The organism is Tepidanaerobacter sp. EBM-49, from assembly GCF_001896645.1.
In the GTDB taxonomy this organism is placed as follows: domain Bacteria; phylum Bacillota; class Thermosediminibacteria; order Thermosediminibacterales; family Tepidanaerobacteraceae; genus Tepidanaerobacter; species Tepidanaerobacter syntrophicus.
This window is the reverse complement of sequence record NZ_MPPE01000035.1, coordinates 1-57671: the sequence shown is the minus strand read 5'-3', so window position 1 is coordinate 57671 and position 57671 is coordinate 1. Positions and strand designations below refer to the sequence as shown.

The following is a 57671-nucleotide window of genomic DNA, read 5'->3' as shown; positions in this document are numbered from 1 at the left end:
TTTTCATGCAGCTGATTATAGAAGGAATTCCCGGAATGTATTGATATAACTACCCCGTTTGATGGTATGGGCGAGTTGTTGTCTACTACTCCGCCGTCATTTTTTATATCAGCGATATCACAAACAGCTCCGTCCACCACCGTTAATTCCATTCCCCACCCATTAGTCTTTGTAGACTTTCCATAGGACGAATCATATAATACGATGCAATTTGCATTTCTTTGTGAATTGACATCATCTATCGGTATAATCAAATCCCCTAGTTTAAAATACTTCTCAGGCAGAATAGGCACATCCAAATTTATAAGTGCTGCTTCATCACCTATATTAACATTTTCTACAGAATCGGCCTTCTCTGTTGCATATGAAATAACATAGCCGTCTGCCGGGATATAAGTGCCTTTGAGTCCGTTGGTATTTTTATATGCTACTATATTATTTACAATTACTAGTTCAACAATACCATTGGTAAAAGGTTTTGTGTATTCTCCAAAATTTCTGGTATAAATCGCAACTTGCTCTTGCTCTCGCTCTTTATCAACCAAATCTATGAAGCAGGCGGCGCCATTTTCAAAGACAATCTTTGGCATGCCGGATGCCGCTATATCCATAGTGCTGGCTCCTGCACTAAACTGCATCATGAAGAGAGCCGCGATAAAAGCGCCTAGTGCGATGGTCTTGGTAACTTTCAAATCGTTTAACTCCTTTCGAGTTTTGGACAAGATACATTGTATATATCAGTATGTATCAATTATAGCAGGTAACAGCGAAAAACCCAACCAATTCCCTTGTCAAAAATTGTTTTTTTTAGTAACGGTCTATCATTCTGAGCACAGCGAAGAATCTTATTTAGTTCTTACAAGGATCCTTCACTGCGTTTAAGATGACAGGCTGGTATGTTCAGTATAGAAAGTCGTTTTAGCCTCGGATATTAGCCTTATTTAATAATTTTTCAAATAAGTTCGTCATTATTTGTAAAATATATTTGACTTTAGTAATATATATGTTACAATATAGATAAAGGAGGTGCCGGGGTTTGATTAACCGCATTAAATTAGCTAGAATGGAGAAGGGCCTAACCCAGCAAGAGCTGGCAGATGCTGTGGATGTCACGCGACAAACAATTCATCTGATCGAAAAAGGTAAATATAATCCTTCACTGAAGTTATGTCTTTCCATATGTCATGTTTTAGATAAAACTCTGGACGATCTATTTTGGATTAAGGAGGAAGATAATAAATGAAAAAACCAGTTCGGGACGAAAGGATTATTCAAGAAGCCATGAAGCAAAACAGCCTGGGCTTTACAATTTTATTTTTTGGGCTTTTATTTGATATACTCTGCAGGCAATTTTTGTTCCACCAGCCGATCTCAAGTTATTGGGACTTAGCTTTGCTATTTTTTGGAACAAGTATTTATTTAGCTGTAAAACGGATAAGCTCAGGCATTTATACCGGTAAAGTCAGCGTAAAACGCATCATTCCATCATCTATAATAGCATCAATTGTATATTCTGCCGTAAATTATCGGTATTTTAAAAACACTGATCTTCTTGAACTTTTTATCGGTGCGATTACTTTCTTTGTGGGATTTTTAGCTGTAAACTTGTTAATGCAGTACGTTTCACAGAAAAAGAATAAGCAAATATTAAAAGACGAGTAGTCTATTTGTAAATACTTATAATTTTTTTCGTTGAATATAAGAATATTATCTGTTATAATAAGAATGATTTTAAATAAGATGTATTTGAAAGGAGTTGTTTGATTTGAAGGAAAAGGTGCAGGATATTTTAGATAAAATTCGTCCGTCGCTTCAAGCAGATGGCGGAGATGTTGAGCTGGTAGATGCAGACGAAGCTACTGGCATAGTAAAGGTACGTCTTTCCGGAGCCTGCGGCGGTTGCCCATTTGCAACTATGACGCTAAAAAACGGTATAGAAGAAGTTTTAAAAGATGAAATCCCTGAAGTCAAAGAAGTTCAGCAGGTTTAATCGTAATTTTAGTGGTCAGTTTTAGAACTGGCCACTTTTCTTTTGTATAGATATCCACTGGCGCTATGCCAGTGGATAAAAAGGCTTTAGCTATAAGCAGAATTAACTATAACAAAGAATAAACTCCTATGATAAAATAAAAGCAACTGACAATCGCAAACATAAAAATCATAGGAGGTGTCAATACACCATATAGTGTTTACACCTCTATATTATACCTAGGTGGCTGGTGTTATTTACCGTAACTATAAAAGCATCGCTTTCCCTAAGTTCCTTTTGGCCATCATATTCGATAATAGTAAGGGATGTATTGCTTATTTTAAACTTCCAGAAAAAACTTGGCTTTAAGTCGAGAAGGGTAAAAAGCATAGCCCTTATAGGACCAGCATGGCTTACTACCAGGATGCGCCCATCTGGATTATTTTTTGCAGTCTCCATTAAAAATTTCGATACCCTTTGGCATAATTCAGAAAGACTTTCTCCCTCTGGCGGTCTAGTATAATAAGGGTTATCTATCCAATTTTGGTATTCTTGTGCCCATTTTTCCATTATTTCTTCATAGGTCAGCCCCTCCCATATACCAAAAGAGAGTTCCCTTATCATTTTTGTCGGCACTACTTTTAGATTGTGGGGCTTTGCTATGATTTCAGCGGTTTCTATAGTCCTTTTCAGGTCGCTTGCAAATACACCGTCGAGTTTTTCGTCCTTTAATTTATCCGCAAGGCACTCGGCTTGAAACCTACCCTCTTCAGCAAGTGGTATATCTGATTGTCCTTGGTATTTCTTTTCTGTATTCCAGATGGTCTCACCATGTCTTACTAAAAAAAATCTTGTCAAAATATCACCCAATCTTAAAGGAAATTATCAAAAAAATCAGCAAAGCAACCGTTTCGCAAAATTCATTAGTTGCTCCGTATGTATCCCCCGTCATACCTCCGAATTGTCTAATTATATATTTTATAAAAGCAAAACCGCACAAAAATGTTATAAAGCTAGCAGCGATTCCTTTGGGGCCGGCGGTAAAGTATATTATTAATAAAGTGAAAACGCTTGCCATAGTAAAGGAAGAAATGCTTTGTCCTGTAAAAGCCTTGCCTAAACCTTTCTTGCGAATATAAGGATAAAACACCATAGAATATGTCATTATCCATCGGCTTATCACCGGGAAACAAATCAAAGAAGATATCATCCATTTTTCAGGAAGCGAAAAAATAAAAAGAAATTTAAGCAAGATTATCAATACAATCCCTATGACTCCATAAGCCCCTGAACAACTATCTTTCATAACGGCCAGTTTTTTTTCTCTATCTCCATAACAAAAAATTGCATCTGTTGTATCGGCAAAACCATCTAAATGCATGCCACCGGTCATAGCGACATGAAAGGCAGTGGCTATACCTGCCGCAGCGCTAAGCGGCATTATTTTTTGAGCCAAAACATATACAAGGGCTAAAAAACCGCCTATTATCGCACCTGCCACCGGAAAAAACGGCAAAGAAGAAGCAATCTTTTCATCGTCGAGTTCTATTTGAGGCAGTGGCAAGCGAGTTAAAAATAGCAGTGATACGTAAAATCCCATTTATCAGCAGTTCTCCCTTCTCTTTATAAAATTGCGCAGCGGATTACTTCACCAATAATAAGGCCTAAAATCGATGTTAATATGCTGAGCTTTACTGTAGTTTTTATATCTTCCAGCACAATTTCTCTAAAGTTTTCTCCCATATATTCTCTAAAACTCATTACGCCTCCGTATGAATTATATCCTCCGAGCCTGATGCCTAGCACTCCTGCTGTTATAGCCTCAGGTATACCACTGTTGGGACTTTCATGCTTTTTAGCATCAGAGATTAAAGTCTTTAAGCCGCCTATTGTATTAAGGCGCATAAAAGATGACGCAAGGAGCATTAAAATACCACCGATTCTTGCAGGAATAAAATTCGCTATATCGTCCATTTTTGCAGAAAACCATCCCAAATCTTTATATCTTTTATTTTTGTAGCCCACCATCGAATCCAGCGTATTTATCGCTTTATAAGCTAATGCCAAGGGAGCGCCGCCGATAAAAGCATAAAACAATGGAGATATTATACCATCCATAGTGTTTTCGGCAACTGTTTCAACCACGGCTCGGCATATTTCTCTTGAGTCAAGATTTACAGTGTCTCTGCCCACAATAAAAGAAAGTCTTTTTCTTGCACCTTCTATATTATTTTTCTTTAATTCTTCAAAGATTTTAAAGGCTTCCTCAGATAAATTTTTTAGGGCAAAGGCGGTATATAAAAGCCAGATATTTATTATTTGATCTAAAAACCAGTTAAAATTACTTGCTGTCTTAATTATAAAGAAAGTTACGAAATATACAGTAAAAACAACGATTACCCATAAGATAATCCCTGCTGCTTTCAGGCCTTTTGATGTCTTAAAAACAGTTCTAAGGCAATTTTCTAAAAAGCTTATAAACCTACCTATAAGCACTACAGGATGTGTGGGCCTTCTAGGGTCACCCAAAATTATATCAAGTAAAAATGCAAGCAAGATTGATATGCCTATATTCATAAGTTGTCCTCTTTTTTCGTATTTATGCAAAGTATCTCATTTAGTGCAGAAATTAATATATCATTTTCTTCTGATTTTTTTACTGCAATTCTGAAGAAATTCTCATTTAAAAAATCATAATTTGAGCAGTTGCGGATTAAAATCTTTTTTTGTTTTAGCTTCTCAGCAAGCGCTGTAACTTTAATTTTGCCTATTGTTTTTGCAAAAATAAAGTTCGCTTCCGGAAACACAGGCTCCAGATTAGGTATTTTGCTAATATTTTTCCAAAGTCGTTTTTTCTCTCTTGAGATATAGGATCGTGTATCTTGAATATATTTTTCGTCTTTAAATATCTCTGTTCCAACAAATCCTGCAAAGGTATTGATATTCCAGGGATCCTTTAAATTATAAAATGTTCTCATAAGTTCAGGATTCGTAAGAACAAACCCCAACCTTAGACCTGGTATTGCAAAAAATTTCGTTACAGATTTTAATATTATAAGATTATCATATTGTTCAATAAAATCTACCATGCTTTCATTTTCTTCTACAAAATCCATAAAAGCTTCATCAATCATCAGGTAGGAATTTCTGGTTTTAAGCTCTTCCAGCGTTACTGTTAAATCACTTTTCTTGGCGATGATACCAGTGGGATTATTTGGATTACATACTATAAAAAGTGAATTTGGGCTTATGGTATTTTTTATTCTATTAAATAACTCTGTATCCAGAATAAAGTTATTAGCGGTAAGATCTAAAAGACGTGTTTTAAGCCGGCGATTCTTGCAAATACGGGCATATTCTAAAAAAGTAGGTGAAGGTATTATAACTTCTTTCGGCTCTATCGCTTCAAACACTATATTTATAAGTTCCACAGAACCATTGCCCGGCATGATGCAGGATGGCTTGGTGCCATAATAAGATGCCGCTGCTTCTCTTAATTCGTTTTGCTCTGTATCAGGATAATAAGCAATATCTTTTATGTGTTCTAATATGATTTTTTCAACAGCATGCGGAAATCCTAAAGGGTTGATGTTGGCACTAAAGTCCAATATCTCATTAGGTGACACATTTAGTTCTTTTGCAGCTTTATATACATTTCCTCCATGAATGCGATCTTTTTGCATTTTTTCTCCTAACCTTCAGCTTTCTCTTTTGCTTGAAATAGATTTTTATTTGAGTAGATTTGAATAGTCTTTGGCCCGCCGCCGCAGGTGCAAGTTTTAGTAATACGATACGTTATACTATAGTTATGCATTATAGCATCGAGTTCTTTCCAAAGGTTTTGGTTTATATCATAATCTTTTTCAAAAAACATACCGATTGCAGAACCGCTGTGGGCAATATTTATTCCGATTGCACTGTATTTTTCTCCTAAATCGATAATATCCGGTAAATGAGGTTTGGGCAAAATAGATTGATGTGCCAGGGCACTTATTTTCATGGCTTGGCCTAGAAGTCTAAGATCTTTTTTTTGAAACGCAGAAAAGACAATGCTCAATGCTTCCTTGATAGCCGGCTCTTTTTGTCGGTTTTTTTCTCTTAACTCTTTCATATTGTTAAATTGTTCAGTATCGACTTTTTCTCCTGTATCTATAATATAAACATCCATCTTCGGCAGAAAACCTAATCTTTTTCGTATTTTTCCCTCTATATGGTCAAATAGCGTGATTCCGGGATACATTATGCCATCGCTGGGTTCAATGGAAAGCGCTATATCAGCTACTATATCAGGGGATATGCTCTCGCCAAGGGCTTGGGCTGTGGCAAAACAGGCTGCGGTGATATCTGCTGTGCTAGATGAAAGACCTATCCCACAAGGTATATTGCTCTTAACTTTTATATCTGCTCCCAGATCGACGGCATTAAAATATTTGAGAGTTTTTCTCACTGCTTGGATTGTTTTATTGCATTCCAGATTACTGTCGCATGTGTATTTGTTTTTTTCATTGTTCAGTTTAACCGATACTTCTGTATAAATTGCTATGGGACAAGTTACCAAAATATTAGTGTTATCTATAGTTCCTTCTATAATCTCGCCGCAACTTGCCGGACAAATAGCTTTACCCTGCAAAGCATTCACCCCCATACATCTTTATTTCAATTTTATTGGCAATCCGGAAACCATAAACACCACTTCGTCAGCTGCCGACGCTATCTTTTGATTTACTTCACCCAGCAGATCCCTGTATAAACGCCCAAGGGGATACTCCGGCACCAGTCCCATACCTACCTCGTTTGAAACAATAATTACTTTTTGTTCAATTCTTGTCAGTTCCTGTATTATAGCATCGATTTCGTTTAATAAGTCAATTCTAAGAGCATCATGCAAGTTAACATCTTCTGCCCTTTCCAGTGGCAGCCAGTTTGACACAAAAAGTGCAATACAATCTATTAAAATTGTATCATATTCTTTAAACTTTTCATTTAGCCGAATTTCGCTCAAAGCTCTGGATAAATATCTCGGTTCCTCGATGGTAAACCAGTTGTCAGGTCTTCTCTTTTTATGTACAGCTATCCTGTGAGTCATTTCTTCATCGAGGGCTTGGGCTGTAGCTACATAAATCGCTTTCCCGCCTTGTCTTTTGGCTTCTCCTTCTGCAAATTTGCTTTTGCCGCTCCTTGCTCCTCCTGTAACAAAAAGTGTTTTCATATCTCGTCTCCTTATGCTCTAAATCTTATAGTCCTTATTCTTCTTTTGAAAAAGAAGATAGATAAAAAACGGCCCGCCAAACAGCGCTGTCAATATTCCTACGGGCAGTTCTGTTGGAGCTATTATAACTCTAGAGATGGTGTCAGCAAGCATTAGATAAAGTCCGCCCACAAGAGCTGAAACAGAAAATAACTGCCTGTAGTCCGGTCCTATTATAGCTCGAGTTATGTGGGGAATTATGAGCCCTACAAAACCAATTACACCGCTAACCGCTACCGCAGATGCTGTAAGCAGGGAAGCCGCTGCCAAAGACATTCTTTTTACTCTTTCTGTATCAACACCTGTAAAAAACGCTGTCTCTTCTCCGAGTTGCAATATGTTTATTTCTCGTAAATTCCAATAAGCGAAAACGAACCCTATAACGCCATACGGTAAATTCAAATATACTTCATTCCATCCTTGAGAAGAAAAACTTCCCATAAGCCAAAAATATATCTGGTGAAGCCTTTCGTCGCTGAAATACATAAAAAAAGAAACAAGAGCAGAAATAAAGCTGCTGACCGCAACGCCTGAAAGAAGAAGTGTAAAAGAATATGTCCTGCCGCCAACACTTGCAAGACTGTAAACTAAAAATATGGTTCCTGCCGCACCAATAAAGGCAAAAAATGGAACCGATCCTATGCCGAAGATTTTCATGGCGGGAAAAAATAAAATTCCAAGAGAAGCGCCTAAAGATGCGCCGGCCGAAGAACCTATAATATAAGGATCTGCCATGGGGTTGCGAAACACTCCTTGATATATCGTGCCCGCCGCTGAAAGCTCGGCTCCTACTAGAAAGGATAAAATTATCCTCGGAAATCTAAGCTGCAGAATAATTGTTTCATCAGTAGCAGTCCAGTTTTTAATGATGAAATCTTTTAAAACTGGCAAGCGACTTAAGACAATTTTAAAAACTTTATCTGTTGACACATTTACGGTTCCTATACTCAAGGCGAAAATACCTGATATTATTATTGCAGCAATTATACAAGCATAGTGAGCATATGAACGCATATTTCTAAGTCGATAACTGTCCACTGTATTTCCTCCATCCGACGTTGCAAACATTATTTAAAGAGCTCTGGATGAATTATTTTTGCCATCTCTTCCAAACCGTCTACAAGCCTGGGTGTAGCTCTTTGAACTAAATTCTCATCAATATAAAACACTTTCTTATTTTTTATGGCATTTACATTTTCCCAGCCTTGCCTGGAAAGTATATCTTCTACAGACTGGTTACTTGAGCCGTGGTGAGAAAATATAATTATATCCGGATTTTTTGCTACAATCATTTCTACGCTATACTCAGGGTAGGATTTTTTTGCATCGCCTGCGATATTTATACCGCCTGCCTTTTGTATTATATCATTTACAAAAGTTCCCGGGCCTGCCGTAGTAATAGGAGAAGGCCATATCTCATAGTAAACTTTGGGTCTGCGATCCTCTGTAAGTTTTGCTGTTTTATTTTCTATATCTTCCATTCTGGCTTTTAAGTCATTTACTATCTTGGCAGCTTTTTCACTTTGGCCTGTTGCTCTTCCCATAATTTCGACGCTTGCCAACATATCATCAAAATCCTTCGGATCCAAAACCACGGCCGGAATACCTAATTTTTCCAGTTCTTCCACCGGTTTTTGATGCATGTTTGTAGCAAAAACTATATCAGGTTGCAGTGAAATTATTTTTTCAATATTAGGTTCTGAAAATCCGCCTATTTTTTCCTTCGTCTTAGCTTCTTCAGGATAGTCGCAAAAATCGGTAACCCCCACAATCTTATCACCGAGCTCTAAATTAAACAGTATCTCGGTATTGCTAGGTGCAAGCGATACTATTCTTTCAGGTTGCTTTTCAATAGTAACTTTTCTTCCCATTTGGTCTTCTATAGTAAGTGGGAATTCTTCGAAATTTTTTGCTTCTTTTGAGTCTGTGGAAGGTGCCGCTGTCTTATTGCTGCACGCTGTCAGTATAAATAAAGAAATAATAAAGATTGTTAATATAATTTTTGATTTGTTTTTCATTTTCATCTTTACCCCTTCTAAAAAAATAACCCGGCCTTCTTTTTCGAAAACCGGGGTGTTTTTGCCAATGCTTTCTAGTACATCCCTTTCTTCCGAAGGCTCGTACTTCACTCACAGGCAGGTTTCCTGGCTCTCGGATCATTTTAGCTGCGCCTTCCCGGTTTCCCAGTGGCATAACAGTTTATCCCCGATTACAGTGGCGGGACCGCTCAGGATTTTAACCTGATTCCCTTTTAACCTTGCGGCACCTGGTGAACTGCCGCCAATTATGAAAGTGGCTGGCTTCCTGCTTCTCAGAACATACCTAGCAAATAGGTCTCATGCGTTCTCCACAGGCTTAACTTCGGGCAGTTCCTGCCCTAGAATGCTAAATTTTAAATACATAACAATTATATACCCAAATAACCTATTTCACAAGGTAAACATGTATTTTCAAGTACTTTTTTGCTTGAATATCTTGTAAAACCAATGCCAAGATAAGTATACGGCAATAAATATCAGAATCAAAAAAAGAAGGCTGTACTGTGAGAAAAACGTAAAAAGCCAGTGTAAGTATGGGCTGGCTGTGTTAAATAATGCAACCCAAAAAATCGTCCATACTAAATCGCCGATAAATGAAAACAATGTATATGATAAAAAATTTATCTTAAAAACGCCGGCTACCCATATTGCGGGTGTCCTTGTAATTCCTACCCACCTGCTAACTAAATTTGTAATGCTCCCATATTTTTCAAACCACTTTTTGATCTTTGTTATATCTTCTTTACTTATTTTTAAAAATTTGTTCAACTTTTCAAAAATCCGCTCGCCGCCGCGGTAGCCTATATAATATGCAATAATATTACCAAATAAGTTGCCGAAAGTAGAAATAATAATTACACTGCAGGTCGACATTGCTCCGATGCGTATAAGATATGCAGTAGCCATAAATATTATTTGGACCGGTAAAGGAAGGCCCAGGCCCTCTAATACTAAAAAAGCAAAAAGCCCATAATAGCCATAAGAATATATAAATTGATTTGGAGTTTGTGGCAAAGACATAAACACATCACCTTTTATAATTATACTTGATTCTTGAAATAAAACAAATAGAAATAATGAATTTGTGATATATCCGGTTTTTTCTTCGTTGAAATCTGAACTTTATTTTATTTACTTCATAAAATTTGAAATCGAGTCCTAATATGGTATAATTTTTACTATATCTTAGTACTTTAAAATAAATTTTTAATGCTCTTTATTAGGTTATTAGGCGAGGTGTTCATTTTGATTGAGCTGTCTAATGTAACAAAAAAGTACGGAAATAAAATTGCCATAAGTAATATATCATTTTTTGTAAAAAACGGGGAAATTCTGGGCCTTCTCGGGCCGAATGGTGCCGGTAAATCAACTACAATGCGAATAATTACAGGATACCTGGCTCCCACATCAGGAATTGTAAAAGTAGCAGGATTTGATATGGCAAAACAACCTGTCTTAGCCAAAAGACATATAGGCTATTTGCCGGAAAATCCGCCTATTTACAAAGATATGACGGTTTACGAGTACCTAAATTTTGCAGGCGAGCTAAAGGGTTTAAAAGGTAAAGAAAAAGCCAGGAGAGTAAGTAAGGTAATCGAAGAAGTCGGAATCGGGGATGTAAAAAATCGCCTAATCGGCCGTCTTTCCAGGGGGTACAAGCAAAGAACAGGCCTTGCTCAGGCATTGGTGTCAGATCCGGATGTGCTGATACTCGATGAGCCTACGGTAGGCCTTGACCCTCAGCAAATAACCGAAATCAGGCAGCTTATAAAAAGCCTTTCCGGAAAAAGAACTGTGATATTAAGTTCCCATATACTGCCTGAGGTAAGCAGTTTGTGTCATAGAGTAGCCATAATTAATAAGGGAAATTTGATAGCGGAAAATACGCCGCAAAACTTGGGCAAATCCCTAATGGGGCATCATAAAGTAGTAATCCAGGCAAAGGGTTCAAATGATAAGATATTGGAGATACTTTCTAATCTTTCCGGCATAGAAAGCGTTGAAGTGAGCAAGGTATTGAATGATAACTTATGCGAATATACTATAGAATCTGAGATGGATAAGGATGTGCGCGAACAACTTTTTTACGCAATGGCAAATAACAATTTTCCAATATTAGAAATGAGATCCTATGTTATGTCTTTAGAGGATATTTTTTTACAGCTTGTAACCGAAGAACCTGTAATAAGCGCAAAACCGCAACGGGAGGCGAGTAAAACCAAATGAATGCAATAATATCTATATTTAAAAAGGAACTTAAAAGTATATTTTATTCACCGATTGCATACGTCATCGGCGCTGTGATATTAGGTCTTGCTGGTTACTTTTTTTCAGTAAACCTATTTGTTTCTCGAATAGCGGATCTTACAGGTGTCTTTATGAATCTGGGGGTAGTGCTTATTTTTGCCGTTCCTGCTTTGACCATGAAGCTTTTAGCCGGCGAGGAGCAGGCGGGAACTATGGAATTTTTGCTTACTTCGCCTATTTCTGTTTTTCAATTGATTATTGGTAAATACTTGGCTTCATTGGTGTTTTTTCTTTTTATAACTGCATTTACTCTGATTTACCCCGGGATTCTATTTGCTCTTTCGGCTCCTGACAGCGGTATTATAATCGTTTCATATATTGGGTTCCTTCTTCTTGTCGCATCATATATTTCTGTTGGCCTGCTATGTTCTTCTTTGACTACAAGTCAGGTAGTTGCAAGTATATTAAGTTTCGGGGTTTTGCTTCTTTTATGGGTGTCAAGCTGGCTTTCCTCGAACACTTCTGGTATATTAAGTTCATTTATTAAGACACTTTCAATGTCAGAACACTATATGGATTTTCTGCGAGGAATAATTGATACATCTCATCTTGTATATTTTGTAAGTATAATATTAGTTTCTCTGACCTTATCAGCGATCAACATCTCACGGCGCACCTGCTCATAGGAGGAAACGGCATGAATAAAATTTCAAAAAAAGTTTATTATACTTTTATTACAATCTTTTTGGTCATAGTACTTATCGCAGTCAATCTTATATGCGCTCAATATCATTACAGATGGGACCTTACGAAATCTCACCGCTTTACTCTTTCTTCAAAAACCAAAGAAGTTATAAGTCAGTTGGATGAAAGTATAAAAATTACTGCCTTTATTGCTGAAGGCAGCAGCATATCAACAGATATAAAAAATCTTTTGAAGGAGTACGATTTCGCCTCTGATAAAATTGAAGTAAAATTTATTGATCCAGAAAAGGAACCTGCTATTGCTAAAAAATACAATATTCAAGACTATAACACTATCATTGTTGAAGGTACGAAACATCAGCAAACAATAAGTCCTTACAATCTTTATTCTCCCTCTGCAAACCAGTATTCAATGAATTTTAATGGCGAACAAGCTATAACTCGGGCAATACTTAACTTAAAACAGCAAAACCAAGCAGTAATTTACTTTCTTTCAGGACATGGTGAATTAAGTTCCATATCTGATTTAGATAGTTTTAATTCGTTTTTACAAGGTGAAGGTTATACAACAAGGCAACTGGATTTACCTGTGGTAGGGAAAATTCCGGAAGATGCTGACCTTCTAATATCGGCAGGTCCTCAAAAAGACTTAATGCCCAATGAAAAAGCCCTTTTAGAAAAATATATTCAGTCAGGCGGCAAGATATTAATATTCCTTACACCTACTGATCCAAAGGTGTCACTGAGTGGCTGGAAGGAGCTTATTGCAGGTCTTGGTGTAGAAATACATGACGATATTGTTACAGATCCACAAAGATCCTTTTATTCAGACCCATTAAGTCCTGTACCTATGGTAGAAAGGCATGAGGTTACTCAGGCTCTTTTGGATAAAAAACTCTCGGTGGTTTTTCCTTACGCTCGAAGCCTTGCACCTTTAGAGAAAATTCCCGAAAACTTGCAGGTAAAATCACTTCTTGTTACAAGCGATCAAGCATTTGGAGAAACAGACTTGGAACAGTCTCAAGTATCTCTAGATGAAAAAGATGTGTTAGGTCCTCTGCATTTAGCCTATGCAGTATCTAAAAAACCTGCTTCAAAAAACGAATCGCCAGTAGAACCAAATACTATTACAGCTCCTGATTCTGAAATCGGTGAGCCTATTGCAGTTATCGTAGGAGATGTAGCTTTTTTGGGCGCAAAATCCATAGGTCTTGCCGGGAACCTGGATTTTGCAGCAGGAAGTATAAACTGGCTTTTGCAAGTTTCGGATGATGCGCTTAGTATTCCTTCCAAAAACGATGAACCGCCTTTTGTAAATCTTACAGGTGATGCAATGAATCGTATTTTTTATGCGGCAGTTATAATACCGCCAGGATGTATACTAGCAATAGGTTTTGTGATATGGCTTAAGCGAAAAAATCTGTAAAAAAAGGGGGTGATTTATTGGGCATTATTAAAGCCTTTGAAAGTGTTTTAAGTATTGTATTGATGGTGTCGGTGGGGGCATTTTTAAATTACAGGCATTGGTTTGATGATGATAAATCAAATCTTTTAGTAGACCTTGTAATTAAGGTATCTTTACCGGCGCTTATGATATATAACATGATGAGTAATTTTACTAAAGAAGAACTTTTAAACTCAGGTTACGGTCTTGTTGTGCCTGCCATTTCTATGGCTATTTGCTACTTAATTAGTTTTGCAGTAGCTTATATAGTTGGTATTGACCCTTCAAGACGAGGCGCATTCCGCTCTATGTTTTTTAATTCCAATACAATTTTTGTGGGACTTCCGGTAAATATGGCTTTATTCGGCGAAAAAAGTTTGCCATATGTCCTATTTTATTATGTGGCAAACACCTTTTTCTTTTGGACACTAGGCGTATCCGAGATAAGAAAGGATAGCACGATATATAATGAACCTGATTCATCAAAATCCGTCTTCTCTATTGAAACACTTAATAAGATTTTGTCACCACCCCTTATAGGACTGCTTATAGCTCTTTTTTTGATTCTAATAGGTGTTCGACTTCCAACTTTTCTTTTAGATACATTAAAGAACTTGGGCGGTCTTACTACTCCCTTATCGATGATTTTCATCGGTATCACTATAAGCGCTATAAAAATTCAAAATATCAGATTCGACAAAGAAGTGATGGCATTGCTTATAGGGCGCTTTATCGTGGGGCCAGCAACAATCATCCTGTTATCACAAATTTTTTATATGCCAAAACTAATGAGAGATGTCTTTGTGATTCAATCAGCAATGCCTGTAATGACAAATGCAGCAATTATCTCTAAAGCTTACGGCTCTGATAGTGAATACGTAGCTATCATGATAGCAATGACTACTGTACTGATTATGATTGTTATACCAATTTATATTTATATTTTAAGCTATATATAAGTTTAACCACCCAAAAGGGTGGTTAAACTTTATCCTATTTTTTCTACTATCTTTTTTACCATAGCCCTTATATCAGCCGGTTCGCTCATAGAAAGGGCTTTTCCAGCTATCTCTTTTGCCTCGTCATAAGTAAGTGAGCGGATTATCTTTTTTACTTTCGGTATAGAAGATGCGCTCATGGAAAACTCGTCAAGTCCCATACCAAGAAGTATTGGGGCAGCAAGGGGATCTCCTGCCATCTCACCGCACATACCTGTCCATTTACCTTCTTTATGGGAAGAATCAATTACATTTTTAATAAGCCTTAGTACCGCAGGATGGAAAGGTTCATAAAGGTAGGAAATGTGTTCATTCATTCTGTCAACTGCAAGGGTATACTGAATCAGGTCATTTGTACCTATGCTGAAAAAGTCCACTTCTTTTGCAAGTATATCTGCGGTCACAGCGGCAGAGGGTATCTCTACCATTATACCTACCTCTATATCTTCGTCAAAGTCTTTGCCTTCCGCGTAAAGTTCAGCCTTTGCCTCATCTAAAATCTTATTTGCCCTTCTTACCTCATCTACTCCGGATATCATGGGATACATTATCCTTGCCTTACCATAGGCACTAGCTCTTAATATGGCTTTAAGCTGAGTCTTTAGTATATCAGGTCTGTCAAGACATATTCTGATAGCACGCCATCCTAAAAAAGGATTAAGCTCATCAGGCATATTAAGATAGGGCAGCTTCTTGTCTCCTCCTATATCAAGAGTCCTTATGATAATAGGGCGAGGCGCCATTTTTTCAACAACCTGCCTGTAGGCATCAAACTGTTCTTCTTCTGTGGGAAGGGACTGTCTGTCCATATATAGGAATTCTGTCCTGTAAAGACCTACGCCCTCTGCTCCGTTTTCAAGAGCCCCTTTTACATCTTTAGGCGTTCCGATATTAGCGGATATCTCTACTCTTTTTGCATTGTCAGATGTCTCGGCCGGAAGGTCTTTTAGCTGTTTTAGCTCTTTTACTTTATTGAGGTAATCCTGCTTTAGTTTCTCATACTTTTTGGCTGTCTCCTCGTCCGGGTTTACATATACCGCCCCTTCATTGCCATCTATTATGACAGTATCTCCTGTTTTTATCTTTTGGGTTGCATCCTTTAAGCCGACTACCGCAGGTATCTCAAGGGACCTTGCCATTATGGCTGTGTGAGATGTTCTTCCTCCCATATCTGTTGCAAAGGCCTTTACTTTTTCTTTGTCCATTTGGGCTGTATCAGATGGCGTAAGATCCTTTGCGATGATTATGGCTTCTTGTTCAAGGCTGAAGGCATCTACCGAGATTCCCAAGATATTCTTTATTAGTCGCTCCCCTATATCCTTTATATCTGCAGCTCTTTCTTTTAGATATTCATCCTTTGCGCTGCCGAATTCAGCTATATAGCTATTTACAACTTGGGATACGGCATTATCCGCAGTTATCAGTTCGCTTTCTATCTTAGACTTTATCTCGTTTATGAAGACCGGATCTTCTAAGACCATAAGCTGTGCATCGAATATCTTGGCTTTTTCGCTGCCGAGTTCCTTTTGAGCCTTCTCTTTTATCTTTTCAAGCTGAAGCTTTGTTGTCGTAAGTGCATCTTCAAGTTTCTTTATCTCTTTGCCTATATCTTCTTTTTTGATAGGCGATGTATTAATTACTACTTGCTCATGTTTTACAACATGTGCTTTGCCTATTTCGATTCCGGGCGATGCCGCTATTCCCTTTAACATAGTAAGCCTCCTTGTCAATTATCTTGTTCATCTTTTATAATGTCTCCAACTTCTTTTGCGATGCGATATGGTTTTGTTATAATTCTGATGGGCAATGACAGGATAAACCCGGTAAGATCCTGTTCCAACTCCTGCGTCATTCGGTAAGGTTTTGTAAGGATTCTGTCTATAAAATCTGCTGCATAGTTTTCCAGTAGTTTATCGCGCCTTATTTCGATCTCATTACCGCAGTTTAGGCATTTTATGCTTTTTAATGTATTCCCAGCGTAGTTTACTTCATGTGGAGTATCTTTGTTGCAATGGAGGCAGAAAAGTTCTGCTTTCATTTTAGAGGTCACTTAAATCCACCTCGTTTCTTCTACTGCAATTTAGAAAAATTTGTCTTGAATTCGTCTTAATTGCAAAATAGTTGAATCATTCTCAAGCTCTACCATATTATATGATATAGCTTGGCCTTTCTTAACATCTTGCTTGAGAACTGTATTCTCGTTTATCAGACCAATAGGTAAAGCATTTTCTTTCTTTGCATTTTCAGCTGTATCAATCAAGCCGTACACTGTATATCCGCCAATTCCATCCAAATGTTCTCCGGCTTTTAAATCCTTTTTGGCAACAGTTATTGTTTCTGCTACAGGCGCGCCAATCGGAGAAATTGTCGGCTCTTTATATAAAACCGCCCTTGCTGCTGAAAGTGGAGTTTCGACACAAACAAGATGATAAGGCCTGTAAAAAACATAATTTGGGCCATCTCCCAAGGAAATATAAGACATAATCTGTTTTGTCACCGGACTGTCTGTTGTAACAACTATAAAGACGCCGGGAGCTATTCCGAAAACAAAGTCAACCACACCACACTTGTCTAAAATTCCGCCATCTTCTTTTAGGGAAAAAATTTTCGGAAGATCTTTTACGGCGCCTGTCGGACCGACAAGGCCTCTGCACGACGGAATAAGACCGGTGGCATTTGCTACAGCTGTTAATTCAACCATGGTATTAGTTGCATCTACAAAAGAAGTAAGCATCCGAGGGTTGATGCCTCTTGTTTCTGCTTCCGGTCTCATATTGTCCGGATTTGCTTCGCGGTTTAGGGGGTTGTTCTTGCCCTTTCCTGCAGCAACCACCTTAAAACCCATGGAATCTGCAAAATCAAAAAGCTCCTTGATCGCGCCGGGTTCGTCACCGGCAGAACCAGTATAGACTATACCGGCACTATCTGCCATTTTTTTGAGAATAGGCCCTACAGTTACATCTGCTTCTACATTAAGCATCACCACATGTTTTCCGTTATAGATGCTCTTTAAAGCTGTATTTGCTCCTACCTCGGGAACACCGGTAGCTTCTATTATTACATCAACAGGTAAAATCTCGGTTACAATTTCAAAATCCTCAGTTACTGCATATTTGCCCTGCTGTATAGCTTTTTCTGCTTGAGATACAGTGTTTACTTCATAAACATCTTGGGGCGATATTCCGGCAAGCTCAAAGGTTTCCCTTGCCTTTTCAATAGTTCTATTTGCAATGATTGGTATATTCATACCTCTCATTCGCAATACTCGGTCTACAATTCCGCGCCCCATTTGGCCTGTGCCTACAAGGCCTATATTTATTTTTCCGCCTTTCTCTTCAAGCTCCTTAAGTTTAGAATTAAGATTTAGCATTTTTGCTCTCCTTTATAATTAGGAAATAAACGGAATCTAGCTTTCTACACGAATTTTTTGGCCTATTTCAATACAGAAAGGCTCGCTATCCCTCTCTAAGTGTATGTAGCCGGGCATTTTTGCAGATTTTTCATTGTCAAATTTTAGGCAAACATGGCCCATTAATCTTAAATTACTGTTAGCTTTTTCTCCAACTGCTGTAACTGTATAAACTTTTTCGCCGATATAAAGTTTGTCACCGGCTTTTATATCTTCATAGAGTTTGCCTCCGTTATGCATAACAGAAATCTCTTTCATCTCCAAGGGCATCTCTTTTTTGCTAAACAAAACAACTGTTCCCTCATTAAAAAACTTCTTTGCCAGTTCTCCTATATCCACCACTGTTACTTCATACTTCATCATATATTTCCCCTCTATTTCTTAGGAACTTTTTTCCAATCATCTAAAAATTTCTCTATTCCTGTATCTGTAAGAGGATGCTTTATCATTTGTTGTAAAACTTTAAATGGGACGGTAGCAATATCTGCACCGGCTCTTGCCGCCTCAAACACGTCCATTGGAGTCCTTATACTTGCAGCAATTATTTGCGTTGGAATATCATACATAGTAAAAATCTCAGAGATGTTTGCAACAAGCTCGATGCCGTCTTGGGTAATATCGGTAAAGCGCCCTATAAAAGGACTTACATAAGTTGCACCTGCCCGGGCTGCTGCCAGTGCTTGATTTGGGTTGAAAACAAGTGTAACATTTGTCTTTATATTCTTTTTGGACAATCTGCTGGTTGCTTTTAGGCCTTCCCATGTCATCGGAATTTTTATAACGATATTAGGGTGCCAGGCAGCAATTTCTTCGGCTTCTTTTACCATGCCATCAGCATCTAGACTGATAACTTCTGCACTAATAGGCCCATCAACTATTGATGTAATTTCAAGAATGGTTTCCCTAAAATCCCTGCCTTCTTTAGCTACTAACGTTGGATTTGTAGTAACTCCGCAAATAATTCCTGTTGCGGCTGCCTCTCGGATCTCATCCACATTTGCAGTATCAATAAAAAACTTCATATTCATTCAACCTCCGTATCTAGTTCTTGTTTTACTCTATTTTATACTATTTTTAAGAAGGTTTCTAGTCAAAGTAACATTTCAAATCATTGTTAAAAAATTTTGTGTCATCTTGAGCATAAGCGAAGTATTTGCCGGCAATAACTTTAAACTTCATTATAAGAACCGGATTTTGCGCGGAAAATCTATTTCCGTTGCATGCAAGATCCGGTTCTTATAAGCAACCTAACTTAGAGAAGTTAGCGACTTTTATCACTGATTAGGTCAAATAGCTGAAGCCCAAAACTTTGCAGATCCTTGAAGAATTAGTCATTGAGCTTTATTCTTTCACCCGTTTTAAGATAAACTGCCATTTCTCCGATATTAGTGCTGTGATCACCTATTCGTTCAAGCTGCCGCGCTACCATAATTAATTGGACGCCTTGATGAACAGTAGAAGCATCTTTGGTCATTATAGCAATTAAATCTTCAAATACCCGCGCATATAAATGATCTATTTCTTCTTCCATGCTAACGATACTTTTTGCAATTTCTACGTCTCGTTTTACATAAGAATCCAGTGATGTTCTTAATATGTCTTGAGCAATTTTGGCCATCCGAGGAATATCAACAAGGGGCTTTATATACTCTTGTCCAATTATTCTTTTTGCTATCCTTGCAATATTTACTGCTATATCGGAAATTCTCTCCAAATCAGTTGCAAGCTTTACTGCAGAAAATATTGTTCGCAAATCTTTAGCTATAGGTTGCTGGCGTATTATCATTTCTATACTTTTGTCTTCGATTACTTCTTGAAGCCTGTCTACTTCATCATCGCGATCAATGACTGTTTCAGCTATCTTAATATCTTTGGCAGTCAGAGATTCTACCGCTTCCCGTATCTGCTGCTCAATAATTGCCCCCATCCGCAGGATATCACAGTTTAGATCTTCCATTTCTTTGTCAAGAGAAACTCTTGAAGTTGACAATTTTAAACACCTCTTAATCTTTTATATTAACCGAATCTGCCTGTTATATAATCTTCAGTGCGCTTATCTTTTGGGGTATGAAACATCTCTAATGTAGGACCAAATTCTATAAGCTCGCCGCTCAAAAAGAATGCTGTAGAATCAGAAATTCTTGCCGCCTGCTGCATATTATGGGTTACTATTATAATTGTATAATCTTTTTTTAAATCAAGAATTAAATCTTCCACGCGCATTGTCGATATCGGATCAAGTGCCGAGCATGGCTCGTCCATTAAGACTATTTCCGGTTCAACGGCAAGAACTCGACCTATGCATAATCTTTGTTGCTGACCGCCGGACAGCCTAAGGGCAGAATCCTTTAATCTGTCCTTGACTTCATCCCATAATCCCACAGATTTTAAGCTGTGTTCCACGATATTATCAAGTTTATGTTTGTCTTTTATGCCATGTATTCTCGGCCCATAAGCAATATTGTCGAATATACTCATAGGAAACGGGTTCGGCCTTTGAAAAACCATGCCTACCTTTTTCCTCAATTGCACGACGTCAACTGTGTCTAGTAATATATTTTCATTATCAAGAAAAATAGCTCCCTCGGCTCGCGCTTCTTCGATAAGGTCATTCATTCTGTTGATATTTCTTAAAAAAGTAGTTTTCCCGCAACCGGAAGGACCTATTAATGAAGTTACTTGATTACCTTCAATATTCATATTAATGTTCTTTAAAACCTGATGTTCTCCATAAAAAAAATTAAGATTTTCAACTTTTATTTTAGTTGTCATATGAGTCCTCCGCTATCTTACACTAAATAATATTTTTGCTTAGCTGTATTTTGGCAAACTTACTTTAAATGTGCTTCCCTTGCCCAGCTGACTTTCTACGCTGATTTTCCCATTTAAGCTTTCTACTAAATGTTTTACCACTGCAAGTCCCAGCCCAGTACCGCTTGCACTTGTGATTCCCGGTCCTTGCACCCTATAAAAGCGTCCGAAGATTCTCTCTAGCTCGTCTCCTGCAATACCAATTCCGTTATCTGCAACTGAAATGCTGATAAAGTCCGATTCATCTTCAATTTCGACAGTTATATTTCCGCCTTCCGGAGTGTACTTTATAGCATTATCTAAAAGATTTATAATAATTTCTAAGACGCTGTCTTCATCACCTGTTACCGGCCCTAAATTTTCTGGAAGTCTAAGATTTAATAAATGCCCTTTATCATCTATGTTTTTTTGTAAGAGCTTTACCGCTTTATTTACAACGGATGCTATATTCACAGGTCTCTTGGGTATGGAAAAATCTGGTTTTTCTATACGTGACAGATATAGAAGTTCATTAATTAAGCGAGTCATGCGGTCTGTCTCCTGCTTTATTATCCTCAAAAAGTATCGACAGTTTTCTTCACTTTTATAAGCTCCATCTAAAAGAGTTTCTGCGAAGCCGGATATAGAAGTCAATGGCGTCTTTAATTCATGGGATACATTTGATACGAAATCTGATTTCATTTTTTCAAGTCTTTTTAACTCTGTAATATCTCTCATAACCGCTACTGCACCTAAATTATTCTCTTTATCTATCGGTACAACATTTATCCAAAAAATTCTTTCGTCATAGGTATTTATCTTTATCTCCCGAGTTGAACCCTTTCTAGTTTTCAACACTTCATTTATCAGATCATGTAATTCTCTATTTCTCAAAACTTCTAAAAGGTGCTTGCCCAAAGTTTCTTCTTGTCTTATCTTGAAAAGTCTTTCAGCCGCAAAGTTCATCATTACTACACGACAGTTTTGGTCAACTGCGATAAGTCCTTCTGCCATGCTTGCTAAAACAGCCCTTGTTTTATCTGTTTCTTCTTTCAGTTTTCCCACTGTCTCTTGCAGATTTTCAGCCATGCGGTTAAAAGATTCGGCTAAAATCTTTGTTTCATAAGGAGGCCTTAGAGGAACTTTCAAATCATAGTTCCCGCATGATATTTTTTTTGCCGCATATGATACTTCTTCTATAGGTTTTGTTATCCTTCTAGAAAAAATAGTACTTATCAAAAACGCAACTAAAAGACCGGCAAGACTTGCCGAAAAAAACATTTTCCATATATTGCGTGTCAATGCATTTATGTGGGATATTGGAACTGCCAAACGTAAAACATAGGCTATATCATGATTTTCAAGAATTGGAATTGCCACATACATCATTTCTGTTTTTAAGGAACTGCTGTAGCGTACGCTTTTTCCGATATTTCCTAAATATGCTTCTTTTATTTCCGGTCTTGTACTATGGCTCTCTGTATCAGAGGGATCCTTTTCGCTGTCGGCTATCACGTTGCCATCAATATCGACAATTGTGATTCTTGTTTTTATTTCGTTTCCTAACTCTTTTACAGCAGTTTCTAACTGTCCTAAAGTATTTTCCTCTTGTTTTATCTTAAGGGCTAAAAACGGGCGCACGGCAAATGCACGGGTTTCAAGATCGTCTTCCGTCTTTTGTATAAAGTAGTCTTCAACAACTTTTGCAACAGCATAACCGGTTATAGACAGGCTAATAAGGACTATAATCATACAGGCCGCAAAAATATTTCGCCTCATAATCTCACTCCTTGACGCTAAAACGATATCCTATGCCGCGAATTGTATCAATACTGTATTTGCTGCCGGTGTCTGCTTCTTCGATCTTTTTTCTAAGATTGCAGACGTGTACGTCAACAGTCCTCGTATCGCCCATATAATCATATCCCCAAACTTGTTCTAAAAGCTGCTGACGGCTAAAAACATTAAATGGATTTGATGCAAGAAGTTTAAGAAGCTCAAATTCTTTTAATGTAAGATCCAGCTTTTTACCGTAAAGAACAGCTTCGTATTTCAAATCATCTATAATAAGGTCCGGATTATTTACAGGCAGGCTATCACTATCTTGCTCTTCTACGCGCCGCATAACCGCCCCAACTCTTGCAACAAGTTCTCGCGGGCTAAAAGGCTTTGTAATATAATCATCCGCTCCAAGTTCAAGACCTACAATTTTATCAACCTCATCATCGAGGGCAGTAAGCATAATTATTGGAATTTTTCTTGTTCTGGGATCTTCTTTTAAAATGCGGCAAACTTTTAATCCATCTATTTTCGGTAACATGATATCAAGAATTATCAACAAAGGATTATCATTTTTTGCAATATCTAGAGCCTCTTGACCATCAGCAGCTTCTACCGTTTTATATCCTCTGCTTTCAAGGTTAAACTTAATTAGTTCGCGAATATTTTTTTCGTCATCCACTACTAATATGGCCTTTTCGCTGTTTTCCATTGAATACCTCCGAAGATAGATTTTATAATTAATAAAATACTTATTCTATTTCTACGGCTATTATACCATAAAAACGAAAAGACCATCTATTGGTATCATCGAGAAGAAAATCTTGAATAACGATTTGAAATCCCATGAGCGAGTAAATTTAATATTAATACGACTGCTATAAGAACTGTTGCCGCAGAGAAGGCCATATCCATTGCTCCTACTTCCATAGCAGTAATATATATGTGCATAGCCAGAGTTCTGGCCGGGTCAAAAACTGAAGTTGGCAAAAGTATCGAACCACCAAGAGTTAAAAGAAATGCCGCCGTTTCTCCAATTATTCGGCCTATTCCTAGAATCACGCCGGTTAATATACCTGGCATTGCAGTAGGAAGCGTTACATGAATAAGCGTTTGCTCTTTTGTTGCTCCAAGAGCAAGACTCGCCTCTTTGTATTCTCTCGGAACTGTTTTAATCGCTTCTTCAGCATTTCGTATTATTACCGGAAGTATCATAAGCATTCCCGTCAGAGCGCCTGATAAAATCGACCAGCCGCCGGTAACCGATTTTAGTCTCGTAACGAAAAACGCAAATCCAAAAAGGCCAAAAACAATAGAAGGTACTGCTGAGAGCATATCATTTCCAAAACGTATAGATTTCACCAAAAAAGTTTCTTTTGAATACTCAGTAAGGTATACCGCCGCCGCAATGCCCAAAGGAGCCGCCATGGCAATTGTAAGTAAGGTAAAGTACACTGTGCCGACTATTGCCGGATAAACGCCTCCTTCCATGCCCATCCGTCGCGGCGATTGGGTAAGAAAATCAATGCTAAGTTTTCCGATGCCTCGAGATACAATATAGGCAAGGATCATCAAAAGAACTGCAATGGTTGCAAGGCCGCTTGTCCAAAGCACTATCTTCATGATATTTTCTACAGTTTTAGGTTTCATTTTGCTGCCGCGTCCTTTCTATAAATTCTAGAGGCAAAAATATTGGTAAGAATTATCATGATAAACAGTATAATCCCCGTCCCAAATAGCGCCTGTGTATGCGTTCCTGCTTCAGCATAAGCCATTTCGATGGCTATATTGCCTGTTAAAGTGCGGATAGGAGAAAAAATTGAATCCGGAAATTTTACGGTATTACCTGCAACCATTATTACCGCCATCGTCTCACCAATTGCTCTTCCCATTCCCAAAACAGTGCCTGCTATAATACCTGATTTTGCAGCCGGAAGAGTTATATGCCAAGTGGTCTGCCATTTAGTAGCTCCTAAGGATAATGAACCTTCTTTGAAATCATTAGGTACTGATTTTAGCGCATCCTTTGCCATATTAATTATAGTGGGAGAAATCATTATGGCCAAAATTATAGACGCTGCAAGGACGCTGTATCCTGATTGGATTTGATTTGTTGAAGGATGTGCTTTTTGGAATTCTCGTATTAGTGGAACGAGCATTGTCATTCCGAAAAGCCCATATATAACCGAAGGAATGCCTGCTAGAAGTTCAACTGCAGGAGTAATTAATCTTTCCGCTTTCTTTGGGGCATATTCTGATAAAAATATAGCTGTGAAAATGCTTAGCGGAACACCTAAAATAAGTGCGCCTAGCGTTGTTGCAAGTGTCCCGCATATCATCGGGAATATTCCATATAAGTTGTCAGAGGGACTCCATTTTTGTCCAAAAACAAAATTAAAGAAACCTACCTTAGTAAAAATTGGGTAGCCTTCAATAAAAACAAAAAGGCCGATTAACATAACAGATGTTATGGAAAGAGCGGCGCATATAAATAATATTTTTTTCATATGGATTTCTCCTAAATCATGATTATTTTACCGGAATAAAATCTTGTGCCACTATTTTTTGGCCTTCCGGGCTTAATACAAAATCCAGGAATATTTTGACAAGTCCTGTAGGTTCGTCTTTTGTCATATAAATAAACGGCCTAGAGATTTTATAAGAATTGTTAAGAACGGTTTCTTTAGAAACTTCTATTCCGTCAACTTTTATAGCTTTTACTTCGCTATTTAAAGAACCAAGAGATATGAACCCTATCGCATTAGGATCCCCTGCTACAGCAGTTCTAAGTGCACCTGTAGAATTTTGAACGATGGCCCTGTCTGTAAATTTTGCATCCTTGCCGAAAACTATCTCTTCAAAAGCACCTCTTGTGCCAGAACCATCTTCACGAATTACAACGGTTATTGGAGCGTCTTTACCGCCAACGTCTTTCCAGTTGGTTATTTTGCCTGAAAAAATTTCTTTTATTTGTTCAAGTGTTAAATCTTCAACAGGGTTTTGTGTATTTACAATTATTGCTATACCGTCTTTTGCTATAATGAATTCTTTAACTGTCTTTTCCTCCGGTTTTAGTTCTCTAGAAGATGCACCAATATCTGCTGTTCCCTCTTGAGCCGCTTTTATACCGGCACCTGATCCGCCGCCTGCCACATTGATTTTTACTTTAGGATATTTACTCATAAATGCCATTGCCAGTTCTTCCGACAGAGGTTGAACCGAAGTCGAACCTGCTATCTGGATAGAGCCGCTGATTTCTGTTTCACCTCCTCCCTGAGCTCCGTTTTGAGACTCAGGAGCGGAACTGGAATTACCGCATCCCGCAGAAAAAACCAAAACAGCACACAATAGCGTTGCAAAAATGAATCTCGCTTGTTTCTTTAACATATTCTCCTTCCTTTCAAATTAAATTTTCTTTCTGATTTAATTATAAGGATGAAGTTTTATGGTTGTGTTAAGGGAATGTTAAATATTATTGCATATATGTAAAATATAAATTCGAAATCTAAAAAAGCAAATAAAAAAATCATCTTTAGGAAAATTAGCTGGTAAAAAAATAAAAGACGTAAAAGATCAAAATCTTCTTCTACGTCTTGTTTTCATCTGGTGCCGAAGGCGGGATTCGAACCCGCACATCCTTGCGGACACTAGACCCTGAATCTAGCGCGTCTGCCAATTCCACCACTTCGGCTTATTGCGTTGCTTTTGGTAATCAATGCATTATTTATAATACCATATTCATATAAGGAATTCAACATCTAATCTTTCTGAAATCACATGACTTTTTCTGTTTTGCAGACAATCTTAGGAGTTGAAAAAATGTAATTACAGGCATTAAGGATAACTAACTCATGTAAATTACAACTTGCTTAAAAAAAGAAAAATTTATAAAATTGCTTTATGTTGTGTTGTTTTGATATATAATAAATAAAGGGAATTACAATCTTAACCCAGAAGGAGGCTTTTTTATGCTCAGCTCGATATTTACCTTTTTTATCGCGTTAGTAGTGCTTTATATATTGGGAATGCTTTTGGTAATACCTATAAAGATAGCATGGCGGCTTATATATAACGGCATAATAGGCGGTTTGACGCTGCTGCTTTTAAATCTTGTAGGTGGTTTCTTTGGCTTGGCGCTTCCCATCACGCCGCTTACAGCGCTGCTTGTTGGCTTTTTAGGTGTACCTGGCGTCATAATACTGCTTATCGCAAACTATTTATAATTAAAAGATTTAATCTACTCCGTTATAATAATGCCCTCTAGTTATTTTGCCGAATGTGCATTGTGTTATTTCGCCTTGTTTGTCTATGGCTTGTTTATATATTTTTACTGTTCGCATTAGCTCATTACTATCATAACCATTTAGGTTTAAGCGCAAGCTGTAAGGCTCAGCCGATAATAAATCATCTATTTTATCAGCCATGTACATTTGATGCGCATTTTCTATCTCTATATGGCAGCCGTATTTATCAACATAAGTTCTTATAGGTAAAAGCTCGCCTTTGCGGTCGCGCAAGCTGTAGTGCTGTTTTAGGCAGGGTCTAGAACAAGAGTGTGACAAGTTAAAGTTATTGCAAACCGAGCCTATCGGACAACCTTCTGCTACCATCAGGGGTATGTTGCCGTGCGCCATAAGTTCCATTGGGATGCTGGTGCGCAGCTCTTTTATTTGCGAAAGAGTAAGCTCCAGCGAGGGCATAAAGCGCTTTATTCCCATCTTGGCATAGGTTTGGACTGCGTTACTGTTGAATATATTCAAGCTGTAATCGCCGTATATTTCAGCTATCCCCGCTACTTTAGCGCAGTTAAGCTGGCCTATATCTGAAACCAATACGCCGCTATAAAGCTTTTGTATACATAACAGAGCTTCTCTTATGGCACTAAGCCTGATATTGCGCGTTACCCGCGGAAAGACCCAAATTAATTGTATGCCGGCATCTTTACATAATCTGGCAATTTGTGCAGCATCGGCGCCAGTAGCTTCTTTTGCGCTTATGCGCAGATAGATGCCATCAGCTCCTGCCTGGATGGCAGATGAAACAAGGCTTAGGTTGTCTAGCATAACAAATATAGCAGGTTTTTTGCATTTATATGATTGCTGCATATACGTTATAGGCGGCATATGGGATTCTATAACTACCGGTTGCCTGTGTTTTTTATCTATGCGCCGGTTTACAAGCTCTTCAATGGCAGATCTACGCAGAGCGTTTAACACCGATATGGGTATCCATGCATTAGGCGAAATATTAACGCCTATATTATTAAAGTTAAATGGTAAATCTCCCACCCGCTTTATTTGCTCTATAACACGTTCTTTTTGCAGTGCTGCATTTCTCGCTGACTGCACAATTTCCGTACCTGTGCATTTAACATTATTACCGTCACTGTCCCAAACCTCGATTGACGGCGGCTTTCCTTCAATAAGATTAACTTCAGCTTTTAAACCTATATACCTTTCGGCTTTTTTGATATATGCTTTTATTTTTTTATCCAAATTTGTATCCAGTGTTTTATATATTGCAGTACCTTGCGGTGCAGGGCTGTTTATTCGCACCAAAATATAGCGGCCTGCAGGGGCTTCCTTTATAGGACCATTTACATCTTCCATATATGTTACTATCTGGCCAGTACTCTTGTCGCTTTGCCTTATCTCTATTCCATCGCCCAAAGCAAGAGGCGCCTCAAGCTTTATATTTGCCATGTTTCGATGAGCATCATAGCTTTTGATGCAGCCAAGAGGAACTCCCCAGTTATCAGGCTTTTCCGGACATATCATATTTATGCCAGATTTGCCATAAATATAACCTTTAGAAAATCCACCACGATTAAACACTTGCATAAGCTGCATTTTGTCCTGTTCATCGGCTAGAGGATTTATACCGGCCTCCATCCTGTCAAGTGCTTTTCTGTATTTCGATACCACTATGGCTACATACTCAGGACTTTTCATACGTCCTTCTATTTTAAGCGCTGATACCCCCGCTTCGGACAGCACATGCAGCTCATCTATCAGGCACATGTCTTTCATGCTCAGCAGATGCTGAGACGATGATATTCGGCTGCCCTCCCGAACTAGTGAATATGTCATACGGCAGGGTTGGGCACAACGGCCTCGGTTGCCGCTGCGGCCTCCCATAAAGCTGCTCATAAGGCATTGCCCGGAATATGAGTAGCACATTGCACCATGTACAAAAACTTCTATTTCTAAACCGTCTATATCGGCAAGGTCAGCTACTTCATCCAGTGATAGCTCCCGGGCAGGCACAATGCGCTTGAAACCAAGTAATTTTAGGGCAGCAGCGCCATAAGAGTTGTGCACTGTCATTTGTGTGCTAGCATGCAGCGGCATATCTGGTAAGTATTGCCTTATCAGAGCGGCTACGCCTATATCCTGCACTATAATTCCATCAGCACCGCTTTCATATAGCATCTCAAGATAAGGTACCAGTGTTTTAAATTCGTCATCACGCACAAGCGTATTAACTGTAATATATACCTTAACGCCCCTTAAATGGGCATAATCTAAGGCATATTTTAAATTGCCGTCATTAAAATTATCGGCATACTGGCGCGCATTAAAAGCACTGCCGCCTATATACACAGCGTCAGCTCCGGCTTTCACAGCAGCCTCAAAGGCTTCAAGGCTGCCTGCAGGTGCTAAAAGCTCCATCATAAACAAAGCATCCTTTCAATAAACTACCTGTTCATCTACTGCATCGTCGTTCTATAGAATTAAGCACGTAATTTTTGAGTTTTCTTTAAGAACTCGCCGGTGTATGAGCGAGGATTCTTGGCTATTTCTTCCGGAGTGCCAACGGCTATCACTTCTCCGCCTTCATCCCCGCCTTCAGGTCCTAAATCTATTATATAATCTGCTGTTTTTATAACATCCAAATTATGCTCGATAACTATAACTGTACTTCCTGCGTCAACTAGACGCTGCAGTACATTTAAGAGTTTTCGAATATCATCCGGGTGTAGTCCTGTTGTTGGCTCATCCAAAATGTAAATCGTATTGCCATTGCTTTTTCTAGAAAGTTCTGTAGCAAGTTTTACCCTCTGGGCTTCTCCGCCGGATAGCGTAGTAGACGGCTGACCCAATTTTATATACCCAAGACCTACATCTTGCAGTGTTTCAAGTTTCCGCTTGATTTTGGGAATGCTGTCAAAAAATTTCAGAGCCTCATCTACCGTCATGTCCAATACATCAGCTATATTCTTGCCCTTGTATTTTACTTCAAGTGTCTCTCTGTTATAACGTTTACCTTTGCATACTTCGCAAGGCACATATATATCAGCCAAAAAATGCATTTCAATTTTTATTATGCCATCACCTTTGCAGGCTTCGCAGCGACCACCGCTTATATTAAAACTAAACCTGCCCGGTTTATATCCTCTCATACGTGCTTCAGGAGTAATTGAAAAAACTTCCCTTATGTCATTAAACACATTAGTATATGTTGCAGGATTCGAACGCGGCGTCCTGCCTATTGGCGATTGGTCAATATCTATAACTTTTTCTATTTGTTCAGCTCCAATTATTTTGTCAAAATCTCCCGGTAAATCCTTCGAGCGATAAAGTTTTGCTCGCAATGACTTATAAAGTATTTCATTTACCAATGTGCTCTTTCCCGAACCTGAAACTCCGGTAACACAGGTAAAAAGCCCTAAGGGAAACTTAACATCTATGTTTTTTAAATTGTGTTCTCTGCACCCTTTTAATTCAAGCCATGAACCTGAAGGTTTTCGTCTGTTTTTCGGAACAGAAATTTTCTTTTTGCCGCTAAGGTACTGGCCGGTAATGGATTCTTCCACCTTTTGAATATCTTTTGCGCTTCCGCATGCAACTACTTTGCCACCGTTTTCGCCTGCGCCGGGCCCAATATCCACTACATAATCTGCTGTTCTGATGGTATCTTCGTCATGTTCTACAACTATGACGGTATTTCCAAGATCGCGCAAGTCTTTTAGTGTTTTTAAAAGTTTTTCATTATCCCGCTGATGAAGGCCAATACTAGGTTCATCAAGTATATATAGTACACCCACAAGCCTTGACCCAATTTGAGTTGCAAGACGTATTCTCTGAGATTCACCGCCCGAAAGGCTCGCTGAAGCTCGATCAAGGGTCAGATAGTTAAGTCCCACATCAACCAAAAATTGGAGGCGATTATGAATCTCTTTGAGGATTTGATGTGCTATTATTTCCTCTCTCGGGGTTAGAGAAAGATTTTTAAAAAAGTTGATAGCCTCATTTATTGAAAATGCAGTTACCTGAGCAATGGATTTATTTTCAATTGTAACTGCCAAGCTTTCAGGCTTTAACCTTGCACCGTTACACGCAGGACATGGTTTTGTGCTCATGTATCTTTCTATTTCTTCTCTAGAATACATAGAATTTCCATCATTGTAACGTCGTTTTAAATTATTTATCACACCTTCAAAATTTCCCTTATAATGTCTGGTATTATCGCTAAACCTGCTTTCGTAATAAAACTCAATGGGTTCTTTTGAGCCGTAAAGAATGGTATTTACAACATTTTTAGGCAAATTCTTAATTGGAGTTTCCGGGCTTTGATTATAGTGATCCAGCACAGCCATGAGCATTTGATAATAATATCCTCCAGGAGTGCTGCTCCATGGCTCTACAGCCCCTTCCGCTATGGATTTTTCTTTGTCAGGTATTACAAGATCCGGATCTATTTCCATATTAATTCCCAGACCGTCGCATACCGGACAAGCTCCATAAGGACTGTTGAAGGAAAACATTCTTGGTGTAAGTTCTTCCAAGCTTATATTACAGTCTGCACACGCAAATTTTTGCGAGAAAAGCATTTCTTCTTTGCCGATTACGTCTACTATGACCAATCCTTCAGATTGGGAGAGGGCAATTTCTATAGAATCTGCAAGTCTTGACTCAATTTCCGGCTTTATAATAAGCCTGTCGATGACAATCTCTATATCGTGCTTTTTATTTTTGTCAAGCTTTATTTCCTCATTTATATCTTTTATTTCGCCATCGACTCTGACTCTTACGAAGCCATTTTTTTTGATTTTTTCAAGCATTTTCTGAAACTCGCCTTTTTTTCCCCGGGCAACCGGAGCTAATATTTGGATGCGAGTTCCTTCCGGCAGTTCCATTATCGCATCAACCATCTGATCTACGGTCTGTTGTGATATTTCTTTACCGCATTTCGGGCAGTGAGGTTTGCCTATCCTTGCATACAGTAAACGCAGATAATCATAAATTTCCGTGATTGTTCCAACTGTAGAACGCGGATTTTTGCTGGTAGTTTTTTGATCAATGGATATGGCCGGTGAAAGACCTTCTATATAGTCAACATCCGGTTTCTCCATTTGGCCCAAAAATTGTCTGGCGTAGGCCGAAAGAGACTCTACATAACGTCTCTGCCCCTCGGCGTATATTGTATCAAAAGCCAATGTAGATTTTCCCGAACCAGAAAGTCCAGTAATTACTACTAACTTATCCCTCGGAATTTCTACATCTATATTTTTAAGGTTATGTTCTCTTGCACCTTTAACTATTATTTTATCCATCTAATCGCTTTCACTCACCCTGTACTATTTTGTCTTTACTACGCTAAGCTTTTCAGCCTTTATCTCAAATATGATATCACGTATCTCAGCAGCCTTCTCAAATTCAAGCCGCTTTGCTGCTTCCTGCATTTCTTTTTCAAGATTTTCAACAAGAGCTTTAAGCTCTTTTTTGCTCATCTTTTCGATGTCTTTCTCAGGTAAGTAATCCGCCTCATCTTCTGCAACTTTTGTGGCTTCTATAGGTTCTCTTATCGTTTTTTGGACTGTTGTAGGCACTATACCATGTTTCTTGTTATATTCCAACTGAATTTTGCGCCGGCGGTTAGTTTCATTTATTGCCCTGGCCATGGATTGTGTAATTGTATCAGCATACATTATAACTTTCCCGTCTATATTCCTGGCTGCCCTGCCGATAGTTTGGATAAGGGAAGTTTCGGAACGCAAAAATCCCTCTTTGTCAGCATCAAGAATCGCTACTAGCGAAACCTCCGGCAAATCCAATCCTTCTCTTAAAAGATTGATACCTACAAGGCAGTCAAATTTTCCAAGCCTTAAATCTCGTATTATTTGCAGCCGTTCCAATGTATGGATTTCAGAATGAAGATACCTAACGCGGATACCTGCTTCTCTTAGATAATCAGTCAGATCTTCTGCCATTCTTTTAGTGAGAGTAGTAACTAAAACCCTTTGATTATTCTTGGCCCTCTGCTTAATTTCTCCTATTAAGTCGTCGATCTGCCCTTTAATCGGTCTAATTTCAACTTCCGGGTCAACTAAACCGGTAGGACGAATAATCTGCTCAACTACTTGGGAACTTTTAGTAAGCTCATATTCGGCCGGTGTGGCAGATAAAAAAACTACTTGGTTTATGCGATCTTCAAATTCTTCAAAAGTCAAAGGGCGGTTGTCAAATGCCGACGGCAGCCTAAACCCGTGTTCTACCAATGCTTCCTTTCTTGAACGATCACCTGCCCACATGGCATGAATCTGGGGCAGAGTAACATGGGATTCATCTATAATAATTAAGTAATCTTTAGGGAAATAGTCAAGCAGCGTAAATGGTGCATCTCCGGCTTTTCGTCCCGACAGATGTCTTGAGTAATTTTCAATGCCTTTGCAGTAACCCATCTCTTGAAGCATCTCAATATCATATTTAGTTCGCTGTTCGAGCCTTGCAGCTTCAAGAACTTTATCCTGACTTTTTAGCTCTTTAAGTCGCTGTGCAAGTTCGCTTTCGATTGATTTTACAGCAGCTTCTATTTTGTCCTTCGGAGTTGCATAATGGGACGCAGGGAATATGGACACATGGTTGCGTTCACCTGTTATTTCTCCAGTCATCGTATCAACTTCAAGAATTCGATCTACTATATCGCCAAAAAATTCAATACGTATAGCCCTTTCAGTAAAAGAAGCCGGAAATACCTCTAAGACATCGCCACGAATGCGGAACGTGCCGCGGTGAAAGTCTATTTCATTACGGTCGAATTGTATCAAGACAAGCTTTTTTATTACCTCATCTCTGTCTATTTCCATGCCCGGTCTGAGTGAAACCACTTGATTTTTATAGTCCACCGGAGAACCAAGACTATATATGCAAGACACACTTGCCACAATTACCACATCCCGGCGTTCAAAAAGAGCCGATGTTGCTGAATGTCTGAGCTTATCAATTTCGTCATTTATTGATGCGTCTTTTTCTATATAAGTATCGGTTTGGGGAATGTATGCCTCCGGCTGATAATAATCATAGTAACTTACAAAGTATTCCACAGCATTATTTGGAAAAAATTCTTTAAGCTCGCTGTAAAGCTGGCCTGCTAGCGTCTTATTGTGAGCTATAACAAGCGTCGGCTTCTGGACTTTTTCAATCAAATGTGCTATTGTGAAGGTTTTGCCTGTGCCGGTTGCACCAAGAAGTGTTTGAAATTTATAGCCTTTGTTAATCCCATCCGTAAGCTGACAGATTGCTTTTGGCTGATCTCCTCGGGGGATGTATTCCGAAATAACCTTAAAGCTTCCCATAAATTCACCTTCTAAACTAAAGAGATACCGCAACTTTTATTATAACATACTGCAAAAGGGTGTAAAGAATAAAACAAAACTTTTGTTTGCCTTAAATTTCAGTGCAAAAGAAAAAGTCGGGATAACCCGACTTAATTAACATAAATTATTTTGTTTCTTCTGCGCGTGAAGAAACCGTTAGATTTTGTTCCAAAACTGTCTCTATTACGAAACTGTGTATCAATGTTTACTATCTTCATCATAATATCCTTTTTTTCTTTTTCGGATGCAGAAGTGTAAGCTCTGAGCAGCATATCCCTTTCATGCTCCAAATATTCTTCTCTTGTCATAAAAAAGCCTCCTTTTTCCTAAAAAAGTTCTATAAATAAAGCTCAAACTAAATTATAATGTGAGCGTTATATCTTTCACAATCATTATAGCATATATTAAACTTTCCATCAAGTATTTATAATCAAAAATGTCATATATTTTCTAAAAAGTTTCTATTTCTTCCAATCATTGAAACAATAATGTAATTACTCTATAATTAAGATGAGGTGAGTAAATTGACCTTCAATCTAAAAAATTATAATCCGCCGACGATAGGAGTCATAGCCGGGACACCTGTAGATACACAGATGGGAGTAGATTTTATATTAAAAAACGGGCTTAGAGCAATAGGAGTACCTACCGCTTCAAGCCCTGAAGAACAAAATCGCCTTCAATTTTTAAATTCTGACTCTCTTACTCAAAAAGTATTGGGAATTATTAATGATTTTGAGGAAAAAAACATTTTTCGCACCATGATCTATTGCAATTCCCTTTCCGCAGCAATAGATGTTAGATATATCAAAGATGCGTGTCAAAATTCTAAGATAGTAACTCCGCTAGATGTTTACCAAAGACTTGCCTCAAAATATAATAAAATTGCCATATGGGCTGCTAACGGTCAATGTCTTTCTTCGATTGAACGCATATTTTATGAAGTAAATCCATCAATAGACATTATTGGCATATCCATGTTGCCGGTTATTAAAGCTATTGAAAGCGGCAATGACCCTCGGTCAATTATCTTAGAGTTTAATCTTGTTTCTCTTGCAGCAAAGGAATTTGCATCCGATGGTTTAATCTTAGCTTGTACTCATCTTCCCTATCTGCAGGCAGAGCTTTTAAAAGAAGTAAAAATTCCAATTATAGACCCTGCAGTTGAAATGCTTAAGATGCTTGTTTAGGTCATTTCTTCTTGATGACGCTTTTTAAAAAGAGCTTTCAACTTTTTTCTCAGCAGCCCGCCTTCCTCCATAACTACATAAGAACCTGTGTTTCCTTTTGGAACTAAAATCGCCCCTAAGTCGCTTATGCCTTTAGGGAACTGGTTAAATTCAAGTTTTTTTAATGTTCCGTCAAGACTCCTTGCTGTGAGCCATATAAATGGTGGATATTCCATTAAAATTTCATGTATTTTTCCCGGTTCATCCAAATCTTGTCCATTCAGCGAAAGAATTATATCTCCGGAACTTAATCCCATTTTTTCTGCCGGAGAGTTTTTTATTATATCAAGAACCATCTCGCCGTGAATAGGAGGCACAAACAAGGGCTCACTTGCCTGCTCATTTTTTCTGCCGGTAATTATTAAGAATTCATGACCTGCCGGTGCGAAAACAGCTGCCGCATATGCAAACAATCTTAGCCGTGAAGCTAAAACCGATAACAGCAAAAGCGTAATGCTAAAAGCAAACAAATTTGCAGCAGAAGACTTGCATTTTTCTTTCGGTTTCTTTGTTAATGCTATATCTCCATATCCTAAAGCCGCAACCACCGGAATCATAAAATAAATTACATTGAGATTTTCAGCAATATTTACCGGCGGCTTGATTAGAGGCCACCAATCGGGCATTTGAAGCATGTCTATTGCTTGAAAATTTCCTGTCAATATAGCTAGGAGCATTATTGGAACAGGCCAAAATTCCTGAAGCGAAAATCCTCCTATAATCCCGTAGCGTTCGTCTCTTACTAAAACCGGTATTGGATTTTTATAGCCCGAAAAGAATATCAGAAGGCTTTCGACAAAATGAAGCGCTGCCACGAGTCCCATAAGACCGGCTACATCAATATCCAAGAGTCCTGTGAGAAGTGAAAAAAGCGCTAATAGCCCACCTGCATAAGAAAAACACATCAGGTGTGGGCTAATTAAGGCAAGAATTATAGCAAGAGGCCATACATATGCTATGCCGGCTTGTGTTATACTTATCCCTAATAGAATAACTATCAAACTTCCGATTATTCCTCCAGCAATTCCAAAAAGTGTGGCCCATACTGCTTTATGCAATGGATTAGTTTTTGTAACTCCAAATAAATTTTTTTCTAAAGAAGCGCTTTTTCTAGCCTGATTCCATGCAATAAAAATTACAAGCCAAAAAAATGGGTTTAAGATAGCAGTTGGAATCCCCTGCAATATTAAAACGAGTATCCTACCTAGAGGAAACATATTTACCGCTCCTGTCATTTGACATCAAATAAAGACTTTGTTACTTCTATAGCTTTTAAAAGTTGTGCATCTTTCTCTTTTGAAAGGTCAAAAGAGTTGGAGCCCTCAGGATTTTTAACCGAAAAATCAGGTTCTATCCCCTTTCCATCGATGCATCTGCCACTTGGCAAGTAGTACTTGGCAATTGTTATTTTCATTCCACTGCCGTCTTCAAGAGAAAAAACTTCCTGCACAGAGCCTTTGCCAAAGGTTTTTGCGCCAACTAATTTACCGGCTTTATGGTCTTGGATAGCGCCTGCTAAAATTTCTGAAGCACTAGCACTGTTTTCATTAACCATTACTGTTATGGGCACAGATGCCTTGCTCTCATCAGAAAAATATTCTCCAAGCCTGTTTCCGTTTTTCCCCTCAGTATAGACAATTAATCCCTCGCCAAGGATTTCGTCAGCAATTTTTACCGTTTCATCAAGGGAGCCGCCAGGATTATCGCGTAAGTCTATTACAAGTCCTCTTATTTTCTGTTTTTGCAGTGCATCTAATGCTGTTTTAAAGTCGTTATATGTTTGAGAATCAAAAAACGAAATGCGTATATAGCCGATCTTTGCAGCATCATCAACGATATTATAGTCAACAGTGCTTATGCGAATATCATCTCTTACTAATTCCAATTTTATAAGATCTGAATTCTGGTTTCTTTTGATATACAAAGTTACTTTGGTGCCTTTCTCGCCTCTAATCATTCCAGCTGCTTCATCAAGAGTTTTTCCTGAAAGTTCCGTGTCGTTTACTTTAACTATTATGTCGCCGGGTAAGATGCCGGCTTTTTGTGCAGGGCTTCCCTTTATTGGTGATACCACAATGATGTCTTGTGTCGAATCATCAATACCCAGAACAATTCCTACCCCGCTTAAGCTTCCCTCGAGAGATGAAATAAAATCTTGAAACTCTTTTTTATTCATAAAAACTGAATATGGATCGCCAAGAGAATCTATTACTCCTTTTATGGCTCCACTAGTTAAAGTTTCCATTTCCACATCTTTGATGTATTTATCTTTTACTATTTGTATAACCTCAGAAACAGCCTTTAGGTCTTGGCTGTCATGTTCATCTTTGACTTGAGTTAAAAGGGTGCTTGCATCATTTTTGGCATTTACTTCCCTAAGCTGTTTTCCGCCTACGGTTGTTCCGATGAAAAACGAAAACAGCGATATTGCTAAACACAATATCGCTATTCTTGAGATATGCTTCCAATTATTTTTTCGCATATGTATACCACCTAACGCAATTTTAGCATTATTGTTTTAAAGCTTATTTTAATATTTGTTATTTTACCCAGTCTAATGGGTTTACTACCTCTCCATTTTTAATTACACCAAAGTGCAGGTGTGGGCCCGTAGACCAGCCTGTACTGCCAACTAATCCGATTTTGTCGCCTTTTGACACTTTTTTCCCTTCGGCTACCAGAATCCTGGAAAGGTGAGAATATTGCGTTGAAATACCACCACCATGACTTACTATAATTGTATTGCCATAGGCACCATAAGAACCTGCAAAAATAACTTCACCGTCATCTGCAGCTACTACATCGCTTCCTGTAGATGCTGCTATATCCAGACCCTCGTGAAACCGGTTTGTCTTAAGTATCGGGTGGACACGCCAGCCAAATTCAGAAGTTATATTTGTCGAACTTGGGACAGGCCACTGAAATATTCCGGTTCCGAAAAATCCTTTTTTGTTTTTTGACTCCCAGGCTAATATCTGCTTTCTCAGGTTCTCAGAATCTTTCAGTAGTTGATCCTCTTGACGCTCATATTCCGCTTTTTGTTTTTCAAGTTCAGTCATCAGCCTCTGGCGTTCTCCTCGATAAGCTACGATAGTTGCCCGTCGGCTGCTTATGTCTCTGCGTTGCTGCGCAATAATTCTCTGCTGTTCTTCTAATTCAGCTTTTTTAGCTTCAACTTCTTCCTGTCTTGCTTTAAACTCTGCAAGCAGGTTTTTGTCTGCCTCAATGATTCGCTTTACCATATCAAGCCTTGTTAAAAAATCAGAAAAACTGGAAGATGCTAATATAACTTCTATGTAATCTACAGGCCCGGTCTTATAGAGAGCTCTCATTCGAGTGTTAAGATCATCTTTTTGTTCGGCTACCTTAGCCTCTGCCTGTTTTAGCTCTTCAGTAACATTGACTAATTTTGTTTGTGTTTCCTGAAGCTTTGCTTCAACTGTCGACAATTCCTTTTCTGCGTTGCTTAACTTTATTTCTAGTGACGTAAGCTCTTGGCTTATATCTTTTTTTGCATCTTCAACCTGTTTTATGCTATTCCTTATGTTTTGTATCTGATTGTTTATATTTTGCTGCTGCTTCTTCAAATCATTGATATCGCCAAATGCTGCAGGTGATGCCACCGTCAAAGCAATTGCCAGCAACAAAACACTTGCCAGCATTTTTTGCTTTCTCTTGCCTCCCATGTTCGACTTCACTCCTTATAAGATGCTCTATACATTTAAAAACCGCTTTAGTGAAAAACTACTTCCAAAAGCTCCTATAATCATTCCAATTGCTAAAAATCCAATTGCATAATTGTAAAATTCTTCTATTGGCAGCAGTGAAATCATGGGAATATTCAGCTTTACCGTTATGTAAAGGTAGTGATATGCTACTGCCAAAACCGCAACAGCCAGAAACGAGCCTATAAGCCCTAAGACCATGCCTTCAATTAAAAACGGCCAGCGGACAAACCAATCGGTCGCTCCAATATACTTCATTATACTTATTTCTCGCCGCCTTGCAAAAACAGTTAGTCTTATGGTATTTGCGATTATAAAAATTGAAATTGCTGTAAAAACCACCATTATTACAAAGCCGATTATTCGTATCCAGTAAACTATTTTAAACAATTTTTCTACAATGCCTTTGCCATACTTGACCTCTTCAATACCGGAAAAGTTTTCAATCTTTTTTGCAATTGCAGGTACATTATGCGGATCATCAGCTTTAATTCTAAATGAGTTTGGCAATGGGTTTTCCATACCTTCTAATAAATCTTCTCCAATTTGTTTTTTAAATTCTTCAAGGGCGGCTTCTTTTGAAATAAAGTCTACCTCTTTTACGCCCGGAATATTAGACAATTCTTCTCTCAATTTAGTTATATCTTCATCTTTTGTAGAATCTGCAAGGTAGGCTGTAATTTCTACTTGAGACTCCACATCTTTTAAAATGTAATTAAAATTTACAGAAAGAAGCAGAAATGAACCTAGAATAATGAGGGCTGAAGCAACTGCTCCAATCGATGCCAAACTCATCCACCTATTCCTTGTAAGACTGGTAAACGATTCCTTGAAGAAGTATTTGATGGTCCTAAGTCTCATTGATATATAACCCTCTTTCTTCGTCGCTTACCAGACTGCCTTCTTCAAGGCGGATAACCCTTTTTTTCATGGAATCTACTAACTCGCGGGCGTGAGATGCAACTACCAGCGTAGTTCCCATCTTATTAATGTCATCTAATAAGTTCATGATATCTCTAGACGTATCAGGATCCAGGTTACCTGTAGGCTCATCTGCTACTAAGACATCAGGATTATTCACAATGGCTCTTGCTAAAGCGACTCGCTGCTGTTCTCCTCCCGAAAGTTCCGAAGGTCTTGCTTTTGCTTTATGAGATAGACCCACCCTTTCTAAAACATATGGCACCCTTTTTTTGATATCCCTGTTCGATGCTTCAACCACTTGCATCGCAAATGCGATATTCTCGTATACGGTTTTATCCGGCAATAACCGAAAATCCTGAAAAACAATACCTATTCGCCGTCTTAAATATGGTATTTCCCGCCTCTTCATTCGAGTAATATTTTTTCCTGCAAAAAATATCTGGCCTTTAGTAGGAAGTTCCTCTCTAAATAAGAGCTTTATTAAAGTTGATTTTCCAGCACCACTGGGGCCTACAACAAATACAAATTCGCCTTTTGCTATCTTAAAACTTATATCCTTAAGGGCCACTTGGCCACCAGGATAGACCTTAGTCACTCCATACATTTCAATCAAATTGCTCACTCCAAAATCAGTCAACCTGTTAAAAATTAATGCGTATATAATTTTAACTTCGACATTATTACTAAAAATCCTTCACGAAAAACTAATTCTTTAAATCCTTTTACCGCTATTTTCAAAGCCTATATAAAGCAGAAAATTGTTACAAATCCTATAAACTTTTATAGGAGAGCACAAAAATAACACTTAACAATTTTATATTTAATACTTAATTCCAATTCTAGCACAAAATCTCAATTTCTGTAATAAAAATCATTATAAAAATCGACTTTTTAATAGTTGCAAAATAAATATTTTGTCATATTGCAGGAAAATAATTAATTTCGTAGAATATAAGTGTGTGTATAGGAGAAAATCGCAAGGAGGACTATATTTTGAAGAATATCGGCGATTTTAAACAGGAACTTATAAAAATTAATAACAAGGTAAATGAAGAAATGTATGGCCGAGGTCTAGATTGGCAAAAAATAGATATTATAGGCGATAAAATAATCGTTTTGTCACTAAATCAACGGATCTCTGTATTAAGACATATTGATGAAAAAGACGCACTTACTGCAAGGTTGATGGACTTAGCTTTGCTAAATGAATTTAAAATTAGAATGAAGGCTTATTTTGAAGAAAAATTTCAACTAAATATACGTTCGATACTAAAAGACTACGACCCTGTAAATCAATTAGCGGGAATGATTATTGTTACAGAGGAACCTGTGGAAAAATTTTTTGAAGAAAAATTTTTAAAAACCCCTTGACAAACTCAAAATTATTTGATAGCTTTGAAAACAGATAGTGCTTGTGAAAAATTTTATAATTGACTGGATAAGGAAGATCTTTTTTTAAAAAGATAGTTCGAGGCCGTCAAATAAATGCCTTTGTAGATAAAGGGAACTGTTATGCTACTTTCCTTTTTGGAATGGTAGGGTGATTTTCCCGTTGAAGAGGTATTTATTTGGCGGCCTCTATTTTTGTCCAAAACAAGGAGGGACTTTTTATGAAGGTCAGAGAATTGATAGGCGTGCTTGACGATATTACAGGAGGGAGGGTAATTACAGATTTAGACGACGTATCTACTGGAAAAAATCCTTTTGTGGTAATAAAAAGCTCGAATATTCCGGGAAAGGCAGTAATGGAAACTCCTGGCCTAGTATACGGAAATCCGGATGCCGAAATTAAAAAGGTTGCAGTAGCTATGACGCTTACCGAAGGAGGTATAGAACTTGCGGGAGCGACAGGAGTAAATGTCATAATTGCGCATCATCCAATTGCCGATGCAGCAAACTCCGGCGGTGTAACACTTAAGTCATATTTAGATCTTTACAATATTTCGGTATTTGAGCTTCATGAAGCATTTCATGGGCTTCATCCCGGTATCTCATACATTCATGGTCACAAGCCTTTTCATTCCGATATCAGATATGGTGGCATCCCTGGAAATATAATGTATGTGGGAAAAACTCTTGACGAAGTAAAGACATTAGGAGACATACTTGATCGTTTAAATAAAATGATGGATATGGACAAGGAAAATCAAGTAATGGGTTCGGAAAGAATTCATTTCAACTGTGCTGACATGAAGGATTCTGCAACATCGGTATTAGGCGAGATATTGCTGGGCACAAAAGACAGTCCGGTAAATACTGTACTTCATATCTTTCCTCATACGGGTTTTACAGCGGAGCACCTTGAAAAAGCCAAGAGCGAATATCCTGAAATAGACACTGTGCTTGCGACTATAAGCCGGGTAAAGGCTGACAGCGCTTTAGTAGCAAAAGCTAAGGAACTGGGGTTAAATTTCATTTGCGGAAATTCCCACGCTTTGGAGATTTTTGAAAACGGATTACCTCTAGCATATGCTTTAAGGCATTATTTGCCCGAGGATATAGAAATAGTAATCTTTAGAGAAAGAATATGCTCTACACCACTTAAAGATTTTGGATCCCAAACAATCAAAGATTATGCAAAATTTATTACAGAAAATTACCTTATTCACGATAAAAAGTAATTTTTAATTGAGGTGAGGCTGTTGTGGGATTTAATTATTAAAAATGGTAACATATTGACCCTAGATGCCCCCTTAAAAAAGAATAGTAATTGTATTTTAATAAAAAATGGTATTATTTCGGATATCGTAGATTGCGAAACAGCAAAAAATCTTCAGGCACAAAAGATAATAGACGCTACAGGGCTTACTGTAATGCCGGGCCTCATCGACTGCCATACGCATTTGTGTGAATATGCTACCGAAGGTGTGCACCATACTACAGGAAAATCTCAAAAAATGGCAGCTATATCTAATTATCTTGATTGTCTGAAAAGTGGAATAACTACTGTTGGTGATCATCACCTTGGCCACCCACTATTGTCAACGCCTCTGAGTGAACTAAAACATACAGCAAGGAATATAGCTTTAGCTGTGAAATTTACTGCTGGAATGTGCTGTTTAGGCACTGAACCATTGTCTTATACTTCATCATTAAAGCCCGGCAGCAACTTGACATTTGATGATTTTAACGATGAGCACTTTGCTAAACTGGCAGTTGAAAGTGAATTTCCCGGTGAGAATATTTTTGTAACTGCAACTGTGGCGAATTTACCACCTGCCTTGGTGCCAAACGGTGGAAAACTAATTTTTAATAGCAAAGATATTTGCAAAATTGTTGATATATTCCACGCTGCAGGAAAAAGAATAGGAGCTCACATAGAAGGTGCCGAAAATATTCAGATATTCATAGATGCGGGCGGCGACGTTATTCACCACGGTCATGGTGCCGAGAATGCTCAGTTTATACAAATGGCTAATAAAAAAATTGCATTGGTTGCTACTCCCCACGGAGGGACAAGCAGATCTCCTAATACACCGGAAGATATTTACAATGCCTTAAATGCAAATGTTGTAACAGCTATAGCCACTGATTCGTATTTGCCTGTGCATCCCCAAGCGATGGGCCTGGGTAATTTAAAAATAGTAGGTCCAAAGGACTTTCTTGCAATATGTAAACCAACGTTTGAATATCTAAATAATAAGGGAATTTCAAAAACCGACTGTCTCAAATTAATAACTGTAAATGCTGCTAAAATAATGGGCCTGGATCTAGAAATAGGTTCTATTAAAAAGCTTAAAAGGGCTGATATTATCTTGTGTAAAGGTGTGCCTGTATTTGATTTTACCAATATTGAATCAATTGCAGCAGTTATTAAAGAAGGTGTGATAGAAATCAATAATAGCGGGTTGTGATTTTTATCATTAATGTGATGGAGGTGATTATTTTCCGGAACTTTTCATGTGTTGTAGAGTTTATTTGGATATCTATGGTTTGTTAAACTCATCATCTATTAAAAAATTATGAGGAGGTTTTTTAAGTGGCTTCAAAGGAAGATAAGACAGTAAACACCAACGAAGTTCGCCCAATTTCGAACATTGAATATGTTGGCTTAACACTCCTAGCGTTAACTCTTATTGCACTTTTTGTTAAACCTGAAATTATCGGCGGCAGCTTTAATGCGATGTTAACAAAAGCTGTTGAACCGGTGGTTAAGACTTACCTTACCGGCACCCTTGGCACCGCCATAATTTTAAGTGTTATGACAGGACGTATATTGGAACGTCTAGGCTTCACAGATGCTTTAATACGTGTTTTTACACCACTTGCAAAGCTTATGAAAATAACACCGTTGATAATAGTTCCTGCAATATACAATATTCTCGGAGATATAAATGCAGCAGGCAGAATTACCGGTCCATCCCTTAAAAAGGCAGGAGCTACAAAAGATGAGCAAAAAATAGCTATTGCAACTATGTTCCAGTCGCAACAGTCTTTTTCGACATTTATGTTAGGTTTGGTAGCTTTTGCAAAAGCAGGTATATGGGCTTTCCCTGTAGTTATCATAGGAATATTTCTTCCTGTAATCGTTGTTCCTTTTGTACTAAGTAAAACTATCTACAGAAATGTCAAATACAAAGATATAAGTGAAATGCCTCGTTTTACCCCAACCACCCCAATTGTACCAACTATATTTAACGGCGCAAGGGAAGGCGCTGAACTGATGTTCTTATTATTGATCCCTGCAGTGGTCGTAGTTTTCGCTATCATAGGATTATTAGAATACATTGGCGTTTGGGCACCAATCGAGTCAGCGATGTCTGCTTTTCTAAATCTTTTATCGATAGATCCTGCAACCGGAATGCAGTCTATCTTAGTTGCACCTACACTTGCAATGAATACCCTGGTAGAAACTATTCAAACTATACCAACGCGTTTTGCTATAGGTTCCTTTATATTAGCAGCATCAGGCCTACCTCTGCAGGTGCCCCTTGCTCAGATTCCTGCAGTTTGGAGTGAATCTTCTGACCTTTCTACGGGCGAAGCCCTTCAGGCATCCCTTGTAGGTCTTGTAATTCGTGTATTCAGTGCGTTTGCACTTGCTTGGATTATAACACCGATGGTATAAAGCTATAAAAGCAAAAAATAATTAGTATGTAAGTCAAGAAACTATTCAAGGGACTGATTCTTTTCAAAAAAAATATGAATCAGCCCCTTGAATTTTCAATTAAACCCTTTCCTATATCTGCGATTTTTATAATTAGTTCAGGTCTTTTATCTACAGGAAGCTCATCGGTATTTGGGATAAAAATCTTATCCGTCAGCTTTGCATTTATACATTTGTAAAACATATCTAAAACCTTAATGACACACTCAAAATCTTTATCAGCCATATTAGAACCTGATACGCATATCGCACATCCTGTTCTTTTTTTGCGGCTTATTGGGCTTTTTCCGGCTACATATTTGCCAGACCAAATTGACTGGCAGCGTTCGATTAGTATTTTTAGGCGCGATGATAAAGTGTTAAAATATATAGGTGTCGAGGTTAAAACAATGTCAGCTTCTTCAAAATACCCATATACATTTTGCATTTCGTCATTTATTATGCATTTTCCATCTTTAAAACACGAATTGCAGGCTTTGCAGGGTTTTATGTCCATGTTGGTTAGATATAATCTTTTTATATTTAATTCCTTGCTTTTCATGGCGTCTAACAGATAATCTAATGCCACATCACTGTTATACCCTCTGCGATGGCCTCCGTATATTGCAACTATGTTTTTCATAGTACTCTCCCGTCTGTAAATACCTATTTTACTGCCGCATCATATTGCGGTTTTCCTGAACTGCCTTGTCTTTAAAAAATGACGCCTCTGCATAAAGCTTGCAGTAGTCTCCTCTAAAATATGTTATGCCAAGGCCCATCGGCTTATTATCCATATCGTACAGCTTTTGTTCTATAACCATCAAAGGCAGCTCAGCATTGTAAATATTTAGATATTTACTCAGTTCCTCGTCCGGCATTTGCACAGAAATAACCAGCTCTTTTCTTATTGCAAAAAGTGACGTATTCTTCGATACCATTTCAGGGAATGTAGCATATCGTATCTCTTTTTCAACAATTGGCATTCCCTTGTAGTAGGGCAAATACTTAACATCGTACGCCACCGGCTCTTCATCTGTATAAAACAGCCTTCGAATCATTATCACCTTTTTATTCTTTGTTATCTGGAGACTGTCGATTAATTTATAAGGCGGCATGATGATATTGACTTCAAGCAATTTTGTTTTATCAACACTATTAATAAGGTTATTCATTTCATCATAATAAAGGGTGTAAATACTGCTGTCGGGTTCCTGGACAAAATTACCCTTTCCCGGAATGGAATATATATATCCTTCATTGGCCAATATTGCAAGGCCCTTTCTCACTGTCATTCGACTGGTATTATAGTTTTTGCATAAAGTGTTTTCGGAATATATAGGATCGCCAGGTTTTAATTCGCCGCTATTAATTTTTTCTTTTATGTCTTCAACGATTTGAAGATAGATTGGTAGCCCCATCATCAATACTCCTCATATTATACTTTGTCTCTATCCATTTTCTGCAATATTCTACGCCAAGCGATGCATCATTAGTGTAATAGTCGGCACCTATATACTCACAAGCCTCTTTAGTGAGATGACTACCGCCTAAAATAATTAGTCTGTTTTCTCTCAAGCCGGCTTTTTCAAGAGCGGCCACAGTCTCCTTCATTGATTCTATTGTGAAGTTTAGCACGCCGCTTAATCCTATTATATCCGGATCATATTTCTGCACACCTTGAACAAAAGCTTCTTTTGATACATCTACTCCCAGATCTATAACATCAAATTGGCTCGCTTCCATCATGCCTTTAAATATATCTTTTCCTATATCGTGCAAATCTCCTTTAACTGTTCCCACCAGTATTCTTCCAACTTTGCGATTATCGCTGTTTTGAAATTGTGCCATCATTTTATCTAATTTTAGCACTTCTTTAAATATGAGGCCAGCCATTATTAAGTCAGCAATAAAATACTGCTTACTTTCATAAAGTTTTCCGACTCTGTCCATGCCTTCTTTAATTAGGTTTAATAGATGAAACGGCTCCATGCCATTTATAAGGGCTTCATTGGCAAGTTTAATCACTTTTTCCTCATCAAGGTCTTCTACTGCCTTTATTATTTGCTCTTCCATCATTGGCCCTCCAAAATACTTTTATTTGGCAAAATACGACATATCTATACATATAAATATAATAGCACTAAATGCATAATTTTGCAAATAGTAAAAACCGGGAAAAATTTCCCGGTCCTTTAAGGCATTTGTTTTTTAAACCTTATAACTTCACTTTAAGCTTTCTTCATATTCTTCGGCACTTATAAGATCGTTTAACTCATCAGGATTTTTAATTTCGAACTTAGCAATCCAAGCATCATAAGGCGCTTCATTTATGCGTTCGGGAGAATCGTCTAATTCCTCGTTTACTTCAACAACAACACCGGAAAATGGCATTCTTAGTTCCGAATTTACCTTAGCCGATTCTACCTCGCTAAAAAGGTCACCTTTGGCAAATTCTTGTCCGACTTTCGGCAAATCTACATATAATATTTCTCCTAATTGGTCCTGAGCATAGTCGGTGATACCTATGCAGGCTGTATTGCCTTCAACCTTTACCCACAAATGCTCCTTGTTATATTTTAAATCCTTAGGAAAATTCATCTTGTCATCCCTCTCCTTCTTTGTTTATTTAATAGTAAAATAGTAATTTCAACTATACTCCATGAATCAGGTTAAAGTCTTGCTTCATCTAAAATTAGAGGTACATTTTCTTCAGCGCCAATTGCCATTATATGAACGCCATCGCATAAGTTTTTGTCTCTAAGTTCATAAATTAATTCACCGGCAATCTTGATTCCCTCTTTTGCAGGTTCGCTGCTTTTTTTCATGCGCTCTATGAGTTCATCGGGAACATTTATTCCAGGAATGTTTTTGTTCATATATTTTGCCATACCCGCAGACTTTAGTGGTATTATTCCTGCAAGGATTTTTGTATTAAATGGTTTTGTAAGCTCCTTAAATTTCTTCATTGTTTCAATGCTGTAAATTGCCTGTGTCTGAAAGAATTTGGCTCCGGCTTGAATCTTTTTTTGCATTTTTATAAGTTGGAGCTCGATTGGGTCATATTCCGGCGTCACGCTAGCTCCTAAAAAGAAAGAAGGATATGTTTCTAGCTTATTCCCACCCATATCTACTCCTTGTGATAATAATGTAGCTGCTTGTAAAATTCCTACACTGTCCAAATCGTATACAGGTTTTGCGTCAGGATTATCTCCCACTGTAGGATGATCTCCTGTAAGCGCTAAAAGATTTTCTACACCAAAAAATCCCGCAGACAGCATTTCTCCTTGTATAGCTAAGCGATTCCGATCTCTGCCGGTAATCTGAAAAACAGGCTCTAAACCCATATCAATCAAAGCTTTGCACATCGCAAGGGATGTTGCTCTAAGTATTGCTGATTGAAAATCTGTAACATTTATTCCATGTACCCGCTCGCCAAACAGCTCTGCGCACTGCAGAGCATGGGAAAAATCGATGCCTTTAGGTGGCGCAAGTTCTGCTGTAACCGCAAATTCGTTATTTTCTAAGGCTTTTTGCAGTAAACTCATTGTGCTGCACCTCCATCTCTAAGGCTTATAGTCCTGGGATGTGCAACTTTTGAGTATTCCTTTGGTTTTTGTATCTCATATATTTTTTCTAACTGGCCTAATTTTTTCAATTTCTCATAAATTAATATCCATGCACAGTCATTTTCCGGGTTCACTTCGCATTTTCCATCTTTTGCACCACCGCAAGGACCGTTCAGCAATGATTTGGCACACTTTGTAACCGGGCAAATATCGCCGGTTAGGCCGAGTATACAGTCGCCGCAGGTCTTGCAAGCTTCGCTATATACTCCGACTCTTTCAACTTCTCCGACAAACATAGTGTTGTTGCCCGGATAAACTGGTATATCTACGAGTTTTCCTATTGTCTGTGTTCCATCTCCGCAAGCAAAAGATAGTATGGCATCAGCATCAGATACTGTATCTTTAATCTTTTTTAGGTCTCTTCTTACCAGAAGGTAGTTGCAGCTGGTTTCGGGAACTATAAAAGCCGTTACTTGTTTTCCGATTTCTTCAAGTTTAGCTTTCATGGCCACAAGCTCTTCTTCGCCGCCAACCTTGCACACAGTGGCACATTCACCGCATCCGATTAAAATTATCTTATTGCTGTCTTTTAAAAGTTCTTTAATTTCTTCAAAGGGTTTATGCTGAGAAATAATCAAGATGGCACCTCCCGTTCCTTAACATGAGCCTGTTTGTAATTTGCATGCTTTTATCACCTGTTTTGCTAAAACAGAGGTTGTAACTGATCCTACCCCGCCCGGAACCGGTGTAATCAGTGAAGCCTTGCGGGCACAATCTTCTGTATCAGCATCCCCGCATAGTTTTCCGTCTTCGTCAACATTTATTCCTACATCAATTACAACTGCGCCGTCCTTTACATATTCAGAATTTACCATTTTCGCCCGCCCGATTCCGACTACAAGCACATCTGCTTCAGAGGCAACTTGGGGCAAGTTTTGTGTTCTCGAGTGGCAAATAGTAACAGTGGCGTGTTCCTTTAGCAGCATCATAGATACAGGCTTGCCTACAATCATAGAGCGCCCTATAACCACCGCTCGTTTGCCTTTCAATTCAACATTATAATACTTTAGCATCTCCATAACGGCAGCAGGTGTGCAGGGAGGAAAACCGCTTTCGTCTCCTTCAAACACCTTTGCTACATTAAGAGGGCTAAAGCAATCTACGTCTTTGTTAGCGTCAATAACATATTTTATAACATTTTCATCAAGCTGCTTCGGCAGCGGCCTAAATATCAAAATGCCGTGAACAGAGGAATCTGAATTGACTTTTTTAAGAAAGTCCACGAACTCCTCTTGTGTAATATTTTCAGGAAGTGCATTTACTTGTACGTCAATATCAAGCTCGGACATTACCTTTAGTGCTCCGCGCTCATAAGATATATCTCCCGGATCGGCACCTACTCTGATAATAGACAATTTTGGAATGGCGCCTTTTGCTCTAAGCTCTTTTACTTCGGCTTTTATATCTTCTTTTATTTTATCCGCAACAGGTTTGCCTTTAATTAATGTTCCCAATAATACCCCTCCTCCGTATGTATTTTGTATTTCGCAAAGGCGGCGTTTTATTTATTTAAGATATTTTCCACCTTATTATACACTATATCGGCAAGGTCTACTGCCTCAGAAACCAGATTATCGACTTCTTTTTTTACTTTGCTTACATAATCTTCGTCTTTGATAGAATTAATGTTAATTACAACATTTAATCTGCCGCTGATTATTGCTGCCCTCAGGCACTGAACGCCAACGCCCACATCACTTATGGCAAGCTTCGAGCATTTGTCGACAAGTTCTGCATGGAGCTTTATTCCCTTATGGCAAGCTCTGACTATTTTTATTGGAACCTGGCAAGCTTGTTTAAGAGCTTTTTCCATCGTCTCTTCTTTTAGTTTTTTCTGCTCTTCTGTCTCTGTAGGCATTCCATAAGCTTTCGAAAGAGGAAGAAAGTTTTCTGCATCCTCATCAATCATTTGCATTAATTCTTTCTGAAGCTCTTCGCATTTTTTTAATATGCCTTTGATATCTTCTTCATACTGAGCATACTTTTTTTTGCCTATGGTTAAATTAGATACCATGCTTCCTAAGGCAACACCGATTGCACCTACCAGGGCGGCGGCTCCGCCGCCACCCGGTACTGGATTTTTTGATGCAAGTTCATTTACAAAATCGTTACAAGTCTTATCCCCAAAATTCATGAATAATACCTCCTAGAATAATCCCGAAATTACTCCTTTTTCGTCAACATCAATTTTTTCCGCGGCCGGAACTTTTGGAAGGCCGGGCATCTTCATTATATCACCTGTAACAGCAACAAGGAAGCCCGCTCCTGCCGAAAGAGTGACATCTCTTACGGTAATATTGAATCCTGTAGGTCTTCCAAGCTTTTTCGGGTCATCGCTAAGGGAATATTGGGTTTTCGCCATACAAACCGGTAAATTGCCATATCCGAGTTTCTCGAAATTATCAATTTCTTTAGCAGCTTTATCTGTAAAGACCACATCATCTGCTCCGTAAATTTTTTGAGAGATTGCCCGTATCTTTTCCTTAATGGGTATATCTAACTCGTATGCAAAGCTAAGCTTTTGATCTTTGCCTTCGTTCTGCTCTATCAATCTTAACAATTCCTCTGCTAGGGCTATTCCGCCTTCTCCGCCTTTGGCCCAAACTTCCGAAATCGCCACATTTACTCCTAATTCATTGCATTTTTCTTCAATGAATTTCAATTCAGCATCAGTGTCCTGCGGAAATCTGTTGACCGCTACCACTGCAGGGAGTTTAAATACTTGAGTAATATTTTCCACATGCTTTAAAAGATTGGGTATGCCTTTTGCAAGCGCATCCAAATCTTCTTTGTCAAGCTCTGACTTGGGAAGTCCGCCATTATATTTTAACGCTCTTACAGTTGCAACAATAATTACCGCATCAGGTTTTAAACCGGCAAGCCGGCACTTTATATCAATGAATTTTTCCGCTCCCAGATCTGCACCGAAGCCTGCTTCTGTAACTACATAATCCGAAAACTGCATCGCCATCTTCGTAGCTATAACAGAATTGCAGCCGTGTGCTATGTTAGCAAAGGGTCCACCGTGGACAAATGCCGGGGTTCCTTCCAAGGTTTGAACTAAATTAGGCTTTAATGCATCCTTTAAAAGGGCTGCCATTGCGCCCTGAGCCTTTATGTCTGCAGCAGTAATAGGATTACCCTTTTTGTCATAAGCTACTAAAATTTTTGCAAGTCTATTTTTCAGGTCTACAATGTCATTTGCTAAGCAGAAAATTGCCATAACTTCCGAAGCTACCGTAATATCAAATCCATCTTCTCTGGGCATGCCGTTGGCTTTTCCTCCGAGACCGTCAACTAAACTCCTGAGCTGTCTATCGTTCATATCAAGAGCTCTGCGCCACACAACTCGCCTCGGATCTATATCTAACGCGTTTCCTTGGAAAATATGGTTATCAACCATTGCTGCAAGTAGATTATTAGCAGCCGTAATGGCATGTATATCTCCCGTAAAATGAAGATTTATATCTTCCATGGGAACAACCTGTGAATATCCTCCTCCTGCTGCACCGCCTTTAACCCCAAATACAGGCCCTAATGAAGGTTCTCTCAATGCTACCATGGATTTTTTGCCTAAGCGAGCAAGAGCATCTGCGGCACCGATAGTAGTGGTTGTTTTGCCTTCGCCGGCAGGTGTTGGTGTAATTGCTGTAGTTAAAATTAATTTCGCCTTTTTGCCGGAACCATTTTTTAACAAATTGTAGTCGACTTTTGCTTTGTACTTTCCGTATAATTCAATATCATCTTCGCTAAAACCAACTTTTGCGGCAATTTCCCTAATGTCCTTAAGTTTTGTTGATTGAGCAATCTCAATATCAGATTTAAAAGTCATTGATGCAGCCTCCCTGTTTTTATCATTAAAATTTAGATACATTATTATTTTTTATAACCAATCTTGCCTTTTCTATATGCATCATTAAATTTCCTGCAGTATCTGTCCTTGCCAAGCAGTGCTTCGGTTGCAAGAAGCGTCGCCATCATATCTTGATCGCAGGGATCCATTATAGCAGAATCCATACCTGCGTATATTGCAAGTGTCAAGAATGTCCTGTTGACAATCTTTCGAAGGGGCATGCCAAAGGATATGTTGCTTAAGCCTGAAGTAACTTTAATCGTAGGATACATTTCTTTTATTTTTTTAGTAGTTTCCATAAACTTTAACATAGATTGATTGTCTGTAGCCAGCGCTATTACCAGTGGGTCAATATGTATTCTGTCTGGCGCAATATTATATTTATCAGCTTTTTCTACTATTTCTTTTGTTATATCGATCCTCGTTTGGACATCTGATGGTATACCTCTGTTGTCGCATGTTAGGGCAAACACTTGCCAATCAGTTCCTTGGATAAGGGGAAAAATAATTTCACACTTTTCTCCCTCCAGCGAAACGGAGTTAATTATGCCCGGTTTTTTTGCATATTTAAATACTGTTTCAATGGTTCTTGGGTTGGGACTATCAATACATACAGGCTTATCAACTGAGTCTTGAACGATATCCATAAGCCACTTTAGTGTTTCGACTTCTACCTCCGGAGTGGTTCCTGCGCATACATCTATATAGTCTGCTCCAGCTTCTGCCTGTTTAACCGCTCGGTCTCGTATGAATGCTTCGTCTCTTTCGTCGATTGCTTTTTTTACGCTAGGAATAGTTCCATTAATTTTTTCTCCAATAATAATCATTATAAAGCACCTCCGCTATAAATTTGAATATTTCATTTGTATATACATGTATAGTTTACATATTTCATAAAAATATATTAACATTTTTAAAATTATTTGTCAATGATGACTAATCAATATTTTATATTATGTGTTATTTTGTTAACAAATCAAAAATTTATCTTATTAAAAAATGCGTCTCTGAAATCTTCCCTGGCACTTAGCTCTACATATTTTATTTTGCTAGCGATATCCCTTGCGCGGTTGCGCTCTTTTTCTGAAAGTAAGAATAATTTTGCACCGGCTCCTGCTGAATTTCCGATTCCTTTTATCTTATTTTCAAGCTCTCGAGGAATTAAGCCAACTCTGCATGCACTTTTATAGTCTAAATAATTGCCGAATGCTCCCGCCAAAAATACCTCGTCTATATCATCAGCCTTTGCACCATACGTTTTTAAAAGCACTTCAATGCCAGCTGCAATTGCACCTTTTGCCAGTTGAAACTCCCTGATATCTTTCTGGGTTATATAAACAGGTCGGCCGGTAGCTGTTTTATCCTCAATAAGAAAGGACAAAACGCCTTCTATTGTAGTAATTCTATCTAAATACTTTTTGCCAATAGGGTTATTTACTTCTTCAGGTCTTAAAATACGGCCGTTTTGATCGATTATCCCTGCCTTTAATAGTTCTGCTATAATATCTACAAGGCCTGAACCCGCGATACCGTAAGGCAGTCCATCGTCTATTACTGTATAGCTCAGTTCATTATCAATATGCACATGATCTATTGCCCCGGAAGCTCCTCTCATGCCGCATGTGATCTCTACGCCCTCGAAGGCCGGTCCTGCAGCCGTAGAGCAAGAAAGCGAATTATCTTTTGTGCCGAGAACTATTTCGCCGTTTGTTCCAATGTCTATAAACAGCTTTAGCTTCTCTGCTTTATCGATTTCTATAGTTAAAGCTCCGGCTACTATATCTCCACCTACAAAACCTGCTATATTAGGTAATATAAAAACCTTGCCTGTAGGATTTATTTTGATACCCAGGTCTTGGGCATCTGCAACTATATGTTCTGTCACTACCGGAACATATGGCGTTGAGGCAAGCGATCCCGGCTTTATATTTAAAAATAAGTGATGCATTGCAGTGTTGCCGCATACAGAAATGGCGTAAACATCTGAAGTTTTAAACCCTGCCTCTTTAACCGCCTCCGCTATTAATTCATTTATTGCTTGAACAATTTCGCCATGTAACCTTTCCAGTCCCGCATCTGTTTCTGCAAAGTTTATGCGCGAAATTACATCCGCACCATACTTTGTTTGTGGATTTAAGGTAGAAACTTTAGTTAGCTCTTTCCCACTCTTTAAATCCATGAGATAACCGGCAACCGTAGTAGTTCCAATGTCAAAAGCCATTCCTAGCAACATATCTTGCGTGTTCTTATCTTCGATTGCGATAATTTCATCATCGGAAATAACTATTGTTACATCGAAATTATTTTCTCTAATTTTTTTAGGAAGCTCTTGTGCAATCTTTAAGCTCGGCCTTATTCCTCGCCTTTCCACTAATCTGCTCCAGTCATCCCTATTGTCAGAAAGTGTCGGTTGTGGCAGTTTTCTGTGCACTTTTTTTACCAAAGGATCTAAAAGTACTTCTCTTTCTAAACCTTCAGATAAAATTCTATGTTGTTGCTCTTTCTTTGTAATTTCGACTAGCAAGTCCTCTTTAATTTTAAATTGGCAGGCAAAAACTCTTTCTTCTTCTCCGCTGTCTCGTTTAATTTTAACCTGACACTGTTTGCAAAGCCCTAATCCTCCACAAGGAAACTCAAAACTTATATTATTATCGGTAAAAACTTTTTTGAGAGTATCATTTTCTTCCGCCAAAGTTTCTATGTTATTCGGCAGAATTTTTACTTTATATTTTTTATCGGACATTTCTATCGCCTCCTGCAGTTAAATTAACAGTTTTTGCTGATTTAATCAAGTCTTTTTATTTTATCGAATCTCATGCCTAAAATTGCGCAATACGTGCCGCACAATCGAACTATTATAGCGATTATCAATGCCCAATAATATCCGCCTGTCACATCTTTTATATAAGCCCCAACATATGGCCCTACCGATACCCCAACACCTACAGAAAATGCGTTCAGTACACTCATGACTTTGCCCAGGTGCTTTCGTCCAAAAACATGGGGGACAATAGCGTAATGAATAACAGGTTCCCCGCCACCACAAAAATAAAATACAGCCCCTATCAGGAAAATAAGAATCTTTGAATGGTAATTTAGATAAAATGCCCCCATTAAAATGGCGGGAAGTAGATAAACTACCCAAAGAGTTTTCCATGGCCCACCTAATTTATCTGAGATTATCCCCCAGATAAAAGTTCCTGCAAGAGTGGATATCGCTGAAACGGAAAGAAAAGTCGGCACCACTGAAGATAATATATCTTCTTTACTCATAGTGCTTGATAAACCTTCCATTATTATTAAAGAAACATTTTGTGTAAAAAACATATAGGAAAAAGAGGCGCAGGTAAAACAAATATATAATATCCAGAATCTTTTATCGAAAATTGCTTCTTTTAAGGTATAATCTTTTGAAAAGTTGTTAGTTATATTAGTATTGATATCAGATGTATTTTTTGAAAATATCGGATTCCAGTTGGAAGAGGGCGTTTTCCAGAAAGGAAGGCCTATCCCAATTAAAAATATAGCAGAAATTACAGAAAAGAACAAAAAAATATTGCCGTTAAAACCATGATTTTTTATGTAAGAAGCAACTAAGGGAGAATATACAATTGTCCCAGCACTTGTCCCTGCCACCGTAAATCCCATAGCTGTTCCCACTTTATCCGGAAACCATTTGCCGATTGTCGCCGGTGATGTGCCTCCAAAAAAACCGCACCCAAGGCCAACAAAAAAACTCCCCAAATACCAAAGGCGCATGGCTACAGACCACTGAGTAAGCAAAAGCATTTTCATTATAAAAATATGGCCTGTAATTAGGGATATTGCAGCAATGATAAAATTAATTTTCGGGCCGTATTTATCTAAAATTACTCCGGCAATAGGAGGCCCGACAATCATACTGCCTATCCCGCTAAAAGTCGCTGCAAGGACTATAGATGCAGTAGTATCTAATCCAAAATGTATTTGTATATGAGGATAAAACATAGTCCAAAGGCCAGTTACTGTGATTGCTGTTCCCATTACAAAACCCGATATTGGATAAAACCATCTTCTTTCTTCTCCTATTCCTTTTTCCAGGCCCATGATAGCCGTACCTCCGATGCAATTTTTAGAGGGCACCGAAGCAGTATCGGTGCCCAACTTTTTCTAATTAACCGTATTTTTCCACTGCTTCAATCAAAGCATGTATGTTTTCGGGTGGCGTATTTGCCGGAGCTACATTTACGCCGGCAGCAAGTATAAATCCTCCCCCTGGTTTCATTTTCTTTAACAGGTCTTTAATAAAATCGTCAATCTCTTGTGGAGTTCCGCTCACAAGTAAGCTCATAGGGATTCCACCCATTATACAAGTATGTCCTTGTAATACTTCTTTTGCTTTTACCACGTCAGTTTTTTCAAAATAAGCTACACCCCACCCTTTTGGCAGCTCTAAAATGGTCTCTAGATGAGGCTCATGATGTCCTTCAAAAAATACCTGAGATTTAACGCCCTCTTCGTAAAATCTCATTATTACTTTCTTCAATGAAGGCCAATAAAATTCATTATATAATTTCGGAGAAAGGTACTCGTTTAAGTGGAGGGGGAACATTGCAATTTTTGCACCGCCCTGGACTGTAGCCAGCGAATACTGAATAACCGGTTCTGTTAAGGCATCGATTGCCTTCTTAACTTTATCGGGATATCTTCTTACATCAAGCACTGCATTACTTATACCTCTTAAAAAGTCACCTATAATGTCCATGGGGGCATATCCCCATCCCATAGGCATTGAAGGATAGCCTAGCTCAGCTAATATTTTCCCCAGCTCAGCGTAAGCCGGACCAGCCTTTGATATCTCCATACCAACTCTTACCCAGGTAGCCATGGCCTTTCTTTTTGTCTCCAGATTAGTACATGCCCTAGGCAGTATGGTTTCTGCAATAAATCCTACAGGATCTTCTATCAGCTGATCGTATTCTTCCGGCTGCATGAAGGTTCCGCCGATAAACTGAGGAC

General features: G+C 38.3%; 57 protein-coding genes, 1 tRNA gene and 1 riboswitch (1 of these 59 running past the window's edge). Of the genes, 13 read left to right on the top strand and 45 right to left on the bottom strand.

Annotated features, from left to right (window positions below):
- Positions 1 to 692, bottom strand: the start of a protein-coding gene (locus BUE08_RS05640; RefSeq protein WP_059033372.1) for a glycoside hydrolase family 10-like protein. The gene continues 2593 nt to the left of window position 1, outside the view; 692 of the gene's 3285 nt are visible here — the first part of the coding sequence; its start codon is at positions 690 to 692; the stop codon falls past the left edge of the window.
- A 344-nt stretch (positions 693 to 1036) separates the two neighbouring features.
- On the opposite strand from BUE08_RS05640, the gene BUE08_RS05635 reads away from it, so the two are divergent.
- From BUE08_RS05635 to BUE08_RS05625, 3 genes are all read left to right on the top strand, one after another.
- Complete coding sequence (locus BUE08_RS05635) at positions 1037 to 1243, top strand: helix-turn-helix transcriptional regulator (protein ID WP_059033370.1); 207 nt, start codon at positions 1037 to 1039, stop codon at positions 1241 to 1243.
- Positions 1240 to 1662, top strand: coding sequence for a DUF6773 family protein (locus BUE08_RS05630; protein ID WP_059033368.1), 423 nt, complete (start codon positions 1240 to 1242; stop codon positions 1660 to 1662). The genes BUE08_RS05635 and BUE08_RS05630 overlap by 4 nt, the downstream gene beginning before the upstream one ends.
- Before the next feature lie 103 nt (positions 1663 to 1765).
- The gene (locus tag BUE08_RS05625) at positions 1766 to 1990 is read left to right on the top strand and encodes a NifU family protein (protein WP_059033367.1); all 225 of its coding nucleotides are present in this window, start codon (positions 1766 to 1768) and stop codon (positions 1988 to 1990) included.
- Positions 1991 to 2197: 207 nt separating this feature from the next.
- On the opposite strand, the gene cobC is transcribed toward BUE08_RS05625, so the two are convergent.
- The 9 genes from cobC to BUE08_RS05580 all read right to left on the bottom strand — a co-directional run bounded on the left by cobC (position 2198) and on the right by BUE08_RS05580 (position 10276).
- Entirely contained in the window at positions 2198 to 2827 is a 630-nt protein-coding gene (cobC, locus tag BUE08_RS05620) for an alpha-ribazole phosphatase (protein WP_059033365.1), read from the bottom strand.
- A 4-nt stretch (positions 2828 to 2831) separates the two neighbouring features.
- The gene (gene cobS, locus BUE08_RS05615) at positions 2832 to 3569 is read right to left on the bottom strand and encodes an adenosylcobinamide-GDP ribazoletransferase (protein ID WP_059033363.1); all 738 of its coding nucleotides are present in this window, start codon (positions 3567 to 3569) and stop codon (positions 2832 to 2834) included.
- A gap of 23 nt (positions 3570 to 3592) precedes the next feature.
- Positions 3593 to 4546 carry an adenosylcobinamide-phosphate synthase CbiB gene (gene cbiB / locus BUE08_RS05610; protein WP_286680537.1) on the bottom strand — a complete coding sequence of 318 codons (954 nt, stop codon included), beginning with the start codon at positions 4544 to 4546 and terminating at the stop codon, positions 3593 to 3595.
- The gene (gene cobD, locus BUE08_RS05605) at positions 4543 to 5652 is read right to left on the bottom strand and encodes a threonine-phosphate decarboxylase CobD (protein ID WP_286680536.1); all 1110 of its coding nucleotides are present in this window, start codon (positions 5650 to 5652) and stop codon (positions 4543 to 4545) included. The genes cbiB and cobD overlap by 4 nt, the downstream gene beginning before the upstream one ends.
- Positions 5653 to 5660: 8 nt before the next feature.
- Positions 5661 to 6599 carry a GHMP family kinase ATP-binding protein gene (locus BUE08_RS05600; RefSeq protein WP_059033358.1) on the bottom strand — a complete coding sequence of 313 codons (939 nt, stop codon included), beginning with the start codon at positions 6597 to 6599 and terminating at the stop codon, positions 5661 to 5663.
- Positions 6600 to 6620: 21 nt separating this feature from the next.
- Positions 6621 to 7178: a bifunctional adenosylcobinamide kinase/adenosylcobinamide-phosphate guanylyltransferase gene (gene cobU / locus BUE08_RS05595; RefSeq protein ID WP_059033356.1), complete on the bottom strand. Its 558-nt coding sequence runs from the start codon at positions 7176 to 7178 to the stop codon at positions 6621 to 6623.
- 18 nt (positions 7179 to 7196) lie between these two features.
- Complete coding sequence (locus BUE08_RS05590; RefSeq protein ID WP_281743688.1) at positions 7197 to 8255, bottom strand: FecCD family ABC transporter permease; 1059 nt, start codon at positions 8253 to 8255, stop codon at positions 7197 to 7199.
- Positions 8256 to 8284: 29 nt separating this feature from the next.
- Positions 8285 to 9346 carry an ABC transporter substrate-binding protein gene (locus tag BUE08_RS05585; protein ID WP_286680535.1) on the bottom strand — a complete coding sequence of 354 codons (1062 nt, stop codon included), beginning with the start codon at positions 9344 to 9346 and terminating at the stop codon, positions 8285 to 8287.
- Positions 9335 to 9499: riboswitch (cobalamin riboswitch) on the bottom strand. Its footprint overlaps the gene before it by 12 nt.
- 168 nt (positions 9500 to 9667) lie before the next feature.
- Positions 9668 to 10276: a DedA family protein gene (locus BUE08_RS05580; RefSeq protein WP_213950952.1), complete on the bottom strand. Its 609-nt coding sequence runs from the start codon at positions 10274 to 10276 to the stop codon at positions 9668 to 9670.
- Between the two features lie 225 nt (positions 10277 to 10501).
- On the opposite strand from BUE08_RS05580, the gene BUE08_RS05575 reads away from it, so the two are divergent.
- From BUE08_RS05575 to BUE08_RS05560, 4 genes are read left to right on the top strand one after another with little or no spacing between them, the layout of a single operon-like run.
- Positions 10502 to 11482: an ABC transporter ATP-binding protein gene (locus BUE08_RS05575; RefSeq protein ID WP_213996850.1), complete on the top strand. Its 981-nt coding sequence runs from the start codon at positions 10502 to 10504 to the stop codon at positions 11480 to 11482.
- On the top strand, positions 11479 to 12189 hold the full coding sequence (locus BUE08_RS05570) for an ABC transporter permease (RefSeq protein WP_281795762.1): 711 nt from the start codon (positions 11479 to 11481) through the stop codon (positions 12187 to 12189). Before BUE08_RS05575 ends, BUE08_RS05570 begins: the two co-directional genes overlap by 4 nt.
- 11 nt (positions 12190 to 12200) lie before the next feature.
- Entirely contained in the window at positions 12201 to 13634 is a 1434-nt protein-coding gene (locus BUE08_RS05565; protein ID WP_286680534.1) for a GldG family protein, read from the top strand.
- Between the two features lie 17 nt (positions 13635 to 13651).
- A complete protein-coding gene (locus BUE08_RS05560; protein WP_286680533.1) occupies positions 13652 to 14611 on the top strand; it encodes an AEC family transporter in 960 nt (319 codons plus the stop codon).
- A 29-nt stretch (positions 14612 to 14640) separates the two neighbouring features.
- On the opposite strand, the gene ptsP is transcribed toward BUE08_RS05560, so the two are convergent.
- The 13 genes from ptsP to BUE08_RS05495 all read right to left on the bottom strand — a co-directional run bounded on the left by ptsP (position 14641) and on the right by BUE08_RS05495 (position 26319).
- Positions 14641 to 16362, bottom strand: coding sequence for a phosphoenolpyruvate--protein phosphotransferase (gene ptsP / locus BUE08_RS05555; RefSeq protein ID WP_273039136.1), 1722 nt, complete (start codon positions 16360 to 16362; stop codon positions 14641 to 14643).
- Between the two features lie 14 nt (positions 16363 to 16376).
- Complete coding sequence (locus BUE08_RS05550) at positions 16377 to 16700, bottom strand: bh protein (protein ID WP_213950949.1); 324 nt, start codon at positions 16698 to 16700, stop codon at positions 16377 to 16379.
- Positions 16701 to 16730: 30 nt separating this feature from the next.
- Entirely contained in the window at positions 16731 to 18020 is a 1290-nt protein-coding gene (locus tag BUE08_RS05545) for an NAD(P)H-dependent oxidoreductase (protein ID WP_059033337.1), read from the bottom strand.
- A gap of 36 nt (positions 18021 to 18056) precedes the next feature.
- Positions 18057 to 18422, bottom strand: a complete 366-nt coding sequence (locus BUE08_RS05540; protein ID WP_059033335.1) for a PTS glucitol/sorbitol transporter subunit IIA — start codon at positions 18420 to 18422, stop codon at positions 18057 to 18059.
- 11 nt (positions 18423 to 18433) lie between these two features.
- Positions 18434 to 19081: a fructose-6-phosphate aldolase gene (gene fsa, locus BUE08_RS05535; RefSeq protein ID WP_059033333.1), complete on the bottom strand. Its 648-nt coding sequence runs from the start codon at positions 19079 to 19081 to the stop codon at positions 18434 to 18436.
- Between the two features lie 305 nt (positions 19082 to 19386).
- A complete protein-coding gene (gene phoU, locus BUE08_RS05530) occupies positions 19387 to 20049 on the bottom strand; it encodes a phosphate signaling complex protein PhoU (protein ID WP_238142691.1) in 663 nt (220 codons plus the stop codon).
- 26 nt (positions 20050 to 20075) lie between these two features.
- Positions 20076 to 20831, bottom strand: coding sequence for a phosphate ABC transporter ATP-binding protein PstB (pstB, locus tag BUE08_RS05525; RefSeq protein WP_059033331.1), 756 nt, complete (start codon positions 20829 to 20831; stop codon positions 20076 to 20078).
- 39 nt (positions 20832 to 20870) lie between these two features.
- On the bottom strand, positions 20871 to 22628 hold the full coding sequence (gene pnpS / locus BUE08_RS05520) for a two-component system histidine kinase PnpS (RefSeq protein ID WP_281744049.1): 1758 nt from the start codon (positions 22626 to 22628) through the stop codon (positions 20871 to 20873).
- A 4-nt stretch (positions 22629 to 22632) separates the two neighbouring features.
- The gene (locus tag BUE08_RS05515; RefSeq protein WP_213950948.1) at positions 22633 to 23340 is read right to left on the bottom strand and encodes a response regulator; all 708 of its coding nucleotides are present in this window, start codon (positions 23338 to 23340) and stop codon (positions 22633 to 22635) included.
- 95 nt (positions 23341 to 23435) lie between these two features.
- Positions 23436 to 24278 carry a phosphate ABC transporter permease PstA gene (pstA, locus tag BUE08_RS05510; RefSeq protein WP_213950947.1) on the bottom strand — a complete coding sequence of 281 codons (843 nt, stop codon included), beginning with the start codon at positions 24276 to 24278 and terminating at the stop codon, positions 23436 to 23438.
- Positions 24275 to 25135, bottom strand: coding sequence for a phosphate ABC transporter permease subunit PstC (gene pstC / locus BUE08_RS05505; protein ID WP_059033321.1), 861 nt, complete (start codon positions 25133 to 25135; stop codon positions 24275 to 24277). The genes pstA and pstC overlap by 4 nt, the downstream gene beginning before the upstream one ends.
- Positions 25136 to 25157: 22 nt before the next feature.
- Complete coding sequence (locus BUE08_RS05500) at positions 25158 to 26015, bottom strand: phosphate ABC transporter substrate-binding protein (RefSeq protein WP_059033319.1); 858 nt, start codon at positions 26013 to 26015, stop codon at positions 25158 to 25160.
- Between the two features lie 217 nt (positions 26016 to 26232).
- Positions 26233 to 26319 (bottom strand) — tRNA-Leu (locus tag BUE08_RS05495).
- 277 nt (positions 26320 to 26596) lie between these two features.
- Between BUE08_RS05495 and BUE08_RS05490 the strand changes: the two genes are divergently transcribed.
- Positions 26597 to 26851, top strand: coding sequence for a pro-sigmaK processing inhibitor BofA family protein (locus tag BUE08_RS05490; RefSeq protein ID WP_213996022.1), 255 nt, complete (start codon positions 26597 to 26599; stop codon positions 26849 to 26851).
- A gap of 9 nt (positions 26852 to 26860) precedes the next feature.
- Here BUE08_RS05490 and BUE08_RS05485 read toward each other — a convergent pair whose 3' ends face one another.
- The 4 genes from BUE08_RS05485 to BUE08_RS05470 form a co-directional block, all read right to left on the bottom strand.
- Positions 26861 to 29302, bottom strand: a complete 2442-nt coding sequence (locus tag BUE08_RS05485) for a U32 family peptidase (RefSeq protein ID WP_286680532.1) — start codon at positions 29300 to 29302, stop codon at positions 26861 to 26863.
- A gap of 59 nt (positions 29303 to 29361) precedes the next feature.
- Positions 29362 to 32184: an excinuclease ABC subunit UvrA gene (gene uvrA, locus BUE08_RS05480; protein ID WP_286680531.1), complete on the bottom strand. Its 2823-nt coding sequence runs from the start codon at positions 32182 to 32184 to the stop codon at positions 29362 to 29364.
- Positions 32185 to 32208: 24 nt separating this feature from the next.
- Positions 32209 to 34206 (bottom strand): excinuclease ABC subunit UvrB, encoded by a 1998-nt coding sequence (gene uvrB / locus BUE08_RS05475; protein WP_273039881.1) that lies wholly within the window; start codon positions 34204 to 34206, stop codon positions 32209 to 32211.
- Between the two features lie 131 nt (positions 34207 to 34337).
- Complete coding sequence (locus BUE08_RS05470) at positions 34338 to 34535, bottom strand: hypothetical protein (protein WP_059033305.1); 198 nt, start codon at positions 34533 to 34535, stop codon at positions 34338 to 34340.
- Between the two features lie 207 nt (positions 34536 to 34742).
- On the opposite strand from BUE08_RS05470, the gene BUE08_RS05465 reads away from it, so the two are divergent.
- Positions 34743 to 35417, top strand: coding sequence for an Asp/Glu racemase (locus BUE08_RS05465; RefSeq protein WP_423837637.1), 675 nt, complete (start codon positions 34743 to 34745; stop codon positions 35415 to 35417).
- On the opposite strand, the gene BUE08_RS05460 is transcribed toward BUE08_RS05465, so the two are convergent.
- Genes BUE08_RS05460 through ftsE form a run of 5 tightly spaced genes read right to left on the bottom strand, consistent with a single transcriptional unit; the run spans position 35414 to position 40718 of the window.
- The gene (locus BUE08_RS05460) at positions 35414 to 36673 is read right to left on the bottom strand and encodes a PDZ domain-containing protein (protein ID WP_213996018.1); all 1260 of its coding nucleotides are present in this window, start codon (positions 36671 to 36673) and stop codon (positions 35414 to 35416) included. The two genes, BUE08_RS05465 and BUE08_RS05460, sit on opposite strands and share 4 nt — an antisense overlap.
- A 14-nt stretch (positions 36674 to 36687) precedes the next feature.
- The gene (locus tag BUE08_RS05455; protein ID WP_286680530.1) at positions 36688 to 37938 is read right to left on the bottom strand and encodes a S41 family peptidase; all 1251 of its coding nucleotides are present in this window, start codon (positions 37936 to 37938) and stop codon (positions 36688 to 36690) included.
- A 58-nt stretch (positions 37939 to 37996) separates the two neighbouring features.
- Positions 37997 to 39142, bottom strand: a complete 1146-nt coding sequence (locus BUE08_RS05450; protein ID WP_213951802.1) for a murein hydrolase activator EnvC family protein — start codon at positions 39140 to 39142, stop codon at positions 37997 to 37999.
- A 27-nt stretch (positions 39143 to 39169) separates the two neighbouring features.
- Complete coding sequence (ftsX, locus tag BUE08_RS05445; protein ID WP_213951801.1) at positions 39170 to 40042, bottom strand: permease-like cell division protein FtsX; 873 nt, start codon at positions 40040 to 40042, stop codon at positions 39170 to 39172.
- The gene (gene ftsE / locus BUE08_RS05440) at positions 40032 to 40718 is read right to left on the bottom strand and encodes a cell division ATP-binding protein FtsE (RefSeq protein WP_059033293.1); all 687 of its coding nucleotides are present in this window, start codon (positions 40716 to 40718) and stop codon (positions 40032 to 40034) included. The genes ftsX and ftsE overlap by 11 nt, the downstream gene beginning before the upstream one ends.
- A gap of 380 nt (positions 40719 to 41098) precedes the next feature.
- Here ftsE and BUE08_RS05435 point away from each other — a divergent pair, with 380 nt between their 5' ends.
- The 4 genes from BUE08_RS05435 (at position 41099) to BUE08_RS05420 (ending at position 45173) form a co-directional block, all read left to right on the top strand.
- Positions 41099 to 41476, top strand: a complete 378-nt coding sequence (locus BUE08_RS05435) for a Na-translocating system protein MpsC family protein (RefSeq protein WP_059033290.1) — start codon at positions 41099 to 41101, stop codon at positions 41474 to 41476.
- 239 nt (positions 41477 to 41715) lie between these two features.
- On the top strand, positions 41716 to 42726 hold the full coding sequence (locus BUE08_RS05430) for a Nif3-like dinuclear metal center hexameric protein (protein WP_273039581.1): 1011 nt from the start codon (positions 41716 to 41718) through the stop codon (positions 42724 to 42726).
- Between the two features lie 12 nt (positions 42727 to 42738).
- Entirely contained in the window at positions 42739 to 43959 is a 1221-nt protein-coding gene (locus tag BUE08_RS05425) for an amidohydrolase family protein (RefSeq protein ID WP_286680529.1), read from the top strand.
- Positions 43960 to 44084: 125 nt separating this feature from the next.
- On the top strand, positions 44085 to 45173 hold the full coding sequence (locus tag BUE08_RS05420; RefSeq protein WP_059033286.1) for a hypothetical protein: 1089 nt from the start codon (positions 44085 to 44087) through the stop codon (positions 45171 to 45173).
- Positions 45174 to 45252: 79 nt separating this feature from the next.
- On the opposite strand, the gene BUE08_RS05415 is transcribed toward BUE08_RS05420, so the two are convergent.
- The 13 genes from BUE08_RS05415 to BUE08_RS05355 form a co-directional block, all read right to left on the bottom strand.
- Complete coding sequence (locus BUE08_RS05415; RefSeq protein WP_273039583.1) at positions 45253 to 45834, bottom strand: flavodoxin family protein; 582 nt, start codon at positions 45832 to 45834, stop codon at positions 45253 to 45255.
- A 28-nt stretch (positions 45835 to 45862) separates the two neighbouring features.
- The gene (locus BUE08_RS05410) at positions 45863 to 46612 is read right to left on the bottom strand and encodes a GntR family transcriptional regulator (RefSeq protein WP_059033283.1); all 750 of its coding nucleotides are present in this window, start codon (positions 46610 to 46612) and stop codon (positions 45863 to 45865) included.
- Entirely contained in the window at positions 46581 to 47267 is a 687-nt protein-coding gene (locus BUE08_RS05405) for a cobalamin B12-binding domain-containing protein (RefSeq protein WP_059033281.1), read from the bottom strand. Before BUE08_RS05405 ends, BUE08_RS05410 begins: the two co-directional genes overlap by 32 nt.
- Positions 47268 to 47417: 150 nt before the next feature.
- Positions 47418 to 47792, bottom strand: a complete 375-nt coding sequence (gene gcvH, locus BUE08_RS05400) for a glycine cleavage system protein GcvH (protein WP_059033279.1) — start codon at positions 47790 to 47792, stop codon at positions 47418 to 47420.
- Between the two features lie 71 nt (positions 47793 to 47863).
- Positions 47864 to 48739 (bottom strand): methylenetetrahydrofolate reductase, encoded by an 876-nt coding sequence (locus BUE08_RS05395; protein ID WP_059033277.1) that lies wholly within the window; start codon positions 48737 to 48739, stop codon positions 47864 to 47866.
- On the bottom strand, positions 48736 to 49398 hold the full coding sequence (locus BUE08_RS05390; RefSeq protein ID WP_213950881.1) for a methylenetetrahydrofolate reductase C-terminal domain-containing protein: 663 nt from the start codon (positions 49396 to 49398) through the stop codon (positions 48736 to 48738). The genes BUE08_RS05395 and BUE08_RS05390 overlap by 4 nt, the downstream gene beginning before the upstream one ends.
- Positions 49399 to 49416: 18 nt before the next feature.
- Positions 49417 to 50274, bottom strand: a complete 858-nt coding sequence (locus tag BUE08_RS05385; RefSeq protein WP_281795791.1) for a bifunctional 5,10-methylenetetrahydrofolate dehydrogenase/5,10-methenyltetrahydrofolate cyclohydrolase — start codon at positions 50272 to 50274, stop codon at positions 49417 to 49419.
- A 47-nt stretch (positions 50275 to 50321) separates the two neighbouring features.
- Complete coding sequence (locus BUE08_RS05380) at positions 50322 to 50954, bottom strand: cyclodeaminase/cyclohydrolase family protein (RefSeq protein WP_059033271.1); 633 nt, start codon at positions 50952 to 50954, stop codon at positions 50322 to 50324.
- 12 nt (positions 50955 to 50966) lie between these two features.
- Positions 50967 to 52652, bottom strand: coding sequence for a formate--tetrahydrofolate ligase (locus tag BUE08_RS05375; RefSeq protein ID WP_281795793.1), 1686 nt, complete (start codon positions 52650 to 52652; stop codon positions 50967 to 50969).
- Positions 52653 to 52696: 44 nt separating this feature from the next.
- Positions 52697 to 53500, bottom strand: coding sequence for a methyltetrahydrofolate cobalamin methyltransferase (locus BUE08_RS05370; RefSeq protein WP_059033267.1), 804 nt, complete (start codon positions 53498 to 53500; stop codon positions 52697 to 52699).
- Positions 53501 to 53649: 149 nt separating this feature from the next.
- Positions 53650 to 55416: an ASKHA domain-containing protein gene (locus tag BUE08_RS05365; protein WP_213996012.1), complete on the bottom strand. Its 1767-nt coding sequence runs from the start codon at positions 55414 to 55416 to the stop codon at positions 53650 to 53652.
- Positions 55417 to 55457: 41 nt separating this feature from the next.
- Entirely contained in the window at positions 55458 to 56759 is a 1302-nt protein-coding gene (locus BUE08_RS05360; RefSeq protein ID WP_281795795.1) for an MFS transporter, read from the bottom strand.
- A gap of 67 nt (positions 56760 to 56826) precedes the next feature.
- On the bottom strand, positions 56827 to 57671 hold an 845-nt coding region (locus BUE08_RS05355), incomplete at its 5' end, for a uroporphyrinogen decarboxylase family protein (protein ID WP_286680528.1).

Coding starts and splice junctions, on each gene's coding strand:
- uvrA (WP_286680531.1), bottom strand. CDS start 32,184: ATGGATAAAATAATAGTTAAAGGTGCAAGAGAACATAACCTTAAAAAT.
- uvrB (WP_273039881.1), bottom strand. CDS start 34,206: ATGGGAAGCTTTAAGGTTATTTCGGAATACATCCCCCGAGGAGATCAG.
- BUE08_RS05460 (WP_213996018.1), bottom strand. CDS start 36,673: ATGTTTCCTCTAGGTAGGATACTCGTTTTAATATTGCAGGGGATTCCA.
- pnpS (WP_281744049.1), bottom strand. CDS start 22,628: ATGAGGCGAAATATTTTTGCGGCCTGTATGATTATAGTCCTTATTAGC.
- cobD (WP_286680536.1), bottom strand. CDS start 5,652: ATGCAAAAAGATCGCATTCATGGAGGAAATGTATATAAAGCTGCAAAA.
- BUE08_RS05565 (WP_286680534.1), top strand. CDS start 12,201: ATGAATAAAATTTCAAAAAAAGTTTATTATACTTTTATTACAATCTTT.
- BUE08_RS05365 (WP_213996012.1), bottom strand. CDS start 55,416: ATGTCCGATAAAAAATATAAAGTAAAAATTCTGCCGAATAACATAGAA.
- BUE08_RS05395 (WP_059033277.1), bottom strand. CDS start 48,739: ATGAGTTTACTGCAAAAAGCCTTAGAAAATAACGAATTTGCGGTTACA.
- BUE08_RS05430 (WP_273039581.1), top strand. CDS start 41,716: ATGAAGGTCAGAGAATTGATAGGCGTGCTTGACGATATTACAGGAGGG.
- BUE08_RS05405 (WP_059033281.1), bottom strand. CDS start 47,267: ATGGAAGAGCAAATAATAAAGGCAGTAGAAGACCTTGATGAGGAAAAA.
- BUE08_RS05380 (WP_059033271.1), bottom strand. CDS start 50,954: ATGAATTTTGGGGATAAGACTTGTAACGATTTTGTAAATGAACTTGCA.
- BUE08_RS05375 (WP_281795793.1), bottom strand. CDS start 52,652: ATGACTTTTAAATCTGATATTGAGATTGCTCAATCAACAAAACTTAAG.
- BUE08_RS05455 (WP_286680530.1), bottom strand. CDS start 37,938: ATGCGAAAAAATAATTGGAAGCATATCTCAAGAATAGCGATATTGTGT.
- cobU (WP_059033356.1), bottom strand. CDS start 7,178: ATGAAAACACTTTTTGTTACAGGAGGAGCAAGGAGCGGCAAAAGCAAA.
- pstC (WP_059033321.1), bottom strand. CDS start 25,135: ATGAAAAAAATATTATTTATATGCGCCGCTCTTTCCATAACATCTGTT.
- ftsX (WP_213951801.1), bottom strand. CDS start 40,042: ATGAGACTTAGGACCATCAAATACTTCTTCAAGGAATCGTTTACCAGT.
- cbiB (WP_286680537.1), bottom strand. CDS start 4,546: ATGAATATAGGCATATCAATCTTGCTTGCATTTTTACTTGATATAATT.
- BUE08_RS05415 (WP_273039583.1), bottom strand. CDS start 45,834: ATGAAAAACATAGTTGCAATATACGGAGGCCATCGCAGAGGGTATAAC.
- pstB (WP_059033331.1), bottom strand. CDS start 20,831: ATGACAACTAAAATAAAAGTTGAAAATCTTAATTTTTTTTATGGAGAA.
- BUE08_RS05570 (WP_281795762.1), top strand. CDS start 11,479: ATGAATGCAATAATATCTATATTTAAAAAGGAACTTAAAAGTATATTT.
- BUE08_RS05470 (WP_059033305.1), bottom strand. CDS start 34,535: ATGACAAGAGAAGAATATTTGGAGCATGAAAGGGATATGCTGCTCAGA.
- BUE08_RS05360 (WP_281795795.1), bottom strand. CDS start 56,759: ATGGGCCTGGAAAAAGGAATAGGAGAAGAAAGAAGATGGTTTTATCCA.
- BUE08_RS05515 (WP_213950948.1), bottom strand. CDS start 23,340: ATGGAAAACAGCGAAAAGGCCATATTAGTAGTGGATGACGAAAAAAAT.
- BUE08_RS05410 (WP_059033283.1), bottom strand. CDS start 46,612: ATGGGGCTACCAATCTATCTTCAAATCGTTGAAGACATAAAAGAAAAA.
- BUE08_RS05540 (WP_059033335.1), bottom strand. CDS start 18,422: ATGATGAAGTATGAAGTAACAGTGGTGGATATAGGAGAACTGGCAAAG.
- BUE08_RS05580 (WP_213950952.1), bottom strand. CDS start 10,276: ATGTCTTTGCCACAAACTCCAAATCAATTTATATATTCTTATGGCTAT.
- BUE08_RS05485 (WP_286680532.1), bottom strand. CDS start 29,302: ATGATGGAGCTTTTAGCACCTGCAGGCAGCCTTGAAGCCTTTGAGGCT.
- BUE08_RS05545 (WP_059033337.1), bottom strand. CDS start 18,020: ATGCTAAATCTTAATTCTAAACTTAAGGAGCTTGAAGAGAAAGGCGGA.
- BUE08_RS05500 (WP_059033319.1), bottom strand. CDS start 26,015: ATGTTAAAGAAACAAGCGAGATTCATTTTTGCAACGCTATTGTGTGCT.
- gcvH (WP_059033279.1), bottom strand. CDS start 47,792: ATGAATTTTCCTAAGGATTTAAAATATAACAAGGAGCATTTGTGGGTA.
- cobS (WP_059033363.1), bottom strand. CDS start 3,569: ATGGGATTTTACGTATCACTGCTATTTTTAACTCGCTTGCCACTGCCT.
- fsa (WP_059033333.1), bottom strand. CDS start 19,081: ATGAAGTTTTTTATTGATACTGCAAATGTGGATGAGATCCGAGAGGCA.
- pstA (WP_213950947.1), bottom strand. CDS start 24,278: ATGAAACCTAAAACTGTAGAAAATATCATGAAGATAGTGCTTTGGACA.
- BUE08_RS05490 (WP_213996022.1), top strand. CDS start 26,597: ATGCTCAGCTCGATATTTACCTTTTTTATCGCGTTAGTAGTGCTTTAT.
- BUE08_RS05370 (WP_059033267.1), bottom strand. CDS start 53,500: ATGATTATTATTGGAGAAAAAATTAATGGAACTATTCCTAGCGTAAAA.
- BUE08_RS05450 (WP_213951802.1), bottom strand. CDS start 39,142: ATGGGAGGCAAGAGAAAGCAAAAAATGCTGGCAAGTGTTTTGTTGCTG.
- ptsP (WP_273039136.1), bottom strand. CDS start 16,362: ATGTTAAAGGGAATAGCGGCATCGCCCGGAATCGAAATAGGCAAAGCA.
- BUE08_RS05630 (WP_059033368.1), top strand. CDS start 1,240: ATGAAAAAACCAGTTCGGGACGAAAGGATTATTCAAGAAGCCATGAAG.